This is a genomic window from Solidesulfovibrio sp. DCME (assembly GCF_049995385.1).
GTDB lineage: Bacteria > Desulfobacterota > Desulfovibrionia > Desulfovibrionales > Desulfovibrionaceae > Solidesulfovibrio.
The window spans coordinates 2,628,130-2,684,997 of sequence record NZ_CP188261.1 but is presented as its reverse complement, the minus strand read 5'-3'; the positions used below and the strand labels follow the sequence as shown (position 1 = coordinate 2,684,997).

Genomic DNA, 56,868 nt, shown 5'->3' with positions numbered 1-56,868 from the left:
CCGCCGAGACAGGGGCGGCCTTGGTGCGACGGCCGGGAGTATTGGCCGATGAGGGCGTGGATGGCGCTAAGGGGGGTGAAGATGCGCAGCTTGCCACGATGGCGCGGCACGACATCGCGCACGGCCCGGAACAGTTCGAGCTTCTCGGCGTCGGAAAAGGTCACCCGGGCATCGGCGCTGGTCGCGGCGTAGGTGGCCTTGGCGCCCTTTTCCCGATCCGCGTCGCTCATGGGGTAGCAGCAGTTGGCCATGGTGAAGCCGAGCCGCGCCGCCTGGGTAAAAAACCGGCTCAGGTCGCGGCAGGCGGCGTCGTGGAAGTCCCGGCCGTGGCCGGCCAGGGGCTCGGGGCCGCCCATGTGGCGATTGAGGGCCAGGTTGGCCGTGGGATAGAGGCCGTGGGCGTGCAGGATGGGCAAGGCGCGGGAGAGGCCTTCCACCATGCCGGCATGCCCGCGGTTGGCTTCGTGGGTGGCCGCATCGGCGGAATCAAGGCTGACCCAGAAGTTGCGCACGGGCGTTGCGGCCAAGTTTTCGGCCAGCCGCGTGACCTTGTCGGTAAAATCCGGGGCCGTTGGATGGGCGAACATGAAGCCGTTGGTGCCGGTGCGCAGGTAGCGGATGCCGGCTTTTCCGGCATGGCGCAGCAGATCGAACAGGAGCGGGCCTGTCAGGAACGGCTCGCCGCCGGTGAAGGACAAGGCCTCCACGCCAAGGGCGGCGCAGCGGTCGATGACGCGACGGGCCGTGTCGGCGTCCATGTCGCCGCGCGCGCCGCCGGCGGTCACGTTCATGCCGCATTGGGCGCAGCGCGCGTTGCAGCGGTCGGTCAGTTGCATGACCACCTGACGTGGTCGTCCCCGTCGTCGCAAGATGCGCAGTATGGGCATGGTATTCCTTATTGCGGGCAGGCTGGGCTTGCGCACCGAATCGGCGCAAACCCATGTGTTGCGACGGCTTAGCCTCCAGGTGTCCGCATGTTGTGCCGAACGCATGACGATACGGAGACGCCCGTCCTGCGGCGAATACGGGCAACTTCCCGAAATGTCGTCGTAAAGTTGTAACACAAGCCGGGCATGGTCGGGAGATGGATGCCCATGTGTCGGGCACGGCGCGCATCGCCTGCCTCAATCACAAGGGCGGCGTCGGCAAGACGACGTGCGCCGTGAACCTGGCCGCCGGCCTGGCCGGGGCAGGTTTTCGCGTGCTGGCCGTGGATGTCGACCCGCAAGCCCATCTGACCGCTTCGTTTGGGCTGCACGTGCCGCCGGGGCGCGACCTGGCCGCTGTGCTCGGCGGCGCGCTGCCCGCCGGGGAAGCGTGCATCGCCCTGGGGAAGCTGTCGGTCCTGCCGGCCTCGTCCGCCCTGGCCGAAGCGGAAATGGCCCTTTCCCGGCAGGACGCGCCGGTGACGTTGCTGCGGGAACAGTTGGAGGGCTGCGCCGGCTTTGACGTCGTCCTGTACGACTGCCCGCCCCATCTCGGCCCGCTGACCCGCCAGGCCCTGGGCGCGGCCCGGGGCGTTTTCGTGCCCATGACCCCGGATTTTCTGGCCCTGCAAAGCCTGGCCTGGCTCATGGAGACCCTGGGCGCCGACAACGGCGGCCCCGGGGTACGCGGCATCGTGCTCAACCGCTTTTCGCAGCGCAAACGCCTGCACCGGGAAGTGCAAAGCGCCGTGGCCGGGCATTTTCCGGGCATTCCCTTTGCGACCTGCATTCGTGAAAACGTCGCCCTGGCCGAGGCGCCAAGCCATGGCCAGGACATTTTCCGCTACGCGCCGGCAAGCGCCGGAGCCAAGGATTTCGCCGCCCTGTGCCGTGAGGCGGCCAAACGCCTCGACCTGGCCGGCCGCGCGCGCTCGTGAGGAACAGCATGGCAACCAAGACCAGGCTTGGCCGCGACCCTCTGGCCGGCACGGCCGCGACTACAAAAGCCAAACACCCTTCGGCCGCAGCGCCCAAAAAGGCTGCGGCCAAGGCCGGCACCAGCAAAACCACCGCCTCCGGCCGGGGCAAGCCAAAGCCCGCCACGGCCAAACCGGACGCGGCACCCGATCAGCCCGTCGCCAGCGCGCCCCTGACCGTGGAAGGCCACACCGCCGTCGCGCCGGCCGCCGTCACACCAGCCATCGCTGCCACGCTGCCAGTGGCAGCGGAGCAGGCTTCTCCCGATCCCGGGGCCGCGCCGGTCGCGGCGCCTTGGCCGAGAGCCACGCCCACGGATGCGGTACCCGAGGCGGTGGAACCGGCAGCGGCGGCGCTGGCGCCTCTTGCCACGGTGACGCCCTCCAACGCTCCCGAGGGCCAGGCCGACCAGGCCCCCATCCCTGCGCCCACCGGGACGGTCGCGACGGGCAATGCGCCGGTCGATGCTCCAGCGAATGCTCCAGCCGATACTTCAACAAATACTTCAACCGTTGCTTCAGCCGATGCGCCACTCGATGCGGTAACCGATGCGCCAGCCGAGGCCATTGCCGAGCCAGCCCCGCCCACGGATGCCGCCCCACGACCCACACCCGTCCCCGAGGCTGCCGCACCGGCGCCTTGCCCGGCCGCACCGATACTGCGGGACGCCGCCATTCCCGAAGCCACCTCGGCCAATGCCCGGGCCGTGGGCGAGGTCCATGCCGTGGTTTCGGCCACGGCCGCCCCGACGCCGGGTGGCCCCCATCCGGCCGAGGTGTTCCTGCGGGGCGTGCTCGAGGGGCTGACGCAGGCCGGCAGCCTGCGCATCGCCGTGGCGGTCGATCCGCAAACCTATGCCCTGCCTGTCGAGAAGCTCTTTTATTTCAGCCATGTGCTCCAACTCCTGGTGGCGCCCATGGAAACCCCCACCGATTCCTGGCGCCGGCCCGGGGATGGCGGAGGCCCGGTGGCGGCGTTGACGGTGACCCTGTCCCCCGTGGGCGGGGGGCGGCATCGGTTGCGCGCCTATGACAACGGCCTGTTTTTCCGGAGTTATCTGCCCAAAATCGCCTTGAACCAGGAAACTTTGCGGCCGCTGCTGCTTTTCGTGGTCAACCGCGACGGCTCGATCCGCCTCAAGCAGGGCCGAGCCGTCGAATTCGAAATCACTGGCTGAAAGCCAAAGGAGTCGGTCATGGACAAGGATAAGGACAAGAGCAAGATCAAGATCGAAGGCGTGATGCAGCTGACCGAGGTCATTGCCAACCTGGAAAAACTGGTCAGCGACATGAAGGCCGGGCAGGTCAGCCTTTCGGCCGGGGACGAGGCCCTGACCCTGGCCCCGTCGGTGCTCGTCAACGTGGAGATGAAGGCCTCCCAGAAAAAGGACAAGGAGAAGTTCGCCCTGGAGATCTCCTGGAAAAAACACAAAGAGGTCGACGGGTTCGCCGATCTGGCCGAATAGCGCCCGAGCGCTTGCCGCAATTTACGGCGACCGGCCGGCAATGTCCTTTCCGGCCGGTCGCCCTCCGTCTTTCCGGGGCGTCGCCCCTTCCCGTTTCGGGCTACTCCCCTTCCCAGGCGAAAATCCGTTTCCAGTCGTTGCGCATGCTGATCACGACCCAGCCCCGCTGCCTGGCCTCGGCCATGAGCGCCTGGGAGAAGGTGCCCACCTTGGAGTCGGCGCCGTAGGCGTATTCCCGGGTGGCGTCGTCGTGGTGGACGAGCATCATGAGGCGTTTGCCGTCGCCGGCCTGGGTGTATTCGAGCATCTCCCGGTCGCCGGTCGAATTGCCGAAAGCGGCGAAGGGCCGCCGGCCGATCTCGATATGGATGCTTTCAGGCTTGCCCGGACCGACGGTGTCGCCGAGGATGCGCGGCTCCTCGGTCAGCATGGGCCGGCCGTCCTTGGCGTAGCCGTATTTGACGGCGTTTATGGCCCCGACCACCTGTTCGGGCGGGATGCCGTAGACCGGTTCGCTGAAAACGCGCACGAAGTCCTGGGGCCCGCCGGTGACGAAATAGGTCTTGTAGCCGGCCGCGCGCAGCAGGCGCATGACTTCCAGCATGGGCTGGTAGACGAGTTCGGTATAGGGCCGGTGCCAGCGCACGTCCCGGGCCACGGCCAGCCAGGCGCGCACGGCGGCCGCGAGTTCCTCCGGAGTGACGCCGGTCAGGGTGAGGGTGCCGAGTTGTTGGTAGTCCGCGTCGGAGAGCTTTTCCATGGCCTGCCGGTCGCCGGAGAGAATAGTCTTGAAGGGTTCGGTCGCTGCCAGCTCGGGCTTTTCCTTGGCCAGCTCCTTGAGCCGGGCCAGGCAGAAGAGCACGGGCGTGTACATGGGCTGCTCGACCCAGGTGGTGCCGTCCTGGTCAAAGGTGGCCAGGCGCGCCTCGGGCGGCACGAAGTCGGGGCTGCCCGGGGTGGTCGTGGCGGCCACGAAATCAAGGACGGCCTGCTTGGCCGGCCCGGCGTTCCAGGACGGCAGCGGATCCGACTGGGCGGCGGCGAAGGAAGCGGCAACGACAAGCAGCAGGACGAGCCAGAAGGCGGCGGCACGGCGGGCCAGACGGCACACGTGCGTCGAATCCAGGGGCGCGTAACGTACGGGCATGACAGACCTCATCGATGGTCGCGCGGGCGCGACCTTTCCAGGGACAACCGCCGCCGAAAACCGTTTTCGCGATGGCCGCGCCCCGCCGTCCAGACTAGCGCCCATCCTGTCTTCCCGGCTGCCGCCTCTTTGTCAAGACCACACGTCGCTGGCGGCGGCCGCGACGCCGCCTCGACCGCCGCCAGCGACGTGCGGCCATCTCAGACCAGCCGGCGCTTTCCACCGGGGAAGGCCCTCGCGCACGCAAAAAAGGGCGGACCCGCCGTGCGGATCCGCCCTTTGCCGTGACCGGGAAAACGGCGCCTAGCCTTCGTAGTACGACCGCAGATGCTGGCTGCGCACCGGGTGGCGCAGCTTGCGCAGGGCCTTGGCCTCGATCTGGCGGATGCGCTCGCGGGTGACGTTAAAAAGCTTGCCCACCTCTTCCAGGGTGTGGTCGGACTTTTCGCCCAGGCCAAAGCGCTTGCGCAGCACCTGCTCCTCGCGCGGGGTGAGGTCGGAAAGCACCTTGCCGATCTGCTCGCCGAGCTTGGTGTTGACCACCTCCTCGGCCGGGGCCAGGGCCTTCTTGTCCTCGATGAAATCGCCCAGGCTCGAATCTTCTTCGTCGCCGATGGGCGTTTCGAGGGAAATAGGCTCCTTGGCGATTTTGAGCACCTTTTTGACCTTCTCCAGCGGATAGTCCATGCGCTCGGCGATCTCTTCCGGCGTCGGGTCGCGGCCGAGCTCCTGGACCAGGTAGCGCGAGGTGCGAATGAGCTTGTTGATCGTCTCGATCATGTGCACCGGGATGCGGATGGTGCGGGCCTGGTCGGCGATGGCGCGGGTAATCGCCTGGCGTATCCACCAGGTGGCGTAGGTCGAGAACTTGTAGCCGCGCTGGTACTCGAACTTGTCCACGGCCTTCATGAGCCCGATGTTGCCTTCCTGGATGAGGTCCAAAAACTGCAGGCCTCGGTTGGTGTACTTTTTCGCGATGGACACCACCAGGCGCAGGTTGGCCCGGATGAGCTCCTGCTTGGCCCGCTGGGCGGCGGAGTTGCCGCGCTTGATGCGCCACAGCACCTCTTCCAGGTCGCCCACGTGGTGGCAGCACTTCTCCTGGAGCCGGTCCAGGATCTCCATCTTGGCCATGAGCATTTCCTTGAAGGAGAAAAGCTCCTCCACGGTCAGGCCCAGGGATTCGGAGGCGGCCACGGGATTGGCCTCCCGGGCGTCGAGCTGGGCGAAAAGCTCCTGGATCTCCGACTGGGACTTGCCCACGGACAGGATGTAGGCCGACAGGTCGCGCTGGCAGTTGTGCATCTGCCGCACGTAGTCCTCGACGATCTCGATGATGCGGTCGATGAGTGTCTTTTCGAGCTTGATGTCGCGAAGCCGCACCACGATCTCGTCCTTGAAGACCATGATCTCCTTCTGGATGCCGGCCACCCGGCGGTCCAGGCAAGCGCACTGGTCGAGCTTGGAGTAGATCTTGCGCTTCTTGCGGAAAGACGCCTTGACCTCGTCGAGCAGGAAGATGACCCGCTGGCGCTGGTTCATCTCGTCCTCGGAGGGGTCGTCCTCCTCGATGGTCTTGACCACGTCCTTGAGCTTGATGCGGCCGATTTTGAGGTCCTCGCCGACCTGGATGAGCTCCTCCACGGCCACCGGCACCTCGACCAGGGCGTAGAGCACGTCCATCTCGCCGTTCTCGATCTTCTTGGCGATGACCACCTCGCCCTCGCGGTCGAGCAGCGGCACGGCGCCCATCTCGCGCAGGTACATGCGCACCGGGTCGGTGCTGCGCGAGGAATAATCGAGGGTGTCCTCGCTTTCGGTCAGCTCCAGGTCGGCGTCCGGGGCATCGTCCGGCTCGGTGCTGGCCACCTCGATCTTGCGGCCGTCCTTGTCGGTGTCCACGAGGTTGATGTCGAGCTGGTCGAAGATGGCGATGACCTCTTCGAGCTGCTCGGGGTTGTTGACCTCGGACGGCAGCGCCTTGTTGACCTCGTCGAAGGTGAGGAAGCCCTTCTGCTTCCCCTTGATGATAAGGCTTTTGATCTGCTGGATTTCCTTGAGATTATTGCTCATCTCCCCTCCCGGAAAGGGCCTGTAGTTCCCCCAAAAGCCGCAAAACTTCCTCGTAGGCGCCCCGCTCCTGGGCCCGACGGACAGCGTCGGTGAGGGCGCGTCGGCGGTCGCTGGCCCTGGACTCGTGGAGAAAAACGCGAATACCTTCAAAAATGGCGGCTGCCTGCTCGTCGCTTTCCGCCGGTTCGAACTGGGCCTTGGCCCAGAAGGCCGCCTGGGCCGTGTCCAGCCGCGTTTCCAGGCCGCCCTGGTCCCCCGCGGCCAGCCTGGCCAAAAAATCCCGGGCCGCGTCCGAAGACAAGGCCGCGGCCGCATCGGCCTCCAGCAAGGCCGGCAGGTAGTCCGGCCGGCGGACGGCAAAGGCCAGCAGCTCGGCGTCGCGCGGCGCGATGTCGAACCCCTGGGCTTTGGCCGGCGCGGCCGCAACCGGTTGCCGCCTGCCCTTGGCGACGGCCTGGCCCAGGGAAAGCCGCAACTCCCGTTCGGCCAGGCCAAGCCCCGATGCCACCCGGGGAATGAACACCGCCCGCAAGGCCTCGTCGGCAAGCCCGCCGAGAAATTCCACGGACCAGGCGGCGATTTCCCTGGGCGAAAACGCCTCGCGCACCACCCGCAGGCAAAAGGCCAAGCCGTCCTCGGCCCGGGACAGGCAGGCGTCGAAGCCTTCCCGGCCGGCGGCGTGGAGCAGGCTGTCCACGTCCTCGCCGTCGGGAAGCGGCACCACCCGGCAGCCGCCGCCGAGGGTCAAAAACATCTGCGCCGACCGAAGGGCGGCTTTGCGCCCGGGCGGGTCGCCGTCGAAGACCAGGTCCACCCGGGAGGCGAAACCGGACAGGCGCTTGGCCTGCTCCGGGGTCAGCGCCGTGCCGAGCACGCCGCAGGCGTCGCCGTAGCCGAACTGGTGCAGCGTGATGACGTCGAGGTAGCCTTCGGTGAGAAACGCCCGACGCGACTTGGCCATGTGCGGCCGGGCCTCGTAAAGCCCGTAGAGGTGCTGCCCCTTGGTATAGATCGGCGTCTCGGCGCTGTTTAAATACTTCGGCTCCCCGTCGCCCATGGTGCGGCCGCCGAAGGCGATGACCCGGCCGCCGCCGTCGCGGATGGGAAACATGAGCCGGTCGCGGAAACGGTCCCAGACCCGCCCGTTCTGGCCGGCGGACAAAAGCCCGGCCAGCACGCCGCCCTCCTCGGTAAAGCCCCGCGAACGCAGCACGTCGGCCAGCCCCTGCCAGCCGGCCGGGCTCACGCCCAAGGCGAAGGCCTCGACCATCTCCGGGCTGACCTGGCGCCTGGCCAGGTAGCCCCGGGCCGGCTGCCCGGCCGGCGTACCCAGCACATGGCGGAAATAGCGGTCCGCCAACTCGTGCATGGCCAGGCAGGCGTCGCGGTCCTGCCTGCGCCGGGCGGCTTTGGGGTCGCGCCGGGCCTGGCCCACATCCACCCCGACTTCGGCCGCCAGCCGCTCCAGGCCCTCGCGAAATTCCAGGCCGTTGATGCGGCAATAAAAATCGATGACGTCCCCCGAGGCCTGACAGCCGAAGCAGTGAAAAAAGCCCTTGTCGGGGTGGACGTTAAACGAGCCCTTCGTCTCCTGGTGGAACGGGCACGGCCCGACCAGCCGGCCGCCGACCGGCCGCAGGTTCACGTACCGGCCCACGATCGTGGCTATGTCGGCCCTGGCCTTGACCGCCGCCACGGTTCCCGTGTCGCGTTTCATGGGCAAAAAGGAAGACGTGGGGAAACCCCTTTTTTTGAAAAAAAAGGGGTTTCCCCACACCCCTTCCCCCAAAAAACTTTCAAGGGGGGGAAGGGGTGCTGGTCCGGGTTCATGCGTGCCTTTGGTTACGACGCCGTGTTCCAAACAAGCCGCCAAATTTCCCTTGCGGGAAGGAAAAAAACGCCCCTGTACACGGGCAAGGGAGGAAGCGTCCCCCTTATGGGGTGGTCCAGGAGGGGCCCTCGGCCCCTCCTGGCCGCCGGAGGCATTCCCTTAATCTACTTCAACGTCACCATGGTCATGCCGTCGCCGCCGCGGTCCTCGGGGGCCAGGGCGAAGGAGGCCACTTGCGGGTGCTCCTTGAGCAGCCGATGGACTTCGCGCCGCAGTGCCCCGGTGCCCTTGCCGTGGATGACTTCCAACTCGCCATGGCCACGCAGGATCGCCGTATCCAGAAAGGCGATGAGCTCCGCCTCGGCGGCATCGGCCCGCATGCCGCGCAGGTCCAGCACCAGTCCAAGCCCCGAGGCGGCCCCGCCCTCGCGCCTGGCCGGGGTGACGGTCACGCCGACGGCCTTGGCCGGGGCAGCGCCCTCGCGGGCCATATCGGTGGCCTGGACCCACAGGCTCACGCCGCCGATATCGACCTTGGCCGCCTGGCGCTTGAGGTCGATTTCGCGCACCACGGCCGCCTTGCCCCAACTGACGATGCGCACGGCCTTGCCGGGCGTCAGGGTTGCCAGGTCCACGGCCGCCTCGCCACCGGTGTCCGGCTGGGGGTTGCTACCGGTTATCGCGTCGGTTTCTTCAATAAGTCTTTTTTTGGCCGCGGCAAGGGCGCGCTGGGCTTCCTTGCGTTCGAGGCGGCCGGCCTCGTGGCGGCGGGCGACGTCGCGGGAAAGGGCGCGGATTTCCTCGACGAGGCTGTCCTGGGCCTTGCGCAGGCGCTCCTTGAGCTTTTCCACGCGCAGCTTTTCCTCGCGCCGTTCGGCGGCCAGGGCCTCGATCTCGCGCTCGCGGCGCAGGGCCAGGTCGTTTAAGCGCTCGAACACCAGGCCGGCATCGCCGCCGTCCAAAAGGAGGTAGCGGCTGGCCCGTTCCAGGATGTCCTCGGGCAGGCCGTGCTCCCGGGCCACGTCCAGGGCGATGGAAGCACCGACCTGGTCGTAGGCCAGCTTGTAGACGGGCTTTTTGGTGGCCGGGTCGAAGAGCATGCAGGCGGCGCGCACGCCGGGCCGGGACAGGCCATAGGCCTTGAGCGCCGGGAAGTGGGTGGCGGCGGCCAGGTAGGCCCCCCGGTCGAGCAGGCCGTCCACCACGGCCTGAGCCAGGGCCGCGCCCTGGGACGGGTCGGTGCCGGCGCCGAATTCGTCGAGCAGCACGAGGGTCGTGGCGTCGACGGCCGGCCAGACCCGCGACAGGTGGCGGATCTGGGCGGTGAAGGTGGACAAATGGTCCTCGAGGCTCTGCTCGTCGCCGAGAAAGACGAAGACCTTGGTGAAAAACGGCAGCCGGCTGCCCTCCCCGGCCGGCACGGGCAGGGCGGACAGGGCCATGACCGCGAGCAGCCCCAGGGTCTTGAGGCACACGGTCTTGCCGCCGGCGTTGGCCCCGGTGACGATGAGCGCCCGCTGGTCCTCGGCCAGGACGAGGTCCTGGGCAATGGCCTTGGCCGGCGCGTCCCCGCCGGCCCCCAGCACCAGGAGCGGATGGCGGGCGTCCAGCAGATGCACGGCGTTTTGCGCCGCGACCTCGGGCAGGGTGCCGCCGAGGCGCTCGGCCAGGGCGGCCTTGGCCCAGAGCACGTCGCAGGCCACGAGCAGGCCGTAGGCGGCGGCCACCTCGCGGCGTTCGTCGCGGGCCAGGCCGGTCAGGAAGGCCATAACCCGGGCTTCGGCCTCGCGCTCCTCGTTTTTGAGTTCCTGGAGGCGGTTGTTGATCTCGACCAGGAAAAAGGGCTCCACGTAGACCGTCTCGCCGGTCTGGGAGTAGTCGTGGATGATGCCGGGCAGGCGGCCCTTGAAGTTGGCCCGAAGCGGCAGGACATAGCGGTCCGAAGAGATGGTGACGTAGTCGTCCTGCAAAAGCGGCCCGAGCTCCTTTTCGCCCACGAACTCCTTGACCTTGGCCATGATGGTCTGGTGGATGGTGCGGATCTCCTGGCGCACGGAAAAAAGCTCGGGCGAGCTTTCGTCGCGCAGCCGCCCGTCGGGGGCGATGCACCGGGCCAGGGCGGCCAGGGTCTTTTTCGGCCAGGGCGTGGAGGCGACCTCGTCGCGCAGAAGCGACTGGCCAGGTTCGCCGCCGCCAAGGGCCTGGCGCAGGGCGGCCACTTGCGACAGCACGTGAGCGAGTGCCACCAGGGCGTCGAGGTCGAGGACCCGGCGCTCGCTGTCGAGCACGGGAAAAAGAGGCTCCACGTCCGGGAAGGGCGTGAAGGCGAAGGCGGCGTCGCGGCGCAGTTCCAGGGCTTCGGCCAGCTTTTGCTGCGCCCGGGCCAGGGCCTCCTGGCTTTCCAGGGGGGCTATGGCGCGGCAGGCAGCCGCCGCCGGCTCGGAAACGGCCAGGGCGGCCAGCCGTTCCAAAACCTTAGGAAACTCCAGCAACGAAAGGGTTCTGGATTCCATAAGAAAATAATGGGATGAAATCAGGAGGCCAGGCGCGCCTTGACGGCCTCGCTGACCCGTTTGCCGTCGACCCGCCCCTTGTGGGCGGAAAGCACCGCCTGCACCACCCGGCCCATGTCCTTCATGTTACGGGCATCCAGTTGGGCCACGGCCGCGTCCACGGCGGCGGCGAGTTCGGCCTCGGTCAGCGCGGCGGGCAGGTAGGCCAACAGCACGGTGAGCTCCCGCTCCTCCTTGTCGACCAGGTCGGCCCGGCCGGCCTTGGCGAACTGCTCGATGGACTCGCGGCGCTGCTTGGCCTGCTTGGCCAGGACATCGAGGAGCTCGTCATCGGAAAGCGGGCGCAACAGCTCGACCTGCCGCAGCTTGGCGGCGGCCTTGAGCATGCGCAACACCCCGACGACGAGCTCATCGCGAGCCCGCATGGCGGCCAGGCAGTCGGATTCGATACGGGCTGTCAGATTCATTACATCATGTTGATTTTGCGCATTTTCTTCAGCAACCGCTTGCGGGCGGCGGCCTTCTTCTTCTTGCGCATGACGCTGGGTTTCTCAAAGTGCTGGCGTTTTTTCAGCTCAGAGAGAATCCCGGATTTTTCGACCTGCTTCTTGAAGCGGCGCAGGGCCACATCGAAGTTGTCGGATTCGTCAAGGTAGACACCGGGCATGAACATCACCCCCTCTTTGGGGAAATCCCTCGCGAAAAACGGATTCATATCCCGGGAAACCATCCCTGTCAAGGGCGGCATCCGGACAAAAAATCCGCCCGGCCGCAGCCGGGCGGACTGGAAAGCGTTGGCGAACTTGCGCCTAGTGGTGCCCGTGGGCGTCGGCCTTGACGGTATCCAGGTAGGCCTTGACGATGCAATAGCCCATGCCGGAGGCGATGATGAAAAGCACCAGGTAGAGAACGCTGAAAAAGACGAAGTGATCGGGCTGCCACCAGGGCAGGTCCTGCGGCAGGGGGCTGTGAACGGTTTCGCCGTGCAACATGTGCTATTCTCCCGGGACTGATTATTGAATGGCGTCCTTGAGCAACTTGCCGGGCCGAAACTTGACCACCTTGGACGCCGGAATCTCGATTTCGGCGCCGGTACGGGGGTTGCGGCCGGTGCGGGCCTTGCGCTCATCGACCAGAAACGTACCGAAACCGGTCAGGGTGATTTTCCCGTCCCCCACCAGCGTCGCCTCGACCGCCTCGATGAAGGCGTTGAGCGCACGCTCGGCGTTGGCCTTGGTCAGCCCTGTCTTGTCGGCGATTTTTCCTACCAGATCAGCCTTGGTCATCAGTCCTCTCCTCCTCGGTTGAAACGCCAGCCGCCCGAAAGCGGCATCAGGCACCCGATCCTCTCCCGTCGGCATCTCCAACGTGAATCAAACGGGAAGGCCCCCCGCTCGCCTCCCCGTGGCGAGGACGACCAGCCCGATCCCGCGACACCTCGCCAGGTAGCCGTGGTGGCGGCATGCGCGACGAGTGGGCAAAAGAAAATCGATTTCATGCCCAAAGTCAAGAGCTGGAGCGCGTTTTCAGCAATATGGCCAACTCCGTCAGCTGGCGCGGCGACAATTCCTCCGGCCGGTTGCGCCCGCTTAAGGCCTGGCCGGCCAGCCACTCCAAAGCCGCCGCATCGAGGCTGCCCTTCAAGATGGAACCCAACTGCTTGCGGCGCAAGGAAAAAAGCTGTTTGAGCAAACCGGCCAGGGCGGCCGGGTCCTGCGGGCGCCGGTCGGCCGGCAGGGGGGTTACGGCCACCACGGCCGAATCCACCTTGGGCATGGGCCGAAAGACCGTGGGTGGCACCTTGAAGAGATAGTCCACCCGGGCAAAGGCCTGCACCCAGGCCGAAAGCGCCCCGTATTCCCGGCCGCCGGGTAAAGCGGCCAGGCGCCTGGCCACCTCGTGCTGGACCATGAACACGCCCCGGTCGAAACGCGAGGCCCCGGCGCACAGGTCCCACAACAGCGGCGAGGCGATGTTGTAGGGCAGGTTGCCCACGACCTTGACCCGGGCGAGGCTGTCCAGCCGCCGCCAGTCCAGGCGCAGGGCGTCGACCATGGCCACCGCCGCCCCGGGGTGCTCCCGGGCAAGCCGGACGGCCAGGTCGCGGTCTTTTTCCAGGGCCAGGTAGCTTCCCGGCCCGGCGGCCAGGATAAACGGGGTGAGCGCCCCCCGGCCGGGGCCTATCTCGACGACCGTGTCCGGGGCGGTGATGGCCAGGGCCGCGACGATTTTCGCCGCGATGTTGGGGTCGCTCAGGAAATTCTGCCCGAGGCTGCGCTTGGGCCGGGCGTAGGCCTCCCTTTCCCCGCCGGTCGGGGCTTGCCGGGGCGCTGGCGTGTCCCGGCCGTTTCGGGGTCGGCCGCCTTGCCGTTCGCGTTTCATGACGGTTCCTTCTGGAGCAGGTCCTGCTTGAGCGCCCAGACGACATGGCGGCGGGCGGCAAAGGCATCGAGGGACGGTTCGGCCGCGGCCAACTTGGCGGCCAGTTGCAGCCCCGGGCAGGCCGAACGGGCCAGAAACAGCAGCCTGCGCAGGGCCGTCAGGGAGATCTCCTCGCCCAAGCCCTGGTAGAGGACGGGAAAATCGCGCTTGTGGTAGACGGCCTCGCCGGCCCGGCTCCAGCACAGGCGCACGGTGTCGGACAGGGCCTGGCTCGGATAGCCGGCAAAAGCCTCGCCGTAAGCCAGGGCGCCCGGATGGGGGATGGCGCGCAGGGCCTCCCGGTCGGCGACCGGGGCGTCGGCCAGGCGCTCCCACAGGCGCAGATGGGCCGCGATCACCCCGTCCCAGGTAAAATGCCGCTCCACCCGCTCGCGCCCAGCCCGGCCCATGGCCCGGCGCAGGCCCGGGTCGGCCACCAGCCGCGACAGGGCCCCGGCCACGGCGGCTACGTCCACGGCCAGCCCCTGGGCCAGGCGCAGGTGGGTGTGGTTGTCGTAGCAAAGCGGCGCCAGGGCGTCGATGGGGCCGGACGGGCCAAGGCCCAGGGTCGGGGCGAGCAAGCCCGTGCGGCCATGCTCCACGATGTCCCGGTAGCCGTCGTAGTCCGAGGCCAGCACCGGCAGCCCGGCGGCCATGGCCTCCAGCAGCGTCAGGCCGAAGGTTTCCTGGGGATTGTCGGCCAGGGAAACGAAGATGTCGGCCAGGCCGAAAAGCGCTTTTTTCGCCGCCTCGTCCGGCCGCTCGACGCAGACAAGCGTCAGGCCGAGGTTGGCTGCCAGGCGTTTGAGCGTGGCCAGCATGTCCCGCCCGTCCTCGTCCGTCCAGCCGGCCATGACCAGGCACAGGCCGGAAACGTCGACCCCGTCGGCCATCAGGCGCTGCACGGCCCGCAGAAGCGGCACCGGGTCCATCTTGGAGCTGTGGGAGATGCGGCCGAAAACCAGCAGGGCCACGGCCCCGGCGGCGATGCCCAAGCGCGCCCGGGCGGCCTCGCGGGCCGCGCCCCGCAGCGGAGCCCAGTCGAGCGGCGCCACGCCCAGGGGGATGCGGGCCACTTCCGGCCCGGGATGGCTGTCCGGGGACAGGCCGTAGCCCCGGCGCAGGCCGTCGAAGATGCGCCCGACCACCGCCGCCCCGGCCGTGGACGTGGCCACCACGGCGTCGCGCGCGGTGGTGCCGGGCCAGAGGTGGGCCAGGAATTCGCGGCCGTAGGCGGCGTAGCTCAAGGAGTGGGTGGTGCCGGTGATGGGAAAGAGGTTTTTGGCCAGGGCGTTTCGGGCGGCGGCCAGGCGCGGCTGGGAGGTGATGCAGTCCGAGAGGTGGAAGACGGCGTAGTCGTTGGCCGCCAGAGCGGCCGGCAGGTCGAGGCGCGTCAGAATTTTGAACTTGCCCCGGCCGGCGGCCTCGGGATGGCGGGCGGCGAGCAGGTCGCGCTGGGCGTCGCGCTCCCGGGGGGAGGGCATGAAGAAGTGGTAGGCGTCGAAGGGATCGGCGCGCACCAGCGCCTCCCAAAAGCCGGCGTTGGCCACCTTGCGGCCCATGACGGCACCGGATTCGACGAAGGGGTCGAGGGTCGCCCACAGGCGCGGCGCATGCATGGGGGCACGGAGCCATACCTTGGTCGGCTTGTCAAACGCCGCCGGCCGATTCTGCCTGGTCCCATCCTTGCAAGGAAGGCGGCGGGACCCCTCCTCCGAGCGGGCCCCCGGAGCAAAGGAGGCCGGCGATGACGCGTGGCATGCGACCTGAGCAGGTTTGGGGCCTTGGCCTTTCCGGCGAGGCGGCGGCGGCAATATCTGCCGCCCTGGGCAGCGGTTATGGGCTGCGCAACTGGCCGGCCGGCCAGCATCCCGGCGAACGCGACCTCGGTCGGGGCGCGCCGCTGGTGATATTCGTGGTCAAGGAGGCCTGGGACGCCCTGTCCGGCCCGGCCCGCAAGCGCCTGGAGGAATGGGAAGTGCCGCAGCGGGTGCTGGTGCTCTCCCAGGACCAGTCCGTGTCGGATTTCGACGAGGTGCTGGAAAACGGCTTCCTCTCGGCGGTGTCCGAGCCCCTGACCGACAAGAAGATCCGCGACGTGATCTTTCGGGCCAAGGAGGTCAAAAGCCTCTACGACGACATCTTCCGCATGACCCGCGAGATCATGCTCGAACGCGAGCTGCTGGCCCGCAAGACCGACCTGGTCCTTTTCCTCAACCGCTTCCTCACCCGGGCCACGGAATCCCTGGACCCCACGGTGATCCTGGACAAGGCCCGTGAGGACCTGCACCTGCTTTTGCCCCTGCGCGGGCTTTCGTGCATCCTGTGGCGGCCGGGCGAGAGCGGCGAGTACGAGGCGGAACTGTTTCTCGAACCCGACATGGGGCATGCCGCCGAACTGCACTGGACCGGGGAGCTGCTGCGCCAGGGGGCCAGGCTGGCCGGCCAGGGCATGCACAGCTACCGGGCCACCTTCCTGGACGGCGCAAATGGCAAGTCGGCCATGGACATCCCCCAGACGGCCGAGGACCTCATCGCCCTGCCCCTGCGGGCCGGCGGCGTGACCTTCGGCGTCCTGGCCCTGTACCGGGCCAAGGGGCGGCCGCTGGGCAAGGACCAGGTGCAAACGCTGTACGCCTCGGTCAACCACCTGGCCCTGGCGCTCAAAAACGCCGCGCTTTTCAGCCAGGTGAAGATCCGGGCCGACCACGACGGGCTGACCCGCATCCACAACCGTCGGGCCTTTGACGAACGGCTGGTGGAGGAACTGCGCCGGCACCAGCGCTACGGCCAGCCCATGAGCCTGCTGATGCTCGACATCGACCATTTCAAGAACATCAACGACCGCTACGGGCATCTCATGGGCGACCAGGTGCTGCGCGAGTTGGGGCATTTGTTGTCGGAGACGCTGCGCAGCACGGATTTCACGGCCCGCTACGGCGGCGAGGAATTCGTGGTGCTCCTGCCGCAGACCACGGAGGAGCAGTCGCGCATCCTGGCCGAGCGTTTGCGCCGGATCATCGCCGAGGCGCAATTTGAGCACGACGGCAAGACATTCGGCATCACGGCGTCCATCGGCGTGGCCACGCTGCTGCCCGGGGCGCTGATCAAGCGCAAGGAGCTGTTGGACAAGGCCGACAAGGCGCTCTACCAGGCCAAGCGTCTGGGCCGCAACCAGGTGTGCACATCCCTGGGCCCGGTCTCCCGGCTCGGGGAGGCGCCCCTTGACGAAGCCAACGCGGGCTGAGGGACTGTACCCGCAAAGATACCCGCAAAGATCACTTGACACCCGAAGAGGTTCCGAGTATGTTCCCGCTTCTTCGGGCAATTAGCTCAGTTGGATAGAGCGTTGGCCTCCGGAGCCAAAGGCCACAGGTTCGAATCCTGTATTGCCCACCATAAGAAATCAAGGGGTTACGATCACAAATCGTAGCCCCTTCGTCGTTTGTGGCTAACAGATTGCTAACATCGTTGTCGATTCCCGCGCCGTGCGGTACTCTCGGGGCATGGCTGGCCGCAAGCACATCAAGACACAGTATCCCGGCGTATATTACCGCGAATCGGCCGATCGGATGGCCGGCCGGATTCCCGACCGGACCTACGAAGTCTGCTACCGCGACGCCGGCGGAAAGCTGTGCTGGCACACCGTCGGCCGCCATTCCACCGGCATCCGGCCCGCCTACGCCAACCAGGTGCGCGGAAAAATCCTCGAGGAGATCGCCGCCGGCAAGAATCCGGCCGCATCCCGCACCATCACCGTAGGCGAGGCCGTCGAGGCCTACCTCAAGTGGGCCGACGCCGAGGGCAAGCGCACGGGCCCGGAGCGCAACCGCTACGAGCATCACTCAAGGACCGGCTGCACGCCATGCCCCTCATGGCCATCACGCCGCAGATCCTGGCCACGCTCAAGCAGCGGCTGGCCGAGTCGCTCGGCGACCAGAGCCTGCGCCACTGCTTCGGCTTTCTGCGCCGGGCCGTCAACCATGCCATCGAAGCCCGAGGCTTGAGCCTGGCCAACCCCTTTGCGATCAAACGCGGCGGCGTGTTTCGCCTGCCCCGCGCCGAGAATGCGGCCGTGCGGTTTCTTACACGCGAGGAGGCCACGGCCTTGCTGGCGGAACTCAAACGCCGCTCCGGACAGCTCCACGACATGGCCCTGCTCTCGCTGCGTACGGGCATGCGGGCCACGGAGATCTTCGACCTGCGGGCTCAGGGCATCGACGAGGTGGGCAAGCTGCTCCACTTCACGGCCAAGGGAGGCCAGCCCCAGCACGTGCCGGCGGCGGACGACATGCTCGCCATGCTCCTGGCCTACGACCGCGAGCCCGGCGAGCATGTGTTCCAGGCGCGCGGCGGCGGCCCCTTGCGTTTCGGCATCAGCGAAACGTTCGACCGGTCCGTCAACGCCCTGGGCCTCAACACCGGCATCACCGACGCGCGCCGGCGCGTGCGGTTCCACACCCTGCGCCACACGTTCGCCTCGTGGCTGGCCCAATCCGGCCAGGTCACGCTGCATGAGCTCATGGAGCAACTGCGCCATGAGCGCATCGAGATGCTGCTCTGTGATCTTTGAGGGACGCCCTGGACACCCCGAATCGTCGGAAATGTGGCCACACCCACGATCAAGCCCCGCTCCGACGGGGCTTTTCGTTTCCATGGTCCGGGACGGAAACGGCCCCCCGACGAGGCGGGCGCGCGGCAGGAATGAGCGAAAATCAGTCCGTCCATGGCCTGCCCCAAACCAAAAAAGCCCCAAAAGTTGCAAACTTTTTGGGGCTATGTTGGGGCAGTTTTAGACGGGCGTAAATATTGAGGACAAAGAGAAGGAAAATTTTTCCTATAAAATCAACTTGGTGCGAGAGGGGGGGCTCGAACCCCCATGCCTTGCGGCGCCAGATCCTAAGTCTGGTGCGTCTCCCAGTTCCGCCACTCTCGCACATGGGCCGGCCGCGGCGTGTCCTCATACGCGAATCCGGTCGCGGCCACAATCCGGCACAGGCCTTCCCCAGGAAAAAGGACGCCCGGCTACTCCCCCGCCACCCCTTCCCGGCGCGCCAAGGCTTGCTGGTACGGCGCCAGATGGTTGACCGGGCCGTCGCCGCCGCCAAGCGGCCAGGCCGTCGCCAGGGCCAGTTGCAGGTAGTCCCGCCCGGCCGCGACCGCCTCCGGCAACCCCTTGCCCAGGGCCAAATGCGCGGCAATGGCCGCCGACAGGGTGCAGCCCGTCCCGTGGGCGTTTTTCGTGGCCAGGCGCGGCCGGACGTACTCCAGTGAGAGCCCGTCCGCCGTGACCAGCAGGTCCGTGATCGTCCCCGCCCTCGCCCCTGCCCCGTCGTCGAAATGGCCTCCCTTGAGCAGCACCGCCTTGGCGCCCAGGGCCAGAAGGCGCGTGGCCGCCTCGCCGGCATCCTCGCGGCTGGACACGGCCATGCCGGCCAGGGCCTCGGCCTCCAGGCGGTTGGGCGTGAGCAGGTCGGCCAGGGGCAACATGCGGGTAACGAGCGCCTCCATGGCCTCGGGCAGCAGCAGCCGCGCCCCGGACTGGGCCACGCAAACCGGATCGACGACCAGGGGAAAATCCCTGGTCCCGAGCGCATCGGCCACGGCTTCGATGATGGGCGCGGAAAACAGCATGCCCGTCTTGGCCGCCTTGATGGGGAAATCGGCCAGGACCGCGCGCAACTGCTCGGCCACGAACCCCGGTGTCGGCGCCTCGATGGCCGTGACGGCAAGGGTGTTCTGGGCCGTGAGCGCCGTTATGGCCGACAGGCCGTAACAGCCCTGCATCATGAAGGTCTTGAGGTCGGCCTGGATGCCGGCCCCACCGCCGCTGTCGGAGCCGGCCACGGTCAGGACACAGGGCGGGCGCTCGGGCATATCACCCCTCCGCTTCTTCCAGGGCTTCGTCGCTTTCGCGGATCTTGCGCAGGTTCAGGCCGCTTTTGCCGAGAACCAGCAGGCCGGCCACGGTGACCGGGATGTACTGCACCATGTGCAGCACCAGCCCGGCGGCCAGGGCCTGGGAGCGGTCCACGCCGAAAAGGCCCAGGGAAAAAACCACCGCCGCCTCGAAAACACCCAGCGCCCCCGGCGAGGACGGCATGGCCATGCCAAGGGAGGAAATGACGAAAACCGCCGCCGCATGGCCCCAGGACAGCTGCATCTTGGCCACCCACCACAGCACCAGGAAGGTGGAGCTGGCGTAAAAGGCCCAGCACACCAGGGTGTAGAGGCCAAGGGCGATCATGAAAGCCGGTGTGACACCATGGAGCACTTGCAGCTTGAGTTCGGCCAAGAATTCGGCCAGCCGGTTGGACGGCATCTTGTCGATGATGCGGCCGACGAAGGCGGGATAGGTACGCACGACCCACAAGGCCACCCAGATGCCGCCCACGGCCCCGGCCAGGGGCACGAAGGCCATTTTCAGCTTGAAATGGAAGGCGACCACCAGGCCCATGGCCAGGATGGCATTCAAGTCGAAAAAGCGCTCCCAAAAGACCATGGTAATGCTGCGCGACAGGGAAAAACGGCATTCCCGGCGCAGGTAGAAGGCCTTGGCCAGCTCGCCCAGCTTGGCCGGCACGATGTTGTTGACGGCCATGGACATGAGGAAGGCCTTGAAGCACAGCCAGTTGCCGGCGGCAAAACCGGAGAGGAAATTGAGCCGCAAGGCCATGACGCCATAGCCGGCAAAGGAAAAGACCGTGGTCCAGAACAGGGCCACGTCGTCGTACCGCACGATGGTGTCCCACAGCTGGCCGAAGTCGATGCCCCAGAAGGCGTAGACGAGGCAGCCGCCCACCAGGGCCAGGCGGAGAATCATCCCGGCGGTTTTTTTTACAAGCATGGCCGACCGTCCCGAGGCATGGCCGGGCGAGGGCCGGCGTTGTCGTTACAGCGCATTGAAAAGCTCCCGAAGCCGATGGTTGAGATGGGTGTAGCGCCTGTCGCCGCCGGCATTGCGCAGCCCCAGCAGCATGGCCCGCTTGCTGCCGATCAGCACGGCCAGCCGCCGGGCCCGCGTCAGGGCGGTATAGATGAGGTTTCGGCGCAACATGACGTAATGCTGTGTCAATATGGGGACGACCACGGCCGGGTACTCGCTCCCCTGGGATTTGTGGATGCTCACGGCATAGGCCGGGGCCAGTTCGTCGAGTTCGGTGCGGTCGTAGCTGACGTTGCGCCCGTCGAAGGAAACCACCAGCTCCCCTTCCGACGGGTCGACCTCCACGATATGGCCCAGGTCGCCGTTGAAGACGTCCTTTTCATAATCGTTTTTCGTCTGCAACACCCGGTCGTGCAGGCGAAAGCGCGTCGTGCCGCGCGTGATTTCCGGCCCCTTGGGATTAAGGCGCTCACGCAGGGCCTCATTGAGGGACTGGGTGCCGGCCTCGCCCTTGTGCATGGGCGAGAGCACCTGCACGTCGCGCAGGGGGTCCAGGCCGTAGACCCGGGGGATGCGCTCGGTGACCAGCGTGGCGATCATGTCCCGCACGCTGGCCGGGTCGTCCTGCTCCACCCAGAAAAAATCCGCTTCCGGCGGCTGCCGGTCGCAGGTCAGGGGAAACTGGCCCTGGTTGACGCGGTGGGCGTTGACCACGATCATGCTCTGCTTGGCCTGGCGAAAAATCTGGGTCAGCCGGGCGCTGCCCACGGCCTGGCTGCCGAGCACGTCGGCCAGGACGTCGCCGGCGCCGACCGACGGCAACTGGTCGGCGTCACCGACCAAAATCAGGCGGGCCGTGAACGGCAAGGCCCGCAGCATGTGGGCGCAAAGCCTGGCGTCGAGCATGCTGACCTCGTCGACAAGCAGCACGTCGGTCTTGAGCTTGTTGTCCTCGCACAGGGCAAACGAGCCGTCCGGCGTGGACTGCAGCAAGCGGTGCAGCGTGGCGGCCGGGAAGCCCGTGGCCTCGGCCAGCCGCTTGGCCGCCCGGCCCGTGGGCGCGGCAAGTTTGACTTTTAGCGAGAGCTTGTCAAGGGCGGCCACCACCATGCGGGTGATGGTGGTCTTGCCGGTGCCCGGGCCGCCGGTGATGACGAAGACCTTCTCGGCGCAGGCGTCCACGGCGGCTTGGCGCTGCTCGGGGGAAAGCTGGAGGCGGGCCTCGGATTCGAGCGCCGGCAGGAGCTTTTCCACCTTGCCCCGCAGGTCGGCCCCGGGATGGCTGGCCAGGTCGTGCAGGCGCCTGGCGATCTCGACTTCCAGGGCGTAGAAATGGCGCAGGTAGACGGCGGCCTCGATATCCTGGGCCGGCAGGGCCTCGACCTTGACCCGTTTGAGGGTTTCGAGTTGGCCCAGGGCCTCGTCGAGGCGGCCGATGGAGACGCCTTCGATCATGGCCGCCGTTTTTTCAAACAGCACGTCGCGGGGCACGAACAAATGCCCCTGCTCGCCCATGGTGAACAGCATGTAGACCAGGGCGGCCTGCACCCGCTCGGGGCTGTCCGGGGCGAACCCCAGGCGCAGGGCCATGGCGTCGGCGGTCTTAAACGCGATGCCGCGGATCTCGTAGGCCAGCTCGTAAGGGTTGGCCCGGATGCGCGCCTCGGCGGCGTTGCCGTAGAGCTTGAAGATTTTGCCGGCGTGGGTCGTTGCGATCTCGTGGGTCTGCAGAAACAGCATCAACGAACGGACCTCGTGCTGGGCCGTCCACGATTCCACGATCTCCTTGAGCTTTTTTTTGCCCAGGCCTTCCACGGCCAGGAGCTTTTCCGGCTCCTTGTCGAGGATCTCCAGGACCTTTTCGCCGAAGGCGTCGACCATGCGCGTGGCCAGCACGCCGCCCACGCCCTTGATCATGCCCGAGGCCAGGTAGCGGCGGATGCCGTTGACGGTGGCCGGCATCTCCCGGGCGCAGGCCGTCACCTGGAACTGGCGGCCGTACTTGGGGTGGGTGGCCCAGGTGCCGGTTACGCGCAGCATTTCCCCGGGCGTGAGCTTGCCCAGGTGGCCGACGATGGAAAAGGGGCCGGGCTCGTCCTTGGAGCGCACCTTGGCGATGCAGTAGTTCGTGCCTTCGTTGAAGAAGGTGACGGTCTGCACCTCGGCGGACAGTTCGGTGGGTTGCGCCGCAACGGCCATCCTCGGCAGTCGTCCTACAGGTCCTGGCGGTAACGCAGGGATTGGGACAGGGTTTCCTTGTCCACGTACTTGACCTCGGCCCCAAGGGGAATGCCCTGGGCCAGCCGCGTCAGGCGCACCCTCGGGAACTCCCGGGCCAGGAGGTTTTTGATGTGCGAGGCCGTGGATTCGGCCGCAAGCGTGGCCCCCAGGGCCAGGATGCACTCGGTCACCGCCCCCTCGGCCAGCCGGGCGCGCAGCGCGTCCAGGCGCAACTGGCCGGCGCCGACCCCCTCCAGGGGATCGAGCAGGCCGCCGAGGATGAGGTAATAGCCCTTAAACTGGGCCGTTTCCTCAAGCAGCATGACCGCGTCCCACTGGGGCACCAGGCACAGCTCGGCCGGCGAGCGCGTGGGGTCGGCGCAGATCGGGCAGACCGGGTCCTCGGACAGCCCGAAGCAGCGCCGGCACAGGCACAGCCGCTCGCGCAGGCGCAAGATGGCCTCGCCCAGGGTTTCGGCCCGGCCGCGCGGCCACTCGAGCAGCGTCATGGCCACCTTGAGGGCCGACTTGGGGCCAAGCCCGGGCAACCGGGCCAACTGTTCCACCAGCTCGGCCAGCGGAGCCGGCAATGTCGTACGCACCGCCATCTTAGTTCACTTCCATCCTCACCCGACGAGAACTCGCCCCTTCCTCCCCCTTCCAGGGGGTCCGAGGGGGATGATCCCCCCCGGTGGAGAGGTCCAGGAGAGGCGGCGCCTCTCCTGGCCGCCGGAGGCTTCCTAAAATAACCCCGGCATCTTGATGCCGCCGGTGAGCTGGCCCATTTCGGCTTCCATCATGGCCTTGGCCTTCTTGATGCCGTCGTTGACGGCGGCCACGATGAGGTCCTGGAGCATTTCCACGTCGCTCGGGTCCACGGCGGCCTTGTCGATGGCCAGGGACTTGAGTTCGTTGGAGCCGGAGACCACGGCCGTGACCATGCCGCCGCCGGCCGTGCCTTCCACGGTGCGCACTTCAAGCTCTTCTTGAAGTTTGGCCATTTTCTTTTGCATGATCTGGGCTTGGCGCACCAGTTCGTTCATGCCCTTCATGGGGGTATCCTCCGCGACCCGCGCTCTAGCGGGGTTTTCGTTCGATGATCTCGGCGTCAAAGGCCGAAAGGGCCTGCCGGACTTCCGGGCGCTCGTCGATGTAGCGCTTGAGGTCGTCCGGGGACAAGCGGTCGGCGTGGCCGTTTTCCCCGGCCTCCACGGCGATGTCCACGGGCCGGCCGAAATAGTCGGCGGCCAGGCCCGACAACACCCGCAGCTTGTCCGGGTGGCGCAGTTGGTTGACGTGGAAGGCGTTGGTGCACAGCAAGCGCAAAAGTGGCGGCTCGGCTTCGGGTTCGTACACGCCCTTGGCCTGCTTGAGCCCGATGACCTCACCGTTTTTGACGGCAAACCGCTTGAAGCCCTCGAAGGTGGGCGGCCCGAAGGAGGCTCGCGGCGCGCTAACCGGGCCTGGCTGGCCGGCCGCGGCCTGGGGGCCGGCCTGGGATGCGCCCGAGGCGGCCGGGGCCGGGGCCGGGGCGGACGCAGCGGCGGACGGCGCCTGCCAGGCCGGGCGCGGCGCCCCTGCCTGGGCCGGGGCCGGGCCGGGGGCCGGGGCGGTCGGCCGGGGCGGCAGGCCGGCCGGGTCACGAGGCCCGCCGTACGGGCCTTGGGGCTCGGCCGCCTCCGACAGGCCGGACGGGCCATAGTCTCCCGACGCCCCTGCCGGGCTGGACGGGCCATAGCCTCCCGACGCCCCCGCCGCACCGGACGGGCCATACGCCCCTGACGAGGGGCCGGACGGGCCATACCCCCCCGCCGCGCCGGACGGGCCATACGTCCGGGACGAACCGGACGGGCCATGGGTTCGGGCCGGGCCGGACGGCGCGCCGGGGCCGGAGGGGGCCGGCCCGCCGCCGCCCGAAGGCGGCATGGCGCAGGAGGCGAGGTTTTGCAGGGGCAGCAGGCGCGGCAGGTAGGCCAGGTTGAGCAGCATCAGCTCCAGGGACAGGGCCGGCTCCAGGCTGGTCAGCACCCGGCGCTGGCCTTCCAGGGTCATCTGCCAGCAGGCATGGATGTGGGCGGCGTCGAAGCGGCCGGCCCACTCCAGCCACAGCCCCGTTTCCTCGGCCGGCAGATCGACCACGGCCAAGCCCTTTTCCCCGGCCTGGCGCAGCAAAAAAAGGTTGCGCCACATGGCGGCCAGCTCGCGCAAAAAAAAGCCGATGTCCAGGCCCTTGTCCAGGACCTGGCGCAAGACCTCGACCACGGCCGGGCCGTCCTGGGCGTGGATGGCCTCGATGAGCCCGAAAAAGACCTCCTGGCCGGCCAGGCCCAGGACATTGCGGGCGTCGGCCTCGGTGAGTTCCGCGCCGCCCAGGGCCAGGACCTGGGCGAGCAGGGACATGGAATCCCGGACGCTGCCCGCGCCGCGCCGGGCGATGAGTTTCACGGCGGTCTGCTCGAAGGCCACGGCCTCGCGGCTCAGCAGCCCCGTCAGGTGGGCTTCGAGCTCGGCCTGGGTCAGGCGCTTGAACAGGTAATGCTGGCAGCGGCTGATGATGGTGGCCGGAAATTTGTGGGCCTCGGTGGTGGCCAGGATGAAGGTGACGCGGGCCGGCGGCTCTTCCAACGTTTTGAGCAGCGCGTTAAACGCCGCCGTGGAGAGCATGTGGGCCTCGTCGATGATGAAGACCTTGTAGCGGCTTTGAAGCGGCGCGTAGCCCACGTCTTCCTTGAGGCGCCGGGCGTCCTCGACCTTGCCGTGGGTGGCGGCGTCGATCTCGATGACGTCGGGCGAGACGCCGGCCGTGATCTGGCGGCACTGGGCGCAGACGTTGCAGGGCTCGGCCGTGGGCGCGGTCTGGCAGTTGAGGGCCTTGGCCAGCACCCGGGCCAGGGTGGTCTTGCCCACGCCGCGCGTGCCGCTGAAAAGGTAGGCCGGCGCGATCTTGTCCTCGGCCGCAGCCCGGGACAGGATGCGCTTGACAGCGTCCTGTCCGGCCACGTCGGCGAAGCGCTGGGGCCGGTATTTGGCGGTGAGGCTGGTGGTGCTCATGGGCGATGTCCGGGCGGCCCCGCCCCGGCACGGGGGGCCGCCCGGAAGGCGCTACTTCAGGCTGTAGCCGGCCAGCCAGTCGGCGTGGGCCGAGTCCTCGCCCTTGACCACCCGAAAGAAGGCGGCCTGGAGGGCCTTGGCCACGGGGCCGGCATGGCCCTCGCCGATGACGCGGCGGTCGAGCTCGCGAATGGGCGTGAGCTCGGCGGCGGTGCCGGTGAAAAAGGCCTCGTCGGCCATGTACATCTCGTCGCGGGTGAAAAGCTGTTCCACCACGTCGTAGCCCAGCTCCCGGGCCAGGGTGATGACGCTGTCGCGGGTGATGCCGCCCAGAATCGAGGTCAGGGGCGGGGTCTTGATGACGCCTTTGCGCACGATGAAGACGTTCTCGCCGCTGCCTTCGGCCACATAGCCGGTGGGGTCGAGCAGCAAGGCCTCGTCGTAGCCGTCGGCCAGGGCCTCGGTCTTGGCCAGCACGGAGTTGACGTAGTTGCCGGCGGCCTTGGCCTTGGTCATCATGACGTTGACATGGTGGCGGGTGTAGCTCGAGGTACGGATGCGGATGCCCTTCTCCAGGGCCTCGGCGCCGAGGTAGGCGCCCCAGGGCCAGGTGGCGATGGCGACGCGGATGGGGTTGCCGGCGGGGTTGACGCCCATGGAGCCGCCCGAGCCGGCGAAGACGATGGGCCGGATGTAGCCGGCGGGCATCTTGTTGGCCACGAGGGTTTCCACAATGGCGGCGTTGATCTGGTCGGGGCTGAAGGGAATGACCAGGCCCAGGGCCTTGGCCGAACCGAACAGCCGCTCGGTGTGTTCCTTGAGGCGAAAAACCGCCGAAGAGCCGTCGACGCATTCGTAGGCCCGGATACCCTCGAACACGGCGAAGCCGTAGTGCAGGGCATGGGTCAGGACGTGCACGTTGGCCTGGTCCCAGGGCATGAGCGTGCCGTCCATCCAGATGAAATCAGTGCGTAGCCCCATCTTCCTTCCCCCGTTGCTTGGCCGCCGGAACCATCCCCAAACGGCCGTGGAGTATCGCCCAGGCGTGTCGCGAGGAACGTAAACGCGGCAGTGTAGGCACTTCGCGCCGCACGGTCAAGACGGATGGCCCGGTCCAGAGGGCAGGCCGTCGAAGGCAACGATGGAAACGAACTCAGCCGAGGCCAGGCGCCAGGGCCGCCTGGCCCGCCCCGCCCAGTTCGTCGATGAGCGCGCCGAGCACCCGTGCCTGGTCGGTCAGGCCGGCCACGGCCCGGGCCGAGTGTTCCATGGCTTGGGCCGTGTCCTCGGACACCCGGTTGACGTCGGCAATGGAGCTTTCGATGGCCTCGGCCGCGGCCGACTGCTGCTGGGAGGCGGTGGCGATGGCCCGGACCTGGTCCGAAGCCGTCTCGATGAGGGAAACGATGGTGGTCAGCGCCTGGCCGGACTCGTCGGCCAGGCCCGTGGCCGACTCGATGACCTCCACGGCCTCGCGCACGCCGGTGACGCTTTTCTGTGTGCCGATCTGGACGTCGTGGATGGCCGAGCCCACCTCGGCCGTGGCGGCCATGGTCTTCTCGGCCAGCTTGCGGACCTCGTCGGCCACCACGGCGAAGCCGCGCCCGGCGTCGCCGGCCCGGGCCGCCTCGATGGCGGCATTTAAGGCCAGCAGGTTGGTCTGGTCGGCGATGTCGGAAATGACGCCCAGGATGCGGCCGATGCCCTGGGCCTTGTCGCCGAGTTCGGCCATGTCCGCGGTCAAGGCCAGGGCCTTGTCCCGGGCCTGGCCGATGCCGGACACGGCCCGGCGCACCACGGCCGATCCGGCCACGGCCCGTTCCCGGGCGTCGGCGGCGGTCTGGGAGGCCGTGGCCGCGTTTTGGGCCACATCGAGCACCGTGGCCCGCATTTCGCCCATGGAGGCGACGGTTTCCGAAAGGCGCGAGGACTGCTCGGCCGCGCCGCGCGTGGCCTGGTCGGCCTGGGCGGCCAGTTCGTCGGCGGCCCCGGACAGGGCCTCGACCACGTCCGTCAGGCGGCCGGCCGCCTGGAGCATGCCTTCGCGGCGGGCGTTTTCGGCGGCCTGGCGGTGTTCCTCGGCTTCGGCCTGGGCCAGCCTGGCCTTTTGGGCCTCGGCATCGGCCTCCTCGCCCCGGCGCCGGGCGGCGGCGATGTTCTCGGTCAGCGCCGCCAGCATGCGGCGCAGTTCCCCGGCCAGTTCGCCGATCTCGTCGCGGCTTTTAACCGACAGCCGGGCCTCGAGGTCCCCGCCGGCCACGGCCCGGGCAAAAGCCAGTTCCCGGCGCAGGGGCCGGGTGATGGACAGGGTCACGGCCGTGCCCAGGGCCACGGACACGACCAGGCAGGCCAGGGCGGCCACGACCAGCACCAGGCCCCGGCGGGAGGCCTGGGCCTTGGTCGTGGCGGCCAGTTGGTCGGCCTGGGCCCGGGCGCGTTCCTGGAGCAAATCCAGGGCCGTGGCCGCCGTGCGCATGGACAGCATGGAGGTGCCCACGGACAGGGTCAGGGCGTTGCTGCGCTTGTTTTGGGCCACGAACTCCATCACCTTGGCGTTGGTCTTGCGCCAGTCGGCCAGGGCGTCGTTGAATTTCTTCCACTGGGCCGTTTCCTCCTCGCCGGAAACGAGCCCGTCGAGCATGGACCGCCCCTGGTCCACCCGGGCCAGGGCCTTTTCCAGGTTTTCGCGCTGGCGGTCGAATTCCTTGGAATTGGCCAACTCCGGCACGAGGATGGTCCGCTCGGCCGTCTGGGCGGAAAGGAGCCCCTCTTCGACCATGCCGAGGCCGGCGATGGCCGGCAGGGCCGTGGTGGTGACCACCGACACGGCCTGGCCGGTTTCCTGCAGGCCGTGGTAGCCCAGCAAGGCGATCAAGACGGTAATCAGGGAGGTGACGATCAGGGAGGCGAACAACTTCACGCCGACCTTGAGACTGCCCATGGCCCAACTCCTCGCAGCATTTCCGCTCGGGGAATACCGAGTACGAATGGAAAAACGCGCCCAGGCGCGGCCGTTACTTCGCATTGCCGGGCGGCGGATGTCAAATAGCGAGACGGCCCGGGAGGGTATTCGGTCAAATTGGCAAAGGAGTGCCCTGGTTCACGAAAGAAAACAAAATCGTGCTCTTGCCAGGCGCGTTCAGTGCACCGGCTCTTGTGGCGGCGGCTCGGAAACCTGTTCACCCCGCAGGCGGGATTCCAGAAAGGCCATGAAGGCTTTTCCTTCCGGAAAGCCGGGGTTAAGGCGAAGGGCTTTGGTCAGCATCATCCGGGCGCTTTTCAGACGGCCCTTTTCATATTGCGTCCTGGCCATGTTGTAGAGAAGGTGCTCGTCGGTACGGCACAGGCGATAGGCCCGGCCGTAGTAGCGCATGGCCTCGTCGTACATGGCGAGCTTGCGCATCTGGATGCCGAAGTCGTTGAACAGATGTTTGTGTTCCGGTGTGAACGCGGCCTCGATACGCATGATTTTACGAAAAACGATATCGGCGTTGTCCTTCTCCTGACGCTCAAGATAGGTCAAGCCCAGGCCAAACGTGGCCTTGACGTGGTCCGCGTCCAGACGCAACACATTTTTGTATTCGAATTCGGCGGCGAACAGCTCCTGTCGCTCGCGGTGGCGGTCGGCCGCGGCCACGGACTCGTCGAGGCGCCGCATCAGCGGCACGACCTTGTTGATGTAGATGGACGGCTCGGGCAGGTAGTCGGCCAGCAGCCGTTCCTTGCTGATGAGGCGCCTGGACCCCGTGGGGATGAAATTGCGGCTGAGGCGCCAGATGGCCACCTGGCCGTCATCCTGCTCCTCGGCGTAGACGAAGACCCGCTGGTGCACGCGGCCAAGCATCCGCCTGCCCACGAACTGCTCGGTATCGGTGGAAAAGACTCCCTTGACGGGCTTGGCTCCGAGAGCCGGTGGGGCGTTTGGCGCGGGGGGTGCCATGGAATTTCGGGGGTTGTGGGCCGAGGATAACGCCTGGGCCGGGTTTGGGCAAGCCGGCCCGGCCCGGTTCGGTTGTTGGTGCCGCCAGGCGTGTTGACAGTTTTTTTTCCCGACGCGTATACCGGCAGTTGCCCACGCGGCGGGCCGGGCGTTATCGGGCCGGTGCCGCGACGGTTACCCCGCAACGAGGCCCCCATGCACATCGACGAATATCCCATCCTCGTGGAACAACTGTGCCCGGGGCTTTTCATCCGCATCGACGAACCGGGCGTCAGCCACCCCTTCCCGGCCAAGGGTTTCAAGATCGAAAGCGCCACGGACGTGGCCAAGGTCATGGCCCTGGGCCTGTCCCACGTGCTGTGCCTGCCCGAGAAGTCCGACCGGCTGCCCATCTCCCTGGAAGAGATCGACGGCATGACCGGCAAGCGGCAAAAAGGCCCCTGGAGCACCGCGCGCACCCCGGTTTCGGCCGAACTGTCCAGCCTCAAGCGCGAAACCATCGAACGCAACAAGGACCGCCTCGAACGCTTCGCCGCCTGCGAGCGCCGCTACGAAAAAGCCATGGGCCAGGTGGTCGAGGCCATCAAGAAAGTGTCCTCGCCCAATCCCGAGGTCATGGAGGCGGCCGGCGAGGTGGTCGGCCCGATGGCCGAAACGTTCCTGTCCGACCTCGACGTGCTGATTAACGTCATGACCGCCAAGATGCGCGAGGAGGCCAAGCACTACCACGCCCTCAACGTGGCCGTGCTCTCCATGATGCTGGCCAAGGAGATGGGGCTGGCCAAACGCGACATCGAGGACATCGGGCTCGGTTCCCTCTTCCACGACGTGGGCAAGGGGCGTATCCCCATCCAGCGCTTTTCCAAGGGCAACCTGCTGACCATGAACAAGGTGCTCAAGGAATACTACATGGAGCACCCCAAGATCGGCGCCCGCCTGCTCGCCGCCGTGCCCGGCTTTCCGCCGGCCGGCCAGCTCCTCGTGCTGCAGCACCACGAAAATGTCGACGGCTCGGGCTTCCCCGGCCGTCTCAAGGGCGAAGCCATCTCCCTGGGCGGGCGCATCGCCGCCGTGGCCAACCTCTACGACCGCACCCTCAACCCCAAGGAAGGCGCCGAACCGCCCACGCCCCACGAGGCCATGAAGGTCCTGTACAAGCGCCGGGCCCTGTTCGACCCCAAGGCCGTGACCATGTTCATCCGCAAGCTCGGCGTCTATCCGCCGGGCTCGCTGGTGGAGCTGTCCAACGGCATGCAGGGCATGGTCGTTTCGGCCAACCTGCGCGATTCCATGCGCCCCAGCGTCAAGGTCCACCATCCCGACATCCCCAAGCGCGAGGCGCTGATCATCGATTTGTGCATCGAAACGGAACTGGCCGTGGTCAAGGCCCTAAAGCCGGCCGAGCTCGCGCCCGACGTGCTCCAATACCTCAATCCCGGCAAGCAGGTGGCCTACTATGTCGACGTCGCCCCCAAGGCCTAGGCTTGCGCCTCGTGCCGGGCGCCGGTACGCTCCCCTAAATCGTTGCCGCTAGGCTGCCCATGCACGGATTCCCAGGATACGACACCCCCCGCCGGCCGGGGCCGCGCCGGGGCCGGCCGTGAGCCGGCCGGGCTCGCCGGCCCGGGCCATCATGCGGACCCTGCGCACGGGGCTGTCCCAGCCGCCGGGCTCCGACCTGACACCGCTTGTCCCCCTGGCCAGGCAGGCCCTGGCCTTCATCGACCGGGGCGCGGCCGACGACCCGGCCACGGCCGGCGAGGCTTCGGAGCTGGCCTTTCTGCTGGCCGCCCTGCTGGAGGCCGGGGACGAGGCCTTTGCCCGGCTGGCCTTCACCCTGCTGTTCCGCCTGGGCGTCGAAGGCGAGGTGCTCTCGGTCATCCATCTGGAAAAAATGCCTGAGGACCAGGCCATCGGCCTGCTCGGCTGCCTGGGCGACGAGGAAAAGCTCCTTTTCGTCAACGCCTTTTTCCGCCGTCCCCGGCCGGCCCGGCCGAGGACCGCCGCCTGGGGCCTGACGACGCTGGCCGATATCGTGGAGCGCACGCCCGACGAGCTGCTCATCCTGCTCGACCTGCTGGCCACCCGCCACGAATACCCGGCCTTGCCCGTACGCAACGCCCTGGTGCGCGGCCGGCTGGGCATGTGGCTTAACCGCCTGCTCCAGATGGACCTTTCCGCCGAGCAGACCCGCTACATGGCCCGCGTCGTCGGCCGGCTGCGCGAACCGACCCTCATCCAGCGCCTGGTGCCCCGCCTGGGCGAACTGGACGAGATTTCGGCCGAGACCGTCTGCCGGGCCCTGGCCGAGACGCCGGGGCTCGACGCGGCCACGGTGGCCGGCCCGTTGGAGGCCCTGTGCGGCGCGGCCGAACCTTCCCTGGCCGAGGCTGCCCTGGCCGCCCTGGCCCGTTGCGACGCCCCGCGGGCGGCCCTTGCGGCAGCGGGCCTGCTGGCCGCCCATCCCGAGCGGCTGGAGGCGCTGGCCCCTTTTTTGGCCCGGCTGTCCGTGACCGCCTTTGGCCAGGCCTTGCGCGGGCTGCCGCCGGTGCTGCGCCCAAAGGCCCTGGGCGCGGTCTACGCCACGCTGGCCGCGGCCGCGCCGCGCACCCTGTCCGTGGCCTTCCGGGCCGTGGCCAAGACGCCGGCCGCCACGCCGGAACTGGCCCGGGCCCTTGGGGACGACCTGGCCCTGCGTGCCCGGGCGGCCGCCCGCCCCTTCCCTCCCCGCCCCCGGCCGCCCCGGCCCCTGGAGAAGGAGGCGGCGCCCAAGGGGCTGTGGAAGCGGGTCAAATCCCTGGTCGCCACGCCGGGCAACGGCCAGGCCGACGACACGGCAGCCGCCCTGCGCCGGGAACTGGCCCAGGGCGGCGAGCTGCAACGGCGGCAGATCCTCTGGGCCGGACTGGACGAAGCCAGCCTGGACGGCATGCAGTTGACGCGCTGCGTGCTGCGCGCCGTGGGCCTGGCTCGGTCGACGATCACGGAGACGACCTTTTCCCTCTGCCAGTTCACGGACGTCGGTTTCGACGAGGCCAGGCTGGCCCGGGTCACGTTCCGGGGCTGCCGGCTGCACCATTGCCGCTTCTCGGGGGCGGTGTTCGAATCGGTGCGGTTCGAGGATTGCGAGTTGCGCGGCTGCGCCTTTGGCGAGGCCACGGGCCAGGACGTGGCCCTGGTGCGGGTCGAGGCCGTGGAATGCGACTTTTTCGCCGCGACCCTGGCCGGCCTGTCCCTGGACACCTGCCGTTTCCGGGCGGTGAGCCTGGTGCGGGCCGTGCCCCACGGCTTTCGTGCCCAGGGCACGCTTTTTTCCGACTGCCTGTTCGAAATGGCCGCCTTTGCCCAGTCCGCCTTCCCCGGGGCGCGCACGGAAGGCTGCTATTTCGCCGGGGCACGGTTTAGCGGATCCACCGACGAACCCGACCTCCTGGGGGCCATGGCCAAAGACGACGCCGCGGCGGTGGCCGACGCCGTGCTTTCGCCGCCCCTGCCGCCGGCCCTGATCACGGGTGGCGGCCCGCGCCTTTTGGCCGCCTGCTGCGACGCCGCCCTTTTCGCCCGCGACGTGGAGCGCCGCCGCCTGGCCATGCTGGCCGGCAACAAGCGCCGGCTGGCCTGGGCCAGGCGCCGGCTCGGCGAGGCGGGCGGCGCCTACCTGGACATGCTGCCGGGGCTCGTCGGCCTGCCCCTGGTACGCGTCTCGGCCGGCAAGGTCGCGCCGGCCCCGGCCGCCCAGGTCGCCGCCACCTTTCCCCACCTGGGCACGGCCCGGGACCTGGCCCGCCACTTCGACCTCGCCCTGGAGGCTTTGCCCCCCATCCCCACAGAGGCCATCCCGGTGGAGGCGCTCTATACCATCGGCAGCGTCGGCACCGTGGCCCAGGGCGCGGATTCCGACTGCGACGTCTGGGTCTGCCTGGGCCGGGGCGCGGCCGCGCATCCGGACATGCCGGCCTTTGCGGCCAAGCTCGAAACCATAAGCCGCCAGGCCCTGGCCGAGGTGGGCCTGGAGATCCATTTTTTCTGCATGAGCGTGGACGACATCCGGGGCAACGTCTTCGGCTATTCCGACGACGAGGGCTACGGCTCGGCCCAGGGGCGGCTGCTCAAGGAGGAATTCTACCGCACGGCCCTGGTGGTGGCCGGCCGCAAACCGGCCTGGTGGAGCCTGCCGCCGGGCCTTGGCCAGGAGGCCCATGCCAAGGCCATGGCCGGCCTGGTCCGGGTGGCGCCCGAGGCCGCGGCCGAAAGCCTGGATTTCGGCTGCCTGCTCCCCATTGCCGGGGACGAATACTTCGGGGCGTCGCTGTGGATGATCGTCAAGTCGCTGACCAGCCCCTTCAAATCCATCATCAAATTCGGGCTATTAGAGAAATACGCCGCCCATCCCGGCCAGCCCGAGCCGTTGTGCGATACCTTGAAAAGCCACATCTTCGCCAACCAGGGCGGGTTGTGGCGCTGCGACCCGTATGCCCTGCTTTTTCGGGAGGTGACGCGCTTCTACCAGGAAGACGGCCGGCCCGGGGCGGTGGAACTGTTGCGCCAGGCCTTTTTGCAAAAAACCGGCTTCGATCCCTGCGACGAATACGCCAGCCGCACCGGCGAAACGCTGCTCGACCACTATTTCCCCTACGCCCCCCCGGCCGCTGGCACCTGTCCGCCCCCGCCCAAACGCGACAGCGCGGCCGATGCCGACGGCTTCGAAAAGGCCCAGGCCCTGGGCGAGGCCATCGCCAACCATTTCCTGCGGGCCTACGAGCGCCTCAAGGAGCGCAGCAAGGCCCTGGGCAGCGGCGGCGGCCTGACCGAACGCGACCAGGCCATGCTGTCCCGGCGCATCGCCGCCAGTTTCGGCCGCAAGGTGGGCAAGGTCGTGCGCATGCCTTTCATCCGGCCGGGCCGGGACCTGTTCGCCTCCCTGGAGGTCGCCTTCGAGGAGGTCGCGGCGCGCGAAAAGGCCTTTGTCGTCCGGGCGGAACTGTCCGGCGGGGATCGCAAGGCCCGTATCAAGGAGACCGTGCGCCAGGACGTTTCCTTGCCGCGCCTGTGCGCCTGGCTGGTGGCCAACGAAATCTACCGGCCGGGCATGCACGTGCAGGCCAGCACTCTGCCGGCGCCCCTGACCCTACCTGACGTGACCGCCCTGCTGGATGCGCTGCACGTGGCCTTCCCGGTCAAGGACACCTTCGCCCCGCCCTTGTCCTGGGGGCTGTCCAAGGAGCGGATCACCCGGGCCCTGCTGCTGGTCAACTTCACGTCCCCCCGCGAGGAGCGCCAAACCGTCAGCCTGGATGTGCTCTACGCCACGAGTTGGGGTGAACTGTTCCACCTGGAGCGCACGAAAGGCCTGGACGTCTTCGACGGTTCGCCGTCGATTTTCCTGACCGAGACGGCCGGCCTGGGGCTAGACCAACACCTGGACGTGGGGATTTTCGCGCCGGCCAAATCCCAATGCGCCGCCGCCCGGGAAGCCAGGCGCTAGTGTTGCGCCCCTAAAAAATACGATCGTATTTTTTAAGAAAAAAATAATTATTCCTCGATGTTATATTTTAAAAGGCAAATGTCCCCTTCGAGGACGCGACACGAGACGCCAGGCCGGCCAGGGCACGACGAAGAAAGGGGCGCAACGGACACGCCCCTTGGGGAATGCGAACAGCTGGCTGGAATTGCGGTGCGGGCGTGCGCCGGGCTGACGCCGCTAGGGCCGGCAGCCGGGCTGGCGGGCTTCGGCCAGGCGGCCCGGCGGCACCAGGTAGAGGCGGTTGCCGTCGAAGCCGTTTACGGCCCGAAACCACAGCCAGTAAAACGACGGCTGCACGATGTGGCGGTTGCCCAGCCAGTCGAGCAGCATGTGTCCGGACACGCCGATGGCCAGGCCCACGCCCCAGGCGGCGGCCGTGCCGAAGCCGATGAGTAGCCACAGAAAAATCACGAACTCGAAGGAGTGCAGGACCAGGTAGAGCCGGTCGAGCTTTCCTTCCTCGCAGCTTTTGAAAAAGTGGTCCAACCCGCCCCAGCCGCGATTGCACAGCAGGTAGTCCGAAACATGGTCCAGATCCAGCAGCACGCTGGAGATGCCGGCGGCAAAGGCCGCCGACCAGCTGCCGCCGGCCGCGGCATACCCGGCCACGGCCAGGGGGATGGCGCTTAAGCAGTGTTGGGCAAGCTTCACGTCGTCACATTCCTCGCGGCCTGTCGGCCGGCTTCGGTCAGGCGGCCGCTGTAGGCCGAAATGTCGTACTCGTAATACCCGGCGGTACAAAGCGCCCGCAACAGCCGCCAGGCCCTGGCCGGGCCATGGCCCAGCCGCGTGGCCACCTCGCCCGGCATCACCCGATCCGGGAACGGCGCGTCCGGCTGCGCCGCCAAGGCCGCGAGCAGCCGCCGGGCGTCCCCATCCAGGCCGTCTCCCATCACCTCCCCTCCCCGAGGCAACCCCATTCGGGAGGTCCAGGAGGGGCAGTGCCCCTCCTGGCCGCCGGAGGCATTTTCTCTTCCCCTGCTCTCGCCGTCCCCGCTCACACCCCGGCTGCCGCGAAGGCGGCGTCGACGATCTCGCGGGCTTCGGCCTGCAGGGCGGACAGGTGGTCGCGGCCGCCAAAGCTCTCGGCGTAGATCTTGTACACATCCTCGGTGCCCGAGGGCCGGGCGGCGAACCAGCCGTTTTCGGTCACGACCTTGAGCCCGCCGATGGGCGCGCCGTTGCCCGGGGCGCGGGTGAGCTTGGCCACGATGGCCTCGCCGGCAAGGCTCGTGGCCGTGACCATCTCCGGCGAAAGCTTGGACAGCACCGCCTTTTGAGCCTTGGTCGCCGGGGCGTCCAGGCGCTCGTAGAGGGGCTGGCCGAAGCGCCCGGTCAGGGCCGCGTAGTGCTCGGCCGGATCCTGGCCGGTCTTGGCCGTGATCTCGGCGGCCAGCAGATCCATGACGATGCCGTCCTTGTCCGTGGTCCAGACCGTTCCGTCGGTGCGCAGGAAGGACGCCCCGGCGCTCTCCTCGCCACCGAAACCGAAGGAGCCGTCGATAAGCCCCGGCACGAACCATTTGAACCCGACAGGCACTTCGCACAGCCGCCGGCCCAGCGCCGCCGCCACCCGGTCGATCATGGCGCTCGATACCAGCGTCTTGCCCACGGCCGCGTCGGCCCGCCAGCCCTGGCGGGTGGAAAAGAGGTAGTTGATGGCCACGGCCAGATAGCTGTTGGGATTGAGCAAGCCCGCGCCCTTGGTGACGATGCCGTGGCGGTCGTAATCCGGGTCGTTGCCGAAGGCGATGTCGTAGGAGGCCTTGTGTTCGATGAGCCGGGCCATGGCGTAGGGCGAGGAGCAGTCCATGCGGATCTTGCCGTCCTTGTCCACGGTCATAAACGAAAAGGTCGGGTCCACCACGTCGCTTACAAGCGACAGGTCGAGGCCGTAGCGTTCCACCATGGGCTCCCAGAAGGCGATGCCCGAACCGCCCAGGGGATCGACGCCGATGCGGATGCCCGAATCCCGGATGGCGGCCATGTCCACCATGGTGGCCAGGTCGGCCACGTAGGGCGCGACATAGTCGTATGCGGTGACGCCGTCGGCCCGAAGCGCCCTTTCATAGGGCAGGCGCTTTACGCCCACGAGCTTTTTTTCCAGGTAGGCGTTGGCCATGTCCTGGACGATGCCGGTCACGTCGGTGTCGGCCGGGCCGCCCGAGGGGGGGTTGTACTTGAAGCCGCCGTCGGACGGCGGGTTGTGGGAGGGCGTGATGACGATGCCGTCGGCCTGGACGCCCCTGTGGTCGCGGTTGAAGGTCAGGATGGCGTGGGAAATGACCGGGGTCGGGGTGTAGCCCCGGCCGGCCTGGATCATCGTGGCCACGCCGTTGGCGGCCAGCACTTCCAGGGCGGTGATAAAGGCCGGCTCGGACAGGGCGTGGGTGTCCATGCCGAGGTAGAGCGGCCCGGTGATGCCCTGGCCGGCCCGGTAGTCGCAGATGGCCTGGGTCGTGGCCAGGATGTGGGCCTCGTTGAAGGAGCCGTCGAAGGACGTGCCGCGATGGCCCGAGGTGCCGAAGGACACGCGCTGCAAGGGATCGGACGGATCGGGGGCGATGGCGTAATAGGACGCGACGAGCCGGGGCACGTTGACGAGCAGGGACCTGGGCGCCGGCTTGCCGGCAAAGGGGCTTATGGCCATACGATGTCCTCCTTGGAGTGGGCCGCGAGCATAGTGACCCAAAGGCTGGCGGTCGTCCACATCCGGCGACGATTCGAGGGAAAAACGGGGCGGTTCGATACGGGTGGCCCGGCAGACGGGGCATTTGCCGGGTTTGGCCAGCCGGTCGCGCTTGGCGAAGACATGGCCGCAGCCCAGGCAGCGGGCCGGATGCAGGCGCAGGGGCCGGGCCGTGCGCCGCAGGGACAGCCGCAGATGCGCCAAAGCTTCCAGTACGGCCTTTTCGCCGTAGCCGGCCAGGCCGGACAGTTCCAGGGCGGTCAGGGGCGCGGCGCTGGCTGTCAAAATGGCGGCCAGGGCCCGGGCCGGCGTCGCTTCCCGGCTGGCCGGGACCGGTGGGCGTTTGCGGAACATGGCCGCGGCCTTGGCCTCAGGCCAGGGCCTTCCAGACGTCCTGGACCGTGGCGTAGGCCACCAGCCCAATGAGGAGCAGCCAGCCGCAGGCCGTGGAGGGGACGTAATACCGGGCCAGCCCGGCGCGCCAGGCAACCAGGCTGTCGCAGACGATCTTGCCGCCATCCAGGGGCGGCAGGGGCAGCAGGTTGAAGACGGCCAAGCTCACGGAAAGATAGGCGGCGAGCAGCACCAGGCGTGGCAGGCTCCCGCCCACGAACCGGCCGCCCTCGGCCACGATGCCGACCAGGCTGCTGACCTGGCCGCCGTGGCCGAAAAGTTTGGGGATGGCCGCGAGCATGGCCTGCACGGTGTCGGCCGTCCAGGCCAGGGGCTGGGCAAGGCAGCCCACCAGGGAGTGCTCCACCGGGGTCAGGGCGTAGAGCAGGCCGTAGCAGCCCACGGCAAAAGCGAGATTGGCCGCCGGCCCGGCCAGGCAGAAGACGATGCGCCGCCACAGGGGCAAGGTCAGGTAGTCCCGCTCGCCGGCGAGCTTGAGCAGCACGTAGCCGCCGAAGGGCACGGCCGAGAGGCACAGGCGCGTGCCGCCGACGACCCGGCTCCACAGGACCGGCCCCAACCCCAGGGAAAACCGGGCCACGGGCAGCCCGGCCGCCTTGGCCGCCAGGAAATGGCCCAGTTCGTGGATGAAAATAAGCGCGCCCAACAGGGCGACGACGGCGAGATAGGTCATAGGTGCCCTCCCCCGACGTATCGGGGCCGACGCCGTGCCGGCGTCAGATGAAATCCGGGTCCACGGCCGCCTTGCCGCCGGCCAGCATGACCTTGACGAAGCGCACCGAGCGCTCGTCCACGGGCACGATGGGAAACCGGCCCCGGCAGGCGTCGCAGGCGATCATGGTGGGCTTGGTCGGCGCCACCACCGGCACCTCGCGGCGGCAAAACGGACACGGATAGAGAAACACCAGTTCCACGCCCACGGGTTTGGCCGGGGTAAGGGGCTTGCGCTGTTCGTTACCCATGGCCCCTACTCCGAAAAAAGGCACTGGCCGGTCATGGACGCCGGCACGGGCAGCCCGGCCAGGCGCAGGATGGTCGGGGCGATGTCGCCGAGCTTGCCCGGGGCGAGCGTGGCGCCCTTGTTGGCCTCGTCGACCAGAATCAGGCGCACCGGGTTAAGGGTGTGGGCGGTCATGGGGCCGCCGCCCGGGGCGATCATCTCCTCGGCGTTGCCGTGGTCGGCGGTGACGAGCACGCGCCAGCCGGCTTGCCGGGCGGCTTCGACGATGCGGCCCACGCAGGCGTCCACGGTCTCCACGGCGGTGATGGCCGCCGGCAAGACGCCCGTGTGGCCGACCATGTCGCAGTTGGCCAGGTTGACGATGGCCAGGGCGTGGCCCTTGGGCAGGGAGGCCAGGAAGGCGTCGGTGACGGCCGCGGCGCTCATTTGCGGCTTGAGGTCGTAGGTGGGCACGTCGCGCGGCGAGGGCACGAGGGCGCGCTCCTCGCCCGGGAAGGGCTCCTCGCGGCCGCAGTTCATGAAATAGGTGACGTGGGCGTATTTCTCGGTCTCGGCCAGGCGCAACTGGGTCAGGCCGGCCTTGGCATAGACCTCGCCCAGGACGTCGGTGAGGCTTTGCGGGGCGAAGGCCACGGGCAGGCCGAAGGAGCCGTCGTATTTGGTCATGGTGGCGAAGCCCGAGAGCCTGGGCCGGACGTTTCGGGGGAAGCCGTCGAAATCGTCGCGCGTGAGCGCCGCCGTGATCTCCCGAGCCCGGTCGGCCCGGAAATTGAAGAAAAAGACGGCGTCGCCGTCGCGAATGACCCCATCCCCGCCGGCCAGGACCCGGGGCTTGACGAACTCGTCGGTCTGCCCGGCGGCATAGGCGGCGGCCACGGCGGCCACGGGGTCGGTGAAGGGCTCGCCCATCCCCTCGGTCAGGGCGGCGTAGGCGGCGGCCACGCGGTCGAAGCGCTTGTCGCGGTCCATGGCGTAGAACCGGCCGGTCAGGCTCGCGATGCGCCCGGCGCCCGGCCCGCGCAGGAAGCCGCTTAGGTCCTCGACGTAGCCGACGCCGCTTTGGGGCGGCGTGTCGCGGCCGTCCAGGAAGGCGTGGACCAGGATGTCCTTTTGGCCCAGGTCGGCGAAGGCGGCCACCAGGGCCTTGAGGTGGTTTAAGTGGCTGTGCACCCCGCCGTCCGAGACCAGCCCCATGAGGTGGAGCCGGCCGCCGGCGGCCTTGGAAGCGGCGGCCAGGTCGGCCAGGACGGGGTTATGGGCCAGCGCCCCCTCCTCCACGGCCATGTCGATGCGGGTCATGTCCTGATAGACGACACGGCCCGCGCCGATATTCATGTGCCCGACCTCGGAATTGCCCATGAAGCCGCTGGGCAGGCCCACGGCCCGGCCCGAACAGGCCAGGGTCGTGGACGGGTAGGCGGCCAGCAGGCGGTCGAGGTGGGGCGTCCTGGCCAGGGTCACGGCATTGCCGGGGCCGGCCGGGGCCAGGCCCCAGCCGTCGAGGATAAGCAGCAGGGTGGGTGTCATGGGTCGCTCTATTCGGCCGGTTCGGCCTTGGCGGGAGCCGGGGCGGGCAAGGGGATGCGCTTGCCCTCGGCCCACAGGCCTTCGATATTATAGAAGGGGCGCAGGTCTTCCTGGAAGATGTGCACCATGACGTCGTTGAGGTCGAGGAGCACCCACTGGCCGTGGCGGTAGCCTTCCATGCCGAGGTAGGAAAGGCCGTATTCGCCGCAGCGTTCGAGGACGTGGTCGGCCAGGGCCTTGGCCTGGCGCAGGCTGGCCGCCGAGGCCACGAGCATGGCCTCGCACACGGGGTTGAAGGGGGCGACATCCAGGGCCAGGATGTCCTTGGCTTTCTTTTCGGCCAGCCAGGCGGCGACCAGGACGGCCTTGTCCACGGCGGACAGGGCGTTGGCATCGGTTTTTGTATCGGGCATCGTTTCTCCGGGGAAATGGCACGTTCCCGGCCTTGCGGCGGGAAACGACGGAGGTCTATACGATTTGGGGCCGCGCCGCAAACGCCCATCCGGGACAAGCCTTTTTTGGGGACCCTCACTTGACGTGGCGGGCGGCTTTCGGGCAGGTATCGCCATTGGACGCGCTACGGCGTGACGGAGGAAGCCGCATGATCTTCGACATGGACATCGAAACCCTGCCCCGGGAAGAACTCGAGGCGTTGCAGCTCAAACGCCTGCAAGGCCTGTGCGAACGGGTCTACGCCAATGTCGCCTTCTACCGGAAGGCCTTTGACGAGGCCGGCATCAAGCCCTACGACATCAAGAGCCTGTCCGACGTACGCTACCTGCCGTTTACCGAAAAGCAGGACATGCGCAACCACTATCCGTTCGGGCTTTTCGCCGTGCCCAAGGACAACGTGGTGCGCATCCACGCCTCCTCCGGCACCACCGGCAAGGCCACCGTGTCCGGCTACACCCAGCGCGACGTCAACAACTGGGCGACCATGATGGCCCGCTGCCTGACGGCGGCCGGGGCCACCCGGCGCGACATCATCCACGTGGCCTACGGCTACGGGCTTTTCACCGGCGGCCTTGGCGCCCACTACGGCGCCGAGCGCCTGGGCGCGACCACGGTCCCGGTCTCGGGCGGCGGCACCCGGCGCCAGGCCATGCTGCTGCGCGATTTCGGGGCCACGGTGCTGTGTTGCACGCCGTCCTACAGCCTGGTGCTCTACGAAACGGCGCTCGAAGCCGGCATCGATTTCAAGGAGCTGCCGCTGCGCGTCGGCGTGTTCGGGGCCGAGCCCTGGACCGAGGAAATGCGCCGCGACATCGAAAGCAAGATGGGCATCAAGGCCATCGACATCTACGGCCTGTCCGAGGTCATGGGGCCGGGCGTGGGCATCGAGTGCGCCGAGGCCCAGCACGGCGCCCACCTCCAGGAAGACCATTTCCTGTGTGAGGTCATCGACCCGGTCACCCTGGAGCCGGTTGCCCCCGGCGAGGCCGGCGAACTGGTCATCACCACGCTGACCAAGGAAGCCCAGCCGCTGATCCGCTACCGCACCCGCGACATCACCCGCCTGGAAAAGACCCCGTGCAAGTGCGGCCGCACCTTCGCCCGCATGGTCCGCGTCCAGGGCCGCAGCGACGACATGCTCATTATTCGCGGCGTCAACGTCTTCCCGTCGCAAATCGAAAGCATCCTGCTCGAAACCGAGGGCCTGTCCCCCCACTACCAGCTGCTGGTCCAGCGCGAGGGCAACCTCGACACCCTGACCGTGCAGGTCGAAGTGGACGAGAAGGTCTTCTCCGACGAAATCAAGAAGCTCCAGCGCCTGGAAGGCAAGATCCAGAAGAACATCAAGGAATTCCTGGGCGTCACCGCCCTGGTCAAACTGGTCGAGCCCCGCAGCATCCAGCGCTCCGAGGGCAAGGCCAAGCGCGTCCTCGACCTGCGCCACGCCTAACGGTCCGCAAGCTCCTTTGGGAGGGAAACGCCATGAAAGCCGAACAGATTTCCATTTTCCTGGAAAACCGGGCCGGACGCCTGGAGGAAGTCACCCGCGTCCTGGCCGAGGCCGGCATCAGCATCCGGGCCCTGTCCCTGGCCGACACCTCGGACTTCGGCATCCTGCGCCTGATCGTCAGCGACCATGAGAAAGCCAAGGTCGCGCTCAAGGAACACGGCTTCACCGTGGGCCGCAACGCCGTGGTGGCCGTGGAAGTCCCCGATGTCCCGGGCGGCCTGCACTCCATCCTGAAACTGCTGTGCGCCGGCGGCATCAACGTCGAATACATGTACGCCTTCGTGCATCAGTGCGAACGCTCGGCCGTCATCATCGTCCGTTTCGACCGCACCGACCAGGCCATCGAACTGTTACAGAAAAACAATATCCCCATCATTCCCGGGGAAAAGCTCTACAATATCTGATGCCCCCGCGGCGGCCGCTGCGGCCGCGCGGGCATCCCGCCAGGCAGGGACGCCGCACCGCCGCACGGCGGCGGCGTCCCGCCGACCCCGCGAGGCATTCTCACCGTCGCCGCGCCCGCCCCGTTTTTCCCCATGCCCAGACATCTTGCCGTACCCTTTGTGCGCGGTGGACGCCTCCGTCGCCTGGCCTGCCTGGGGCTTTTCGCGGCCACCTTCTATCTGGCCCTGGTCGGCCTCGACGCCTTCGTCTACAACCGGTTGCCGCGCCTGTGCCTTTTTTCCCCCAAACACCGCGAACTGCTCTACTCCTACGGCGTCTACGACCCGGCCACCAATCCCCTGTACCGGCCGTGGCTGCACGGCTACGTCAACGAACCGGGCCTGCCGCCGCGCCGGGGCACGGCCGACGACGCTTACCGGGCCTACGGTATGTACCTGCCCGACGCGCCGGCCGTCACCGTATCCGGCACCGACGCCCTGGGCTGGTGGAACGCCCGCCTGCCCGGGCAGGCCGAGACCCTGTTCCTGGGTGATTCCTTCTGCTACGGCGCGGGCTCGGGGACCGAGCGCAGCATTCCGGCCCTGTACGAACATGCCACCGGCCAGGCCAGCTATGCCGCCTGCAAGAACGGCTACGGCCTGCCCCAATACCGCGACATCCTGCGCCATCTGACCGTGGACGCCCTACGGGGCAGCCCGGAACGCTTCCAGGGAAGGACCGTCGTCGTCCTGGTCTATATCGGCAACGACCTGGCCGCCGACCTGTTCGTCTACCGGGGCCGGCTGCGCGAGGAACATCTCGGGCCGTGGCGCCACCTGCGCCTGACCTCGTTGCGCCGCCTGGCCCGCTACCTGCGCGACGCGGCCCGGGGCTCGGGCCAGGCCCTGGCCGCCGCCCCGGCCGCCCTGGTGGACACCGGCGGCTACTATCCCGTGCCCCTGACCGAGCCCACGGAAAACGGCCTGCCCTTCGCCTTCCACCCCTTCTACCGCAGCTTCATCGACACGGCCTGGTTCGGGCCGTCCGAGGAGGACGACGTTCGCCGGGCGCTGGTCGATTTGCGGGAGCTGGCCGGCCAGGGAGGCTTTCACCTCGCCGTGGTGGTGCTGCCCACGGCCCTGCAGGTGCTCTATCCGCGCATCGACTTCGCCGCCGTGCCCCGGGGCTCGGAATTCGCGCGAAAGGCCGCGGACATGGTCCGCAACCTCAACGCCCTGACCGCCCGGCTGCTGGTCCTGCTCGACGAGGCCGGCATCCCCGGCCTGGACATGCTGCCCCGCTTCATGGACGCCCCGGACGCCGGGCGCTACTACTGGCCCACGGATTCCCATCTGACCCCCCGGGGCAACGCCGCCGTGGCCAGTGCCCTGGCCGCCGTCTTGGGCTCCGCTGCCCCAAGTCCCCCCATCCCCCCCCGCCCGGCCATGCCTTGACAACGCACGTCCTTTCTGCGCTATGAAGGGAGGATACGACCGTCTGATCCGGGCGGCGGCCGCCGCCGTCCGACCAACGAAGGACACGGCATGCAACGGCGCAACCTGACGCGCGGCGAGGCGCTGACCTGGGACATGCCGCCGACGGGGGCCATGCGTGTGCCGGCCCGGCTTTTCGCTTCCGCCGCCCTGCTGGAGGCCATGGAAGAGGGGGTGCTGACGCAATTGGCCAACGTCGCCTCCCTGCCCGGCCTGGTCGGCCCGGTGCTGGCCATGCCCGACGCCCATGTCGGCTACGGCTTTCCCATCGGCTGCGTGGCCGCAAGCGACCCCGAGGCCGGCGGCGTAATCAGCGCCGGAGGCGTGGGCTTCGACATCGCCTGCGGCGTGCGCCTGCTGGTGGCCGACCTCGACCGCCGGGAGGTGGCGCCCCGGCGCGAGGCCCTGGCCGACGCGCTGTTCGCCGCCGTGCCGGCGGGGCGCGGCACCGGCGGGCGGCTGCGGCTTTCCGAGAGGGACCTGACCGCCATGCTCGAAGGCGGCGCGGCCTGGGCCGTGGCCCGGGGGTTCGGCGAGGCGGCCGACCTGGCCGGCTGCGAGGACGACGGCCGCCTGGCCGGGGCCGATCCGGCCATGGTCTCGGCCAGGGCCCGGGAGCGCCAGCGCGACGCCCTGGGCACGCTGGGGTCCGGCAACCATTACCTCGAAGTCCAATACGTGGACGACATTGCCGACGCCCGCCTGGCCGCCGCCCTGGGCCTGGCGCCGGGGCAGGTGACCGTGTCCGTCCATTGCGGCTCCCGGGGCCTGGGCCATCAGGTGGCCACGGACCACATGGCGGCCATGCTGGCCGAGGCGCCGCGCCTGGGCTTTGCCCTGCCCGACCGGGAACTGGCCTGCGCGCCGCTGGGCTCGGACACGGCCACCCGCTACCTCGGGGCCATGCGGGCCGCGGCCAACTGCGCCCTGGCCGGCCGGCAGGTCATCACCCAGCTTGTGCGCGAGGCCTTTGACCGGCTCTTCCCCGGGGCGCGCCTGCGGCTGCTCACCGACGTGTCCCACAATTTCTGCCGCGCCGAGCGCCACACCGTGGCCGGCCGGCAAAAAACGCTCTACGTGCACCGCAAGGGCGCCACCCGGGCCCTTGGGCCGAGCCATCCGGACATCGGGCCTCGTTTCGCCGGCATCGGCCAGCCCGTGCCCGTGGGCGGCAGCATGGGCACGGCCTCCTATCTCCTGACCGGCACCGACGCCGGCCAGTCCCTGGCCTTTTCCTCGGCCTGCCACGGGGCGGGCCGCAGCTTGAGCCGCAAACAAGCCCTCAAGCGCTTTTCGGGCAAGGCCCTCCTGTCGGACCTGGCCGGGCGGGGCATCGCCATACGGGCCCACGACCTGCGCGGGCTCGGCGAGGAAGCCCCCGGCGCCTACAAGGACATCACGGACGTGGCCCAAACCGTCCACGCCCTGGGACTGGCCGCCATAACCGCCAGGCTGCGCCCCCTGGCCTGCATCAAAGGGTAATCCGCCATGCTCGAACGCCTCATCCGGGAAACCGACGCCCTGGCCGACCTCACCGGCGACACCCTGCTCGTTTTGGACCGCGACGGCATCATCCTGCATGCCACGCAGGCGGCCGGCCAGCTGCTCGGCACGCCGGCCGGCCAACTCACGGGCACGGCCTTCGGCCTGCCCCTGGACGGGGGGCGGCAGTCCCCCGTGCGCCTGGTGGCCAACGGCCGCCGCGCCCGCATGCGCGCCCAACCCCTGGCCGAGCCCGACCTGGGGCTCACGCGCGTGCTGCTGCGCGACGTCACCGACCAGGAAGAGGCCCTGGAAAGGCTCGATGCGGCCAAAAAGGCCGCCCGGGCCGGCGAACGGGCCAAAAGCCACTTCCTGGCCAACATCACCCACGAGATCCGCACGCCCATGATCGGCATCCTGGGCATGACCGAGCTGACCCTGGCCACGGAACTGTCTGCCAAGCAGCGAGAATACCTGGAAATGGCCCGCCATTCCGCCCGGTCGCTGCTGACGGTCTTAAACGACATCGTGGACTATGCCCGCATCGAGGTGGGCGCCCTGGAGCTGGCCCAGCTCCCCTTCGACCTCCACGACACCGTGGAGGAAGCGGTCAGCGTCTTCCGGCCCCTGGCGGCCAAGAAGGGCCTGGCCCTGGAATACCGGCTCCTCGGCGACCTCCCGCGCGCCCTTGTGGGCGACGCCAGCCGGCTGCGACAGATCCTGATCAACCTGGTCGGCAACGCGGTCAAATTCACGGATTCCGGCAGCGTGATCCTGGCCGTGTCCGCCGGCGAGGCGGGGCCGGCCGGCAGGACCCAGTTGCGCTTCGCCGTGCGCGACACCGGCATCGGCATCCCCCGCGACAAGATCAAGGCCATCTTCGACAGCTTCACCCAGGCCGACGTCTCCCCGGCCCGGCGCTACCAGGGGGCTGGGTTGGGGCTGGCCATCGTGCGCCATCTGGTGGAAATGCAGGGTGGCCACTACGGCGTCGAAAGCGAGGAAGGCCAGGGCAGCGTCTTCAGCTTCGTGCTGGACTTCGCCCTGCCGGCCGAGGCCCAACCGGAAACGGCCGTTGCCCGGCCCGCCCCCCAGGCGCCGCCGGCCACGCGTCCCCTGACCGTTTTGCTGGCCGAGGACAACCCCATCAACCAGATTTACGCCCAGGAGTTGCTGGAAGCCGACGGCCACGGCGTGGTGGTCGCCCACACCGGCCGCCGGGCCCTGGAATGGCTGCGCCGCCGCCATTTCGACGTGGTGCTCATGGATATCCAGATGCCGGAGATGGACGGCCTGGAAGCCACCCGGGCCATCCGCAGCGACCAAAGCGGCGACTTCGACCCGGACATCCCCATCGTGGCGCTGACGGCCCACGCCCTCAAGGGAGACCGGGAGGCCTTCCTGCGGGCCGGCATGAACGAATACCTAAGCAAGCCCGTGAGCCCCGAGAGCCTGGCCGCCGCCCTGGCCCGGGCCATGGGCGCCACGGCCCCGGCCGCGCCGCAATCGCCGGACATGACCCCCGGGGCGGGGCACGAACTGCTCGATTGGCAGGAGTTGCTGACCAAGGCCCGGGGCAACACCGGGTTTCTCATGAAGCTTTTTTCCGCCTTCGTGGCCGAGCAGCCGACGAGCCTGGAGGCCATCCGCGAGGCCCTGGCCCGGGCCGATTTCGAACACTTGGCCTTCCTGGCCCACTCCCTCAAGGGCGCGGCGGCCACCATGTGCGCCAAGCACCTGCGCCAGGCCTGCTACGACCTGGAACTGGCGGCCAAGGCCCGCGATGCCGGCCGGGCCGGCGCGGCCTTGACCGGCCTGGAGGAACGGCTGCGCCACGTCCTCATGGCCATGCGCGAGCGCCTGGACGCCCAGGACGGCACGGCGAAGGAGCCCGGCCATCGTCCGTTGCCCACGGCCGGGCCGACGCTTTGACCCGGCGCTTTCAACCAGCGGTTTGACTCGACGGCTGGACCTGGTGGTTTGGCCGACGCTTTGACCCGACGGATTGGGCCGGCGGATTGGGCCGGGGGGCGTCAGGCCAGCATGTCGGCCATGGCGTAGAGGCGGCCGGCCGGCTGTTTGGCGATCCAGGCGGCGGCCCGCAGCGCCCCCTGGGCGAAGGTTTCGCGGTTGCCCACCCGGTGGGTCACCTCGATGCGTTCGCCGGGGCCGAAGAAATAGACCGTGTGGTCGCCCACCACGTCGCCGCCGCGCAGGGCCGCCACGCCGATCTCCCCGGCCGGGCGCGGGCCGATGATGCCGTCGCGGCTGTGGCGCTTGACCGCGTCGTAGTCCGAGCCTTTGGCGCCCGCCAGGCACTGGCCGAGCTTGATGGCCGTGCCGCTGGGCGCGTCGGCCTTCTTGTTGTGGTGGATTTCCATGACCTCGAGATCATAGGCCGGCCCGAGCTTGCGTACGAGGTCGGGCAGGACGGTGAGCAGCACGTTTAAGCCCACGCTCATGTTGGGGGCGAAAAAAATGGGCGTTTTCTTGGCGGATTCGGCCAAGGCGGCGGTCTGGTCCGGGCTCAGGCCCGTGGTGCCGACGACTACGGGATTGCCTGTCGCGGCGGCCACGGCGGCCGCCTCGACCGACGGGGCCGGAGCCGTGAAATTGATGACCACCGCGCCGGGGCATTTGGCCAAAACCGTGGCCAGGTCGTCACCCACGACGCACTCGAGGCCCGCCAGCCCGGCCGTGCAGCCGCTGCGTTCCAGCGCCCCGACCAGGCGGTAATTGTCAGGATCGGCCTTGGCCAGCCGGACCAAGGTCGCGCCCATGCGCCCCAAGGCGCCCATGACGACCACATCGCACACGCTCATCGCCGCGCTCCCTTTTGGTAAATGTTGCTTTCCAGGCCGTCAGCAGATGCGGGGAAGCTGTTCCCCTTCCAGCATGCCGAGCAGCCGCTTGCCGCCAAGGGGCGTCACCAGGGCCACCTTGCCCGGGTGTTCGGCCACGACCCGGCCGATGACGGCCGCCTCCACGCCCAGGGGGTCGGCCCGCATGGCGTCGAGGGCCGCCAGGGCGGCGGCCTCGGGCACGATGCAGATGCACTTGCCCTCGTTGGCCAGGTACAGCGGGTCGAGCCCGAGGACCGCGCACCCGCCGGCCACGGCCGGGCGCACGGGGATGGCCGCCTGGGTCAGCTCGATGCCGACCCCGGACTGGCCGGCGATCTCGTTTAAGGTGGTGGCGAGGCCCCCCCGGGTGGGGTCGCGCAGCACGTGCACGTCCGGCACGGCGGCCAGAAGCCTGCCCACAAGGCCGCTTAAGCAGGCGCTGTCGCTGGTCACCGGCGCCTCGAAGGACAGGCCCTGGCGCGTGGACAGGATGGCCAGGCCGTGGTCGCCCATGGAGCCGGACACGAGCACCGCGTCGCCCACGGCAGCCCGGTGGCCGCTGGGGGCCGGGTCGACCAGCACTTCGCCTATGCCGGTGGTGTTGATGAAGATCTTGTCCGCCGCGCCCTTGGGCACGACCTTGGTGTCGCCGGCCACGATGCGCACCCCGGCCGCCCGGGCAGCCTCGCCCATGGAGGCCACGATGCGGTCCAGGTCGGCCAGGGGCAGCCCCTCCTCCAGGATGAAGCCGCAGGTGAGAAAAAGGGGCCGGGCGCCCATCATGGCCACGTCGTTGACCGTGCCGTGCACGGCCAGGGAGCCGATGTCGCCGCCCGGGAAAAAGACCGGGTCCACCACGAAGCTGTCGGTGCTCATGGCCACCGGGCCGGTCAGGGACAGCACGGCGGCATCGTCCATGCGGGCCAGGATGTCGTTGCCGAGGTGACGGAAAAAGAGGTCGGCCACGAAGCGGTGGGAAGCCCGGCCGCCGCTGCCGTAATCGAGCAAAACCTTGTCCATGCCGCGAACCTTTTGCGGGGAAGCAACGGACGAAGACGGCCCCGCCATGCGTCTCCGGTGTTGGGTTTGGCGTCCGGGGGGCGGCGCCGAGGGGCCGTTATAGGCCCAAACCCGGATTGTTTCCAGAGGATTCGCCGTCCCGGGCTAGCCCGAGCAGGACCGCACCACTTCCTGGGCGATATGGCCAAGGGACATGACCTTGTCCACGCCGCCGAGCTTGATGGCTTCCTGGGGCATGCCGAAGACCACGCAGGAGGCCTCGTCCTGGGCGATGGTGTAGGCGCCGGTTTCGTGCATCTCCAGCATGCCGGCGGCGCCGTCGTCGCCCATGCCGGTCATGATGACGCCCACGGCGTTTTGGCCGGCGTAGCGGGCGGCGGAACGGAACAGCACGTCTACGCTCGGCCGGTGGCGCCGCACCAGCGGACCGTCCTTGACCTCGACGAAATAGCGGGCGCCGCTGCGCTTGAGGAGCATGTGGCGGTTGCCCGGGGCTATGAGCGCCTGGCCGCGCAGGATGGTGTCGTTGTCCTTGGCTTCCTTGACCGTGATGCGGCAGATGCCGTCCAGGCGCTTGGCGAAGGCGGCCGTGAACTGCTCGGGCATGTGCTGGACGATGACGATGCCCGGGCAGTTCTGGGGCATGGCTTCGAGGAATTCGCGCAGGGCCTCGGTGCCGCCGGTGGAGGCGCCCACGGCCACGACCTTTTCCGTGGTCTGGAACATGGCCTTGCCCGTGGGGCCGGGCAGCACGGCATCGGCCGAGAGCTTGGGCGCGACCTTGAGGGGCGCGGCGGGAAGCAGGCGCTTCATCTTGGCCCGGGCGGCGGCCTTGACCGCGTCCACGACGCGGATGCGCGACTCCTCCAGGAACTGGCGCGTGCCGAGCTTGGGCTTGAGGATGATGTCCGTGGCCCCGTATTCCATGGCCCGCAGCGTGGTTTCCGAGCCGGCTTCGGTCAGCGTCGAGCAGATGACCACGGGAATGGGGTGCTGGGTCATGATCTTGCGCAGAAAGGTCAGCCCGTCCATGCGCGGCATTTCGATGTCCAGGGTGATGACGTCCGGGGCTTCGGCCTCCATGCGCTTGACCGCGGCGAAGGGGTCGCCGGCCGCGCCGATCACTTCGATCTCCGGGTCCGAGGACAGGATATCCGTCAGGGTCTGGCGGACCAGGGCGGAATCATCGACAACAAGAACCTTGATGGCTTTGCTCACGGGGCGACCTCTGGGCGAAAAGACGATGGGGCATTAAATTTTTCTATATACCGTGGGGGCATGCTGGCGCAAGGGCAAGTCCATACCGGTGAGGCTTTCGGAATGGCCGATGAACAGAAACCCGCCCGTGCGCAGTTGGTGGCAGAACTTCGTGAGCAGCTGCTCCTGGGTGACCCGGTCGAAATAGATCATGACGTTGCGGCAGAAGATGGTGTCGAGGGGTTCGGGAAAGCTGAAGGGCTCCATGAAGTTGAGGCGGCGGAAATCGATGGCCCCGCGCAGTTCGGGCACCAGGCGCACGAGCTTGCGCGACTTGTCCTTGCTGCGCAGGAAATAGCGCCGCTTGATCTCCATGGGCAGCTTGGCCAGCCGCTCCTCGGGATAAACGCCGTTGCGGGCCAGGGACAGGACCCGGGTGGAGATGTCCGTGGCCATGATGGAAAAGCGGAAACCGGCCAGGTGCTGGCCGTACTCGGACAGCACGATGGACAGGGTGTAGGGCTCCTCGCCGGTGGAGCAGCCGGCGCTCCACAGCCTAAAGGGCCGGGCCGGGCCGTAGGCGGTCCGCCAGGCCGGCAGGACGTCCTGGGACAGGATTTCGAAATGGCGCGGTTCGCGAAAAAATTCCGTGGTATTGGTGGTGATGACGTCGATTAAATGGACGAGTTCCTCGTCCAGGCCCCGGGGGCTGAACAGGAACTCGTAGTACTCGCGGTAGCCGGGCAGGCCGAGCAGGCGCAGGCGCTTTTGCAGCCGGGCCTCCACCATGACCTTCTTGGACAAGGGCAGCTTGATCCCGACTTCCGTGTGGATGAACTCGCTTAAGCGCTTGAACTCCTTTTCCGACATGGAGACCAGGCCGCTGGCCCGGGTGGTGGCGCCAGTGGAGACCATGCGGCTTACGCCTCCGCGTTTTCGGCGGCCGCCTCGCCTACGGTCTGGGCCAGGCCGGCCAGTTCCAGGGAGGTGAAGACCTTGCCGATGTCGAGGATGATGATGAACTGCTCGCCGGTTTTGCCCATGCCCCGGATGAACTCGGCCTTGATGGGGGTGCCCATGCGCGGGGTGGGCTCGATCTGGGCGGCCTCCATCTCGTAGACCTCCTGGACCGAGTCGGCCAGGGCGCCGAGCACGGTGGCCTCGCCGTCGAGGTTGACCTCCACGATGATGATGCAGGTGTTGACCGTGCGCTCGGTGGAGCCCATGCCGAACTTGAGCTTGAGGTCGACCACGGGCACGGCCCGGCCGCGCAGGTTGATGACCCCGCGGATGTAGTCCGGGGTGCGGGGCACGCGGGTGATGTTGACGAGTTCGAGGACCTCGCGCACCGAGGCGATGTCCAGGGCGAATTGTTCGCGCTCGAGGGTGAAGGTCAGGTACTGGTTGTCGTTTTTGCTTGCGACTTCGGCCATGAAAGGCTCCTCCCGAACTGTCGGGCGTTTGCGTATACGGGCGTCAGGCGCCGTCCGCGGCGAAGGCGACGCGCGCGCCGTCCTCGTCGGCCGCCCGCCGCACCAGCGCCGCCACATCCAGGATCAGGGCCATGCGGCCGTCGCCCCGGATGGTGGCTCCGGAAAATTCCTCGATGTCGCGGTACAGCGGCCCCAGGCCCTTGATGACGGTCTGATGCTCGCCCACGACCCTGTCCACGACCAGCCCCACCCGCTGCCCGTCCACGCGCACCACCACGATGGGCTCGATGGCCGGGCGCTTCCCGGCGATGGCGAAGGCTTCGCGCAGGCGCAGGCACGGCACCACCTCGCCGCGCAGGTTGAGCACACCCGATTCGGCCCGGTCGCCGGCCCGGGCCATCTCCACGCATTCCTCCACCAGCTCCAGCGGGGCCACATAGTACTCCGCGCCCACCTGCACCTGCAAGCCGTCGATGATGGCCAGGGTCAGGGGCAGGCGCACGGACACCGCGGTGCCCCGGCCAGGGGCGGAATCGACCTCCACCGCGCCGCGCAGGCCCTCGATGGCCCGCTTGACCACGTCCATGCCCACCCCCCGGCCGGAAACGTTGGTGACGGCCTTGGCCGTGGAAAAGCCGGGCATGAAAATGAGGTTGTAGATTTCCTTGAGGCCGACCTCGGCGTCGGGGGGCAACAGGCCGCGCTCCACGGCCCGGCGGCGGATGGCCTCGGCGTCGAGGCCGGCGCCGTCGTCGGCCACGTTGATGACCACCTCGCCGCCGGCATGGGCGGCGCTTAGGCGGATGACGCCGGCGCGGGGCTTGCCGGCGGCCTGGCGCACGCCGGGTGTTTCGATGCCGTGGTCGATGCTGTTGCGCAGCAAGTGCACCAGCGGGTCGCCCAGGCGTTCGATGACGGTCTTGTCGAGCTCGGTCTCCTCGCCCTGGGTGACCAGTTCGACCTCCTTGCCCAGTTCGCCGGCCAGGTCGCGCACCAGGCGGCGGAATTTGGCGAAGGTGGCGCCGATGGGCAGCATGCGGATGGACAGGGTGGAATCGCGCAGGCTGTCGCCCAGGCGCTCCAGGTGCTCGGCCAGGCCGCGCAGGGTGGCGTCGCCGCAGGTTTCCACGGCCTGGCGGATCTGCGCCTGGACGATGACCAGTTCGCCGACCAGGTCGACCAGGGCGTCGAGCTTGTCGGCGGCCACCCGGATGCTGGTCGTCTTTTCGCGTTCCGGGGCTTTCTGGGCCAGTTCCTGCACGGCCTGCTGCTCGCACAGGGCCGAGGCCACGGCCCCGGGATGCACCAGTCCCCTCTCGGCCAGGATGTCGCCCAGGCGACGCTGGGAGGACAGGGCCTCCTCCAGGTCGGACTGGGTGATGTCGCCGCGGTCCAGGAGGATTTCCCCGAGCCGGCGGTGCATGAACGCGCCGTCCGGGGCGCCGCCGTCGTCCAGGACGTCCACGGCCAGGTCGCAGTCGTCCTCGACGAAGACAAAGATATCGGCCAGGGCGGACTGTTCGGCCTCGGCGCGCACCACGCAGTCCCACCAGACCAGGCAGGCCTCGGGATCGAGGTCCTCCAGGAGCGGCACGTCCTCCACGTGGACATACAGCCGGCAGTCGCCCAGGGCATCGACGTCCTCGAGCAGATGCAGGGGGTTGTTGCCCGTGGCCAGCATGTCGACGTGGGGCCTGAAGCGCAGCCGGAAAATGCGGGGAATGGCCGCCCGGGGGGCCGGGGCGGGCTCGGCGGGCCGGCTGGGCGCAACCGGCGCCGGCGTTTCGTCGAAGGCCCGCAGCCCGTCGAGGATGTCCCGCCCGTCCAGGGACAACCGGTTTTCCTGTCCCGGCGGCGTCTCCAACAGGGCGCGGATGTGGTCGCAGGATCGCAGCGACAGGTCGAGCAGCAAGCGGTTGACCCGAAAACGCCCGTTGCGCACGCGGTCGAAAACGCTTTCCACATCATGGGTGAAGGCGGCGATGTCGTCGAAGCCGAACATGGCCCCGGAGCCCTTGATCGTATGCAGGCCCCGGAAGATCTTGTGCAGGAGGTCGATGTCGTCGGGGGTACGCTCGAGTTCCAAAAGCGAGGCCTCGAGTTCGGCCAGCAGGTCGCGGGCCTCCTCCACAAAGGCGGCGCGATGCGTCTCTTCCTGGGATATCATGGCCGCGGCACCTCCCCCTGTAACGACCGCCAAAGCAGCACATCAGAACAGTTCGACATTGTCCCCGAATGCTCCGCCTGTGTCCGTGGCGCCGGCCGGCGTCGCCGCCGTCGGGGCCAGGCCCAGGGCCGCCTCGTGCACGGCCCGTTCGGCCTCCATGGTGTACTGGTCGTAGAGCCCGCGCAACCGGGCGCTGCGCCCGCCGCCGGCCGGGGCGTGGGCGCTGGCGACGCTGGCCTGTTCCAGCAGCGCCCGGCGGATGGCGGCCAGGCGGGGCCCGATGTCCGTGTCGAAATCGATGCCCCGGGCGATGGCTGCGGCCCGTTCGCCCAGGCTGGCGCTTGCGTCGCGCAGCCCCTGGAAAAGGGCCAGGCTGCGCTGCGAACAGGCCCTGGTCCCGCCAAGGGCGCTGTCGAGCTCCTCCACCACCTGCCGGGAGGCCGACTGGTCGTTGTGCCGGCTGGCGGTCTCCTGCAAGGTGCGCGAGGCCTCGAAAATGGTCTTGAGGATCCGGGCCACGGCGTCGGTCTGGCGCCTGGCGTCCGCCGACAGGCGCTGGATGGCCAGGGCCAGGACGCCCAGGGCCGCGCCGGCCGTGCCGGTATGGGCGGCCTTGATGCTGGCGTTGATGGCGATCAGTTCGATTTCCGCGCCCACGTCCTCGATGGCCTCGATGGTGCCGCCCATGCCGGAAATCGTGTTGGCCACGGAATCCATGATGGCGCCGAGGGCTTCGCCCTGGGCGGCGAAATCGGCCATCTGCCCCTTGACCGTGGCGATGCCGGCCTCGACCCGGGCCAGGGGGCTGTCCCCGGCCCCGCCGCCGAGCAGCCCGGTGATGGCCGCGCCGATGTCCCGGATGCGCGCGGCCAGCGAGTTCAGGGATTCGCGCAAGCGGCCGGCGGCCTCGCCGATGTGTTCGTCGGCGCTGCCGAGCTGCGAATCCTGCAGGGGCAACACGTCGGCCACGAAGGCGGCCAGATCGAGGATGTCCCCGTGGTCCTCCTGGCGGACCCCGTCGATCTCGCGGCTCACCTCGGCCAGGGCGTGTTCGACGTGTTCGATCTGCTGGCGCACGATGTCGTGGAACTGGAGGGACCGGACGGCCTGGCCGATGTCGGTCCAGATGGCCGCGGCGCTGCGGGCCAGTTCGCCGGAAAGGGCGGCCGAACGTTCGGCCATGGAGGTCAGGCCGGCGAAATTGGCCGTCAGCTCCTTGGAAATGAGGGCAAAGCACTGCTCCTGGGCCCGGATGATGGCCAGGGTGCTCTCCCGGGCCGAGGCGACATGGCCGCGCAGGGCCTCGATCTTGGCGGCGATGCCGGAGCAGTGCTCCACGATCTGGTGGGCCAGTTTCTCCACGTCGTCGGCCAGGGTGGAAAAGCCCCGGCCGTCGCCGCCGAGCCGGGCGCTTTCGATGCGGGTGGCGATGCCAAGCATGGACAGGTGCTTGACGATCCTGGCAAAGGCCGCCACCACGCCCGAAAGCTCCTCCACGATGCCGGCCACGGCGTCGATGTCCCGCAGGCTCTGTTGGCCGGCCTCGTCCGAGGCGGCGCCGGTGAGCGCGGCCAGGTCGTCGGCCGAAAGCTTCAGGGCCGCGTGCAGGTCCTCGCCCGAAGAGCAGGCCACCAGCTCCCCGGCGCTTTGGGAAAGGCCCTCGCAGCCGGACTCCAGGCGCATGAGGTCGTTGCCGAGATCGAGAAAAACCCGCTCGCGCCCCCGCATGAGCTCGGCCAGCCCTTGCTCCATGCCGCGAAGCACGCCGCGACACCGGCCAAGGGCCGTGGCCGCCGCCTGCGTACGCTCACTGGTATCGCTCATAGTCTCCGTCTCCGTGGCCGGAATTACAGAGGCTTTGCGCCGTAATACCCGCACGGCAGCACTCGGCGCCCCCGGAGCCCCGACCGGAAGGAGTCGGGACTTTGGCGTAATTACACATTTTTACGAGAAAGACAAAGGATTCGTTATCGCCAACGCGGCATTCGCGCCCGGCAACGGCAAGGGACCGGGCGCGGCCGGACGCGGGAGACGACGGCCACGGCCCGAAACGTCAGCGACGACGCAGCCGTTTGACCACCCACAGGATGGCCACCACGGCGGCAACGAGCCCCAGGATGGCCAACTCGGCGTGGTGCACGTTGTCGATGACCCGGGTCAGGACGTTTTCCAGCAGGCTGCCGAAGGCGTAGCCCGTCAGGGCGAAGGCCACGGCCCAGACGGCCGCGCCGATGGCATTGAGAAGGAAGAATTTGCGGACGCTGATTTCCGCCGTGCCCAGCACGAAGGGCGTCAGGTTGCGCAGGCCGTAGAAGAAGCG

Annotated in this window: 47 protein-coding genes and 2 tRNA genes (2 of these 49 cut by a window edge); 13 read left to right on the top strand and 36 right to left on the bottom strand. The window is 68.3% G+C overall.

Annotated elements, in window-relative coordinates:
* Nucleotides 1-887 carry the 5' portion of a radical SAM protein gene (locus ACP59X_RS11660; RefSeq protein WP_428569735.1) on the bottom strand. Its footprint begins 349 nt before the window's first position, so only the first 887 of its 1,236 coding nucleotides appear in the window; the start codon lies at nt 885-887; its stop codon lies beyond the left edge, outside the window.
* Nucleotides 888-1,084: 197 nt separating this feature from the next.
* On the opposite strand from ACP59X_RS11660, the gene ACP59X_RS11655 reads away from it, so the two are divergent.
* The 3 genes from ACP59X_RS11655 to ACP59X_RS11645 are packed head-to-tail and all read left to right on the top strand — an operon-like array spanning nt 1,085 to nt 3,369.
* Nucleotides 1,085-1,864 (top strand): ParA family protein, encoded by a 780-nt coding sequence (locus ACP59X_RS11655; RefSeq protein WP_428569730.1) that lies wholly within the window; start codon nt 1,085-1,087, stop codon nt 1,862-1,864.
* A gap of 8 nt (nt 1,865-1,872) precedes the next feature.
* Nucleotides 1,873-3,081: a hypothetical protein gene (locus ACP59X_RS11650; protein ID WP_428569726.1), complete on the top strand. Its 1,209-nt coding sequence runs from the start codon at nt 1,873-1,875 to the stop codon at nt 3,079-3,081.
* A gap of 18 nt (nt 3,082-3,099) precedes the next feature.
* On the top strand, nt 3,100-3,369 hold the full coding sequence (locus tag ACP59X_RS11645; protein WP_428569723.1) for an amphi-Trp domain-containing protein: 270 nt from the start codon (nt 3,100-3,102) through the stop codon (nt 3,367-3,369).
* 100 nt (nt 3,370-3,469) lie between these two features.
* Here the strand turns inward: ACP59X_RS11645 and ACP59X_RS11640 are convergent, their stop codons facing one another.
* The 10 genes from ACP59X_RS11640 to ACP59X_RS11595 form a co-directional block, all read right to left on the bottom strand.
* Complete coding sequence (locus ACP59X_RS11640; RefSeq protein ID WP_428569720.1) at nt 3,470-4,516, bottom strand: HAD family hydrolase; 1,047 nt, start codon at nt 4,514-4,516, stop codon at nt 3,470-3,472.
* Between the two features lie 303 nt (nt 4,517-4,819).
* Nucleotides 4,820-6,589, bottom strand: coding sequence for an RNA polymerase sigma factor RpoD (gene rpoD, locus ACP59X_RS11635; protein WP_428569717.1), 1,770 nt, complete (start codon nt 6,587-6,589; stop codon nt 4,820-4,822).
* Entirely contained in the window at nt 6,579-8,306 is a 1,728-nt protein-coding gene (gene dnaG / locus ACP59X_RS11630) for a DNA primase (RefSeq protein WP_428569714.1), read from the bottom strand. Before dnaG ends, rpoD begins: the two co-directional genes overlap by 11 nt.
* Before the next feature lie 278 nt (nt 8,307-8,584).
* On the bottom strand, nt 8,585-10,933 hold the full coding sequence (locus tag ACP59X_RS11625) for an endonuclease MutS2 (protein WP_428569711.1): 2,349 nt from the start codon (nt 10,931-10,933) through the stop codon (nt 8,585-8,587).
* A gap of 20 nt (nt 10,934-10,953) precedes the next feature.
* The gene (locus ACP59X_RS11620) at nt 10,954-11,400 is read right to left on the bottom strand and encodes a GatB/YqeY domain-containing protein (RefSeq protein WP_428569708.1); all 447 of its coding nucleotides are present in this window, start codon (nt 11,398-11,400) and stop codon (nt 10,954-10,956) included.
* The gene (rpsU, locus tag ACP59X_RS11615; protein ID WP_005990045.1) at nt 11,400-11,600 is read right to left on the bottom strand and encodes a 30S ribosomal protein S21; all 201 of its coding nucleotides are present in this window, start codon (nt 11,598-11,600) and stop codon (nt 11,400-11,402) included. The genes ACP59X_RS11620 and rpsU overlap by 1 nt, the downstream gene beginning before the upstream one ends.
* 142 nt (nt 11,601-11,742) lie before the next feature.
* Complete coding sequence (locus ACP59X_RS11610) at nt 11,743-11,925, bottom strand: hypothetical protein (RefSeq protein ID WP_428569705.1); 183 nt, start codon at nt 11,923-11,925, stop codon at nt 11,743-11,745.
* A gap of 21 nt (nt 11,926-11,946) precedes the next feature.
* On the bottom strand, nt 11,947-12,219 hold the full coding sequence (locus tag ACP59X_RS11605) for an HU family DNA-binding protein (RefSeq protein WP_029458150.1): 273 nt from the start codon (nt 12,217-12,219) through the stop codon (nt 11,947-11,949).
* A 220-nt stretch (nt 12,220-12,439) separates the two neighbouring features.
* Nucleotides 12,440-13,315 carry a 16S rRNA (adenine(1518)-N(6)/adenine(1519)-N(6))-dimethyltransferase RsmA gene (gene rsmA, locus ACP59X_RS11600; protein WP_428569702.1) on the bottom strand — a complete coding sequence of 292 codons (876 nt, stop codon included), beginning with the start codon at nt 13,313-13,315 and terminating at the stop codon, nt 12,440-12,442.
* Nucleotides 13,312-14,973, bottom strand: a complete 1,662-nt coding sequence (locus ACP59X_RS11595) for a glycosyltransferase family 4 protein (protein ID WP_428569699.1) — start codon at nt 14,971-14,973, stop codon at nt 13,312-13,314. The genes rsmA and ACP59X_RS11595 overlap by 4 nt, the downstream gene beginning before the upstream one ends.
* 128 nt (nt 14,974-15,101) lie before the next feature.
* On the opposite strand from ACP59X_RS11595, the gene ACP59X_RS11590 reads away from it, so the two are divergent.
* The 3 genes from ACP59X_RS11590 (at nt 15,102) to ACP59X_RS11580 (ending at nt 17,927) form a co-directional block, all read left to right on the top strand.
* Complete coding sequence (locus tag ACP59X_RS11590) at nt 15,102-16,601, top strand: GGDEF domain-containing protein (RefSeq protein WP_428569695.1); 1,500 nt, start codon at nt 15,102-15,104, stop codon at nt 16,599-16,601.
* A 75-nt stretch (nt 16,602-16,676) separates the two neighbouring features.
* Nucleotides 16,677-16,753, top strand: a tRNA-Arg gene (locus ACP59X_RS11585).
* 466 nt (nt 16,754-17,219) lie between these two features.
* Nucleotides 17,220-17,927 carry a tyrosine-type recombinase/integrase gene (locus ACP59X_RS11580; RefSeq protein ID WP_428569691.1) on the top strand — a complete coding sequence of 236 codons (708 nt, stop codon included), beginning with the start codon at nt 17,220-17,222 and terminating at the stop codon, nt 17,925-17,927.
* 278 nt (nt 17,928-18,205) lie between these two features.
* Here the strand turns inward: ACP59X_RS11580 and ACP59X_RS11575 are convergent.
* The 10 genes from ACP59X_RS11575 to ACP59X_RS11530 all read right to left on the bottom strand — a co-directional run bounded on the left by ACP59X_RS11575 (nt 18,206) and on the right by ACP59X_RS11530 (nt 29,451).
* A tRNA-Leu gene (locus ACP59X_RS11575) sits at nt 18,206-18,290 on the bottom strand.
* Nucleotides 18,291-18,379: 89 nt separating this feature from the next.
* Complete coding sequence (thiD, locus tag ACP59X_RS11570; RefSeq protein WP_428569689.1) at nt 18,380-19,231, bottom strand: bifunctional hydroxymethylpyrimidine kinase/phosphomethylpyrimidine kinase; 852 nt, start codon at nt 19,229-19,231, stop codon at nt 18,380-18,382.
* 1 nt (nt 19,232) lies between these two features.
* Nucleotides 19,233-20,201, bottom strand: coding sequence for a lysylphosphatidylglycerol synthase transmembrane domain-containing protein (locus ACP59X_RS11565; protein ID WP_428569685.1), 969 nt, complete (start codon nt 20,199-20,201; stop codon nt 19,233-19,235).
* 45 nt (nt 20,202-20,246) lie between these two features.
* Entirely contained in the window at nt 20,247-22,439 is a 2,193-nt protein-coding gene (gene recD2 / locus ACP59X_RS11560; protein WP_428569682.1) for an SF1B family DNA helicase RecD2, read from the bottom strand.
* A 14-nt stretch (nt 22,440-22,453) separates the two neighbouring features.
* A complete protein-coding gene (recR, locus tag ACP59X_RS11555; RefSeq protein ID WP_428569678.1) occupies nt 22,454-23,068 on the bottom strand; it encodes a recombination mediator RecR in 615 nt (204 codons plus the stop codon).
* A 132-nt stretch (nt 23,069-23,200) separates the two neighbouring features.
* Complete coding sequence (locus ACP59X_RS11550; RefSeq protein WP_428569674.1) at nt 23,201-23,512, bottom strand: YbaB/EbfC family nucleoid-associated protein; 312 nt, start codon at nt 23,510-23,512, stop codon at nt 23,201-23,203.
* Between the two features lie 25 nt (nt 23,513-23,537).
* On the bottom strand, nt 23,538-25,511 hold the full coding sequence (dnaX, locus tag ACP59X_RS11545; RefSeq protein WP_428569671.1) for a DNA polymerase III subunit gamma/tau: 1,974 nt from the start codon (nt 25,509-25,511) through the stop codon (nt 23,538-23,540).
* Nucleotides 25,512-25,562: 51 nt separating this feature from the next.
* On the bottom strand, nt 25,563-26,492 hold the full coding sequence (locus tag ACP59X_RS11540) for a branched-chain amino acid transaminase (protein WP_428569668.1): 930 nt from the start codon (nt 26,490-26,492) through the stop codon (nt 25,563-25,565).
* Between the two features lie 172 nt (nt 26,493-26,664).
* On the bottom strand, nt 26,665-28,452 hold the full coding sequence (locus tag ACP59X_RS11535) for a methyl-accepting chemotaxis protein (protein WP_428569666.1): 1,788 nt from the start codon (nt 28,450-28,452) through the stop codon (nt 26,665-26,667).
* 198 nt (nt 28,453-28,650) lie between these two features.
* Complete coding sequence (locus ACP59X_RS11530; RefSeq protein WP_428569663.1) at nt 28,651-29,451, bottom strand: tetratricopeptide repeat protein; 801 nt, start codon at nt 29,449-29,451, stop codon at nt 28,651-28,653.
* Between the two features lie 195 nt (nt 29,452-29,646).
* Here ACP59X_RS11530 and ACP59X_RS11525 point away from each other — a divergent pair, with 195 nt between their 5' ends.
* Nucleotides 29,647-30,933, top strand: coding sequence for an HD-GYP domain-containing protein (locus tag ACP59X_RS11525; protein WP_428569660.1), 1,287 nt, complete (start codon nt 29,647-29,649; stop codon nt 30,931-30,933).
* A gap of 118 nt (nt 30,934-31,051) precedes the next feature.
* Nucleotides 31,052-34,936, top strand: coding sequence for a class I adenylate cyclase (locus ACP59X_RS11520; RefSeq protein ID WP_428569657.1), 3,885 nt, complete (start codon nt 31,052-31,054; stop codon nt 34,934-34,936).
* A 216-nt stretch (nt 34,937-35,152) separates the two neighbouring features.
* Here the strand turns inward: ACP59X_RS11520 and ACP59X_RS11515 are convergent, their stop codons facing one another.
* From ACP59X_RS11515 to rsfS, 7 genes are all read right to left on the bottom strand, one after another.
* Nucleotides 35,153-35,626 carry a hypothetical protein gene (locus tag ACP59X_RS11515; RefSeq protein ID WP_428569654.1) on the bottom strand — a complete coding sequence of 158 codons (474 nt, stop codon included), beginning with the start codon at nt 35,624-35,626 and terminating at the stop codon, nt 35,153-35,155.
* The gene (locus tag ACP59X_RS11510) at nt 35,623-35,868 is read right to left on the bottom strand and encodes a helix-turn-helix domain-containing protein (RefSeq protein WP_428569652.1); all 246 of its coding nucleotides are present in this window, start codon (nt 35,866-35,868) and stop codon (nt 35,623-35,625) included. The genes ACP59X_RS11515 and ACP59X_RS11510 overlap by 4 nt, the downstream gene beginning before the upstream one ends.
* 104 nt (nt 35,869-35,972) lie before the next feature.
* Complete coding sequence (gene pgm / locus ACP59X_RS11505; RefSeq protein WP_428569649.1) at nt 35,973-38,018, bottom strand: phosphoglucomutase (alpha-D-glucose-1,6-bisphosphate-dependent); 2,046 nt, start codon at nt 38,016-38,018, stop codon at nt 35,973-35,975.
* Between the two features lie 16 nt (nt 38,019-38,034).
* Nucleotides 38,035-38,751, bottom strand: coding sequence for a site-2 protease family protein (locus ACP59X_RS11500; protein ID WP_428569646.1), 717 nt, complete (start codon nt 38,749-38,751; stop codon nt 38,035-38,037).
* Between the two features lie 43 nt (nt 38,752-38,794).
* Nucleotides 38,795-39,040 carry a hypothetical protein gene (locus ACP59X_RS11495; protein ID WP_428569644.1) on the bottom strand — a complete coding sequence of 82 codons (246 nt, stop codon included), beginning with the start codon at nt 39,038-39,040 and terminating at the stop codon, nt 38,795-38,797.
* Between the two features lie 5 nt (nt 39,041-39,045).
* Entirely contained in the window at nt 39,046-40,566 is a 1,521-nt protein-coding gene (gene gpmI / locus ACP59X_RS11490; RefSeq protein WP_428569641.1) for a 2,3-bisphosphoglycerate-independent phosphoglycerate mutase, read from the bottom strand.
* 8 nt (nt 40,567-40,574) lie between these two features.
* Nucleotides 40,575-40,979: a ribosome silencing factor gene (gene rsfS / locus ACP59X_RS11485; RefSeq protein ID WP_428569637.1), complete on the bottom strand. Its 405-nt coding sequence runs from the start codon at nt 40,977-40,979 to the stop codon at nt 40,575-40,577.
* Between the two features lie 188 nt (nt 40,980-41,167).
* Here rsfS and ACP59X_RS11480 point away from each other — a divergent pair, with 188 nt between their 5' ends.
* The 5 genes from ACP59X_RS11480 to ACP59X_RS11460 all read left to right on the top strand — a co-directional run bounded on the left by ACP59X_RS11480 (nt 41,168) and on the right by ACP59X_RS11460 (nt 47,820).
* On the top strand, nt 41,168-42,469 hold the full coding sequence (locus ACP59X_RS11480; protein ID WP_428569634.1) for a phenylacetate--CoA ligase family protein: 1,302 nt from the start codon (nt 41,168-41,170) through the stop codon (nt 42,467-42,469).
* A 32-nt stretch (nt 42,470-42,501) separates the two neighbouring features.
* Nucleotides 42,502-42,933: an ACT domain-containing protein gene (locus tag ACP59X_RS11475; RefSeq protein WP_428569631.1), complete on the top strand. Its 432-nt coding sequence runs from the start codon at nt 42,502-42,504 to the stop codon at nt 42,931-42,933.
* A 132-nt stretch (nt 42,934-43,065) separates the two neighbouring features.
* A complete protein-coding gene (locus tag ACP59X_RS11470; protein WP_428569628.1) occupies nt 43,066-44,367 on the top strand; it encodes an alginate O-acetyltransferase AlgX-related protein in 1,302 nt (433 codons plus the stop codon).
* A 90-nt stretch (nt 44,368-44,457) separates the two neighbouring features.
* Nucleotides 44,458-45,888 (top strand): RtcB family protein, encoded by a 1,431-nt coding sequence (locus ACP59X_RS11465; RefSeq protein ID WP_428569624.1) that lies wholly within the window; start codon nt 44,458-44,460, stop codon nt 45,886-45,888.
* A gap of 6 nt (nt 45,889-45,894) precedes the next feature.
* Complete coding sequence (locus ACP59X_RS11460; RefSeq protein ID WP_428569621.1) at nt 45,895-47,820, top strand: response regulator; 1,926 nt, start codon at nt 45,895-45,897, stop codon at nt 47,818-47,820.
* A 101-nt stretch (nt 47,821-47,921) separates the two neighbouring features.
* On the opposite strand, the gene dapB is transcribed toward ACP59X_RS11460, so the two are convergent.
* From dapB to ACP59X_RS11420, 8 genes are all read right to left on the bottom strand, one after another.
* The gene (dapB, locus tag ACP59X_RS11455) at nt 47,922-48,710 is read right to left on the bottom strand and encodes a 4-hydroxy-tetrahydrodipicolinate reductase (protein ID WP_428569618.1); all 789 of its coding nucleotides are present in this window, start codon (nt 48,708-48,710) and stop codon (nt 47,922-47,924) included.
* Between the two features lie 39 nt (nt 48,711-48,749).
* Nucleotides 48,750-49,751: a hydrogenase expression/formation protein HypE gene (gene hypE, locus ACP59X_RS11450; protein ID WP_428569615.1), complete on the bottom strand. Its 1,002-nt coding sequence runs from the start codon at nt 49,749-49,751 to the stop codon at nt 48,750-48,752.
* A gap of 144 nt (nt 49,752-49,895) precedes the next feature.
* On the bottom strand, nt 49,896-50,969 hold the full coding sequence (locus ACP59X_RS11445; RefSeq protein WP_428569612.1) for a protein-glutamate methylesterase/protein-glutamine glutaminase: 1,074 nt from the start codon (nt 50,967-50,969) through the stop codon (nt 49,896-49,898).
* A 33-nt stretch (nt 50,970-51,002) separates the two neighbouring features.
* Nucleotides 51,003-51,863, bottom strand: a complete 861-nt coding sequence (locus ACP59X_RS11440) for a CheR family methyltransferase (RefSeq protein WP_428569608.1) — start codon at nt 51,861-51,863, stop codon at nt 51,003-51,005.
* 5 nt (nt 51,864-51,868) lie between these two features.
* Nucleotides 51,869-52,381: a chemotaxis protein CheW gene (locus ACP59X_RS11435; protein ID WP_428569605.1), complete on the bottom strand. Its 513-nt coding sequence runs from the start codon at nt 52,379-52,381 to the stop codon at nt 51,869-51,871.
* Between the two features lie 43 nt (nt 52,382-52,424).
* Entirely contained in the window at nt 52,425-54,548 is a 2,124-nt protein-coding gene (locus ACP59X_RS11430; protein WP_428569602.1) for a chemotaxis protein CheA, read from the bottom strand.
* A 42-nt stretch (nt 54,549-54,590) separates the two neighbouring features.
* Nucleotides 54,591-56,372, bottom strand: coding sequence for a methyl-accepting chemotaxis protein (locus tag ACP59X_RS11425; protein WP_428569600.1), 1,782 nt, complete (start codon nt 56,370-56,372; stop codon nt 54,591-54,593).
* 229 nt (nt 56,373-56,601) lie between these two features.
* Nucleotides 56,602-56,868, bottom strand: the final stretch of a protein-coding gene (locus tag ACP59X_RS11420) for a DedA family protein (protein ID WP_428569597.1). Its footprint extends 312 nt past the window's final position; only the last 267 of its 579 coding nucleotides appear in the window; its start codon lies off the right edge, out of view; the stop codon is at nt 56,602-56,604.

Excerpts from the sequence above, each read along its gene's own strand:
- ACP59X_RS11655 (WP_428569730.1), top strand. The coding sequence starts at position 1,085 with ATGGATGCCCATGTGTCGGGCACGGCGCGCATCGCCTGCCTCAATCAC.
- ACP59X_RS11650 (WP_428569726.1), top strand. The coding sequence starts at position 1,873 with ATGGCAACCAAGACCAGGCTTGGCCGCGACCCTCTGGCCGGCACGGCC.
- ACP59X_RS11645 (WP_428569723.1), top strand. The coding sequence starts at position 3,100 with ATGGACAAGGATAAGGACAAGAGCAAGATCAAGATCGAAGGCGTGATG.
- ACP59X_RS11640 (WP_428569720.1), bottom strand. The coding sequence starts at position 4,516 with ATGCCCGTACGTTACGCGCCCCTGGATTCGACGCACGTGTGCCGTCTG.
- rpoD (WP_428569717.1), bottom strand. The coding sequence starts at position 6,589 with ATGAGCAATAATCTCAAGGAAATCCAGCAGATCAAAAGCCTTATCATC.
- dnaG (WP_428569714.1), bottom strand. The coding sequence starts at position 8,306 with ATGAAACGCGACACGGGAACCGTGGCGGCGGTCAAGGCCAGGGCCGAC.
- ACP59X_RS11625 (WP_428569711.1), bottom strand. The coding sequence starts at position 10,933 with ATGGAATCCAGAACCCTTTCGTTGCTGGAGTTTCCTAAGGTTTTGGAA.
- ACP59X_RS11620 (WP_428569708.1), bottom strand. The coding sequence starts at position 11,400 with ATGAATCTGACAGCCCGTATCGAATCCGACTGCCTGGCCGCCATGCGG.
- rpsU (WP_005990045.1), bottom strand. The coding sequence starts at position 11,600 with ATGCCCGGTGTCTACCTTGACGAATCCGACAACTTCGATGTGGCCCTG.
- ACP59X_RS11610 (WP_428569705.1), bottom strand. The coding sequence starts at position 11,925 with ATGTTGCACGGCGAAACCGTTCACAGCCCCCTGCCGCAGGACCTGCCC.
- ACP59X_RS11605 (WP_029458150.1), bottom strand. The coding sequence starts at position 12,219 with ATGACCAAGGCTGATCTGGTAGGAAAAATCGCCGACAAGACAGGGCTG.
- rsmA (WP_428569702.1), bottom strand. The coding sequence starts at position 13,315 with ATGAAACGCGAACGGCAAGGCGGCCGACCCCGAAACGGCCGGGACACG.
- ACP59X_RS11595 (WP_428569699.1), bottom strand. The coding sequence starts at position 14,973 with ATGCATGCGCCGCGCCTGTGGGCGACCCTCGACCCCTTCGTCGAATCC.
- ACP59X_RS11590 (WP_428569695.1), top strand. The coding sequence starts at position 15,102 with ATGACGCGTGGCATGCGACCTGAGCAGGTTTGGGGCCTTGGCCTTTCC.
- ACP59X_RS11580 (WP_428569691.1), top strand. The coding sequence starts at position 17,220 with ATGCCCCTCATGGCCATCACGCCGCAGATCCTGGCCACGCTCAAGCAG.
- thiD (WP_428569689.1), bottom strand. The coding sequence starts at position 19,231 with ATGCCCGAGCGCCCGCCCTGTGTCCTGACCGTGGCCGGCTCCGACAGC.
- ACP59X_RS11565 (WP_428569685.1), bottom strand. The coding sequence starts at position 20,201 with ATGCTTGTAAAAAAAACCGCCGGGATGATTCTCCGCCTGGCCCTGGTG.
- recD2 (WP_428569682.1), bottom strand. The coding sequence starts at position 22,439 with ATGGCCGTTGCGGCGCAACCCACCGAACTGTCCGCCGAGGTGCAGACC.
- recR (WP_428569678.1), bottom strand. The coding sequence starts at position 23,068 with ATGGCGGTGCGTACGACATTGCCGGCTCCGCTGGCCGAGCTGGTGGAA.
- ACP59X_RS11550 (WP_428569674.1), bottom strand. The coding sequence starts at position 23,512 with ATGAAGGGCATGAACGAACTGGTGCGCCAAGCCCAGATCATGCAAAAG.
- dnaX (WP_428569671.1), bottom strand. The coding sequence starts at position 25,511 with ATGAGCACCACCAGCCTCACCGCCAAATACCGGCCCCAGCGCTTCGCC.
- ACP59X_RS11540 (WP_428569668.1), bottom strand. The coding sequence starts at position 26,492 with ATGGGGCTACGCACTGATTTCATCTGGATGGACGGCACGCTCATGCCC.
- ACP59X_RS11535 (WP_428569666.1), bottom strand. The coding sequence starts at position 28,452 with ATGGGCAGTCTCAAGGTCGGCGTGAAGTTGTTCGCCTCCCTGATCGTC.
- ACP59X_RS11530 (WP_428569663.1), bottom strand. The coding sequence starts at position 29,451 with ATGGCACCCCCCGCGCCAAACGCCCCACCGGCTCTCGGAGCCAAGCCC.
- ACP59X_RS11525 (WP_428569660.1), top strand. The coding sequence starts at position 29,647 with ATGCACATCGACGAATATCCCATCCTCGTGGAACAACTGTGCCCGGGG.
- ACP59X_RS11510 (WP_428569652.1), bottom strand. The coding sequence starts at position 35,868 with ATGGGAGACGGCCTGGATGGGGACGCCCGGCGGCTGCTCGCGGCCTTG.
- pgm (WP_428569649.1), bottom strand. The coding sequence starts at position 38,018 with ATGTTCCGCAAACGCCCACCGGTCCCGGCCAGCCGGGAAGCGACGCCG.
- ACP59X_RS11500 (WP_428569646.1), bottom strand. The coding sequence starts at position 38,751 with ATGACCTATCTCGCCGTCGTCGCCCTGTTGGGCGCGCTTATTTTCATC.
- ACP59X_RS11495 (WP_428569644.1), bottom strand. The coding sequence starts at position 39,040 with ATGGGTAACGAACAGCGCAAGCCCCTTACCCCGGCCAAACCCGTGGGC.
- gpmI (WP_428569641.1), bottom strand. The coding sequence starts at position 40,566 with ATGACACCCACCCTGCTGCTTATCCTCGACGGCTGGGGCCTGGCCCCG.
- rsfS (WP_428569637.1), bottom strand. The coding sequence starts at position 40,979 with ATGCCCGATACAAAAACCGATGCCAACGCCCTGTCCGCCGTGGACAAG.
- ACP59X_RS11480 (WP_428569634.1), top strand. The coding sequence starts at position 41,168 with ATGATCTTCGACATGGACATCGAAACCCTGCCCCGGGAAGAACTCGAG.
- ACP59X_RS11475 (WP_428569631.1), top strand. The coding sequence starts at position 42,502 with ATGAAAGCCGAACAGATTTCCATTTTCCTGGAAAACCGGGCCGGACGC.
- ACP59X_RS11470 (WP_428569628.1), top strand. The coding sequence starts at position 43,066 with ATGCCCAGACATCTTGCCGTACCCTTTGTGCGCGGTGGACGCCTCCGT.
- ACP59X_RS11465 (WP_428569624.1), top strand. The coding sequence starts at position 44,458 with ATGCAACGGCGCAACCTGACGCGCGGCGAGGCGCTGACCTGGGACATG.
- ACP59X_RS11460 (WP_428569621.1), top strand. The coding sequence starts at position 45,895 with ATGCTCGAACGCCTCATCCGGGAAACCGACGCCCTGGCCGACCTCACC.
- dapB (WP_428569618.1), bottom strand. The coding sequence starts at position 48,710 with ATGAGCGTGTGCGATGTGGTCGTCATGGGCGCCTTGGGGCGCATGGGC.
- hypE (WP_428569615.1), bottom strand. The coding sequence starts at position 49,751 with ATGGACAAGGTTTTGCTCGATTACGGCAGCGGCGGCCGGGCTTCCCAC.
- ACP59X_RS11440 (WP_428569608.1), bottom strand. The coding sequence starts at position 51,863 with ATGGTCTCCACTGGCGCCACCACCCGGGCCAGCGGCCTGGTCTCCATG.
- ACP59X_RS11435 (WP_428569605.1), bottom strand. The coding sequence starts at position 52,381 with ATGGCCGAAGTCGCAAGCAAAAACGACAACCAGTACCTGACCTTCACC.
- ACP59X_RS11430 (WP_428569602.1), bottom strand. The coding sequence starts at position 54,548 with ATGATATCCCAGGAAGAGACGCATCGCGCCGCCTTTGTGGAGGAGGCC.
- ACP59X_RS11425 (WP_428569600.1), bottom strand. The coding sequence starts at position 56,372 with ATGAGCGATACCAGTGAGCGTACGCAGGCGGCGGCCACGGCCCTTGGC.